We start from the raw sequence: 57,671 nt of genomic DNA, 5'->3' as shown, positions 1-57,671 counted from the left end.
GGCTCTGTAACTCAGGGTTCCGTCACTCAGGGTACTGTCACTCAGGGTTCTGTCACTGAAGGGGACGACGCCGAGGCAGCGCCCGGCGACCTGGCCTACGTGCTCTACACCTCCGGCTCCACCGGACGCCCCAAGGGCGTCCAGATCGAGCACGGCAGCCTGCTGAACTACCTGCACTGGGGCGTCGAGGAGTTCGGCGCCGACGAGGACACCCGGCTGCCGCTGCTCACCTCGCTGTCCTTCGACGTCTCGGGCACCTCGATCTTCCTGCCGCTGATCACCGGCGGCACCGTGATCCTGGTCCGGGACCAGCCGACCCACCTCACGCTGCGCCGCCTGCTGGAGGACTCCGGCGCCACGATGCTCAACCTCACCCCCTCGCACCTGGAGCTGATCGGCCGGCTGGACGCCGCGCCGAAGGGCTTCCGCAGCATCGTGGTGGTCGGCGAGCAGCTGCGCGTCGAGGTCGCGGCGCGGGCGCAGGAGATGTTCGGCCCGCACTGCCGGATCGTCAACGAGTACGGCCCGACCGAGGCCACCATCGGCTGCACCGCCCACACCTTCGACCCGGTGCGCGACGCCGGCCGGGCGGCGGTGCCGATCGGGCTCCCGGCCCACAACACCCAGGTCCACCTGCTCGACGCCAACCGCCGGTTCGTGCCGGCCGGCGAGCCGGGCGAGATGTATCTGGCCGGGGTCCAGCTGGCGCGCGGCTACCTGGGCCGACCCGATCTGGACGCCGAGCGCTTCCCCCGGCTGGCCGACGGCACCCGGGTCTACCGCACCGGCGACCTGGCCCGGCGCCTGCCCGACGGCGGGCTGGAGTTCCTGGGCCGGATCGACGATCAGGTCAAGGTCCGCGGCCACCGGGTCGAGCCGGCGGAGGTGGCGGCCACGCTGGAGGAGCACTCGCGCGTGGAGCGCGCGGTCGTCGTGGCGCGCCCGCGCCCGGACGGCACCGGGAAGGCACTGTACGCGTACGTGCTGGTCAACGACGACGCGGAGGCTGAGCCGGACTTCCCGGCCGAGTTGCAGGCCCACGCCGCCGAGCGGCTGCCCTCGTACATGGTCCCGGCGGCGACGGTCGTCCTGGACGAGATCCCTTACAACGTCGCGGGCAAGGTCGACGTGCGCTCGCTGCCCGACCCCTTCGCCGATCGCGCGGAGGCCGGCCCCGGCCTGGCCCGGCGCGACGACGTCGAAGCGCACGTCGGCCGCATCTGGTCCGGCGTCCTGGGCCTGGACGAGCACCGCATCGATCCGTTCACCGACTTCCACCAGCTCGGCGGCGACTCGGTCAGCCTGCTGGCGATGCTGGCCGGGGTCTGCCGGGACGTGGTGCCGGCCCGCCGCGAGACCGACTTCATGGCCCAGCTGAACCGGGTGATCGCCGCGCCCACCGTGACCACGGTCGCGGCGATCGCCCGCGAGGTCGCGCTGCTCGACACCGTCGGTTGAGCGCCGATCCAGCAATAGTCGCGTGAGGCCGGAGCGCCGGATTGTCGAGGCTTGAGAATCGCCGACAATCCGGCGCCCTGCTTTTGGCGGAAATCGGTGTCAGTAGGTTGGTGTTCGACCGACGCGTTCGGCAGTCGAACACTGACACCCGCTTCCACCAGGCATTCGGTCATTTTTCAGAGTTCTGCGATCGGAGACCCGTTGCCGCCCGGCGATGCCCTGCGTACCTTCGGTGAACGGACAGCGAATCGGCGATCATGCGGAAAGAATTCTCCGCCAGACGTTGAGGAAACGTAATGGCGCAATCTCATCTGGTCCGCACTTTCCTGCGGCCGCACGCGCGGCCGCTGGGCTTCGCCGCCGCCCTCCAGGTCCTCCAGGCCGCGGGGAACCTCTACCTGCCGATCCTCAACGCCCACATCGTCGACCACGGCGTGGTCCAGGGCGACGTCGGCTACATCGGACGGACCGGCGCGCTGATGCTGGGCATCAACGTCGTGCTCTGCGTCGCCTCCCTGATCTCGGTGCGGCTGAGCTCGTGGGTGGCGACGGCGGTCGGGGCCGACCTGCGGGCCGCCGTGCACGACCGCGTGCGGTCGTTCTCGGTGGTGGAGCTGAACCGGTTCGGCGTGGCGTCGCTGACCACGCGCAGCGTCAACGACGTCCAGCAGGTGCAGGTGTTCGCGCAGGCGGCGCTGAGCCTGCTGGTGATCTCGATCGTCACCGCCCTGGGCGCGGTGGTGCTCGCGGTGCGGCAGGGTCCGCGGCTCTCGCCGCTGCTGATCGTCACCCTGGCCGCGGTGCTGGTGCTGGCCGGCTGGGTGATGGTCCGGCTGCTGCCGATGTTCCGGTCGGTGCAGGTGCGGACCGACGGGCTGAACCAGGTGCTGCGCGAGCAGATCGCCGGGGTCCGGGTGGCGCGGGCGTTCCTGCGCACCGGCACCGAGCAGGCCCGGTTCGAGCGGGCCAACGCCGGGATCACCGACGCGCAGCTGCGGGCCGGCCGGGTGTTCGCGCTGGTCACCCCGCTCATCCTGGTGATCGCCAACCTCTCCAGCGTCGGCGTGCTCTGGTTCGGCGGCCGCTTGGTCGCGGACGGCACGATGCCGATCGGCAGCCTGACCGCGTTCCTGCTCTACATCCTCCAGATCCTGCTCTACGTGGTGATCGGCGTGACCGTGCTGACGCTGCTGCCGCGCGCGGTGGCCAGCATGCACCGGATCCAGGAGGTGCTGGACACGGTGCCGGCCGTCGCCGATCCGGCGGAGCCGGTCGAGCCCGAGGCCGTCACCGGCGCCGTCGCCTTCCGGAACGTCACCTTCGGCTACGCGGGCAGCGAACGGCCGGTGCTCGACGATCTGACACTGGCCTTCCCGCCCGGGCGCACCACCGCGATCCTCGGCGGCACCGGCAGCGGCAAGACCACGCTGCTCAACCTGGTCCCCCGGTTCCTCGCCGCGACGGCCGGCGACGTGCTGGTCAACGGGGTCGGCGTGGACGAGCAGGCGGCCGAGCGGCTGCGCGCCGGGATCGGGCTGGTCCCGCAGACCGCGTACCTGTTCGCCGGGACGGTCGCCGACAACCTGCGGTTCGGCCGGCCGGAGGCCACCGAGGCCGAGCTGTGGCGGGCGCTGGAGACGGCGCAGGCCCGGGACTTCGTCGCCGCGCTGCCCGGCCAGTTGGAGGCGCGCGTGGAACGCGGCGGAGTGAACCTCTCCGGCGGGCAGCGCCAGCGGTTGTCGATCGCCCGGGCGCTGGTCCGGCGGCCGAGCCTGTACTTGTTCGACGACTGCTTCTCGGCCCTGGACGCCGCCACCGACGCCCGGCTGCGGGCCGCGCTGAGCACCGAGACCGGGGACGCCACCGTGGTGATCGCCACGCAGCGGGCCGGGACGGTGATGGCGGCGGACCAGATCGTCGTCCTGGACGGCGGGAGCGTCGCGGGCATCGGGACGCATCCGCAGTTGCTGGCCGACTGCCCGACCTACCAGCAGATCATCGCGTCACAGCTCGAATGGGGAGCCGCCGCGTGAGCGAGTCCAGGGACGTCGTCGAGCGGACCGACGTGGTCGACACGGTCGTGCAGACCGACACGCCCGAGCCGGCCGAGCAGACCGACACACCCGACACACCCGACGCGACCGAGCAGACCGACGCGCGCCGGCCGGTCCTGCCCCGCCTGCTGGTCCTGCTGCGCCCGGAGCGCGCCCGGCTGATCGCCGTCGGCGCGCTCACCGTGTTCTCGGTCGGGCTGCTGGTCGTCGGGCCGTGGCTGCTGGGCCAGGCGACCGACGTCGTCTTCAACGGCGTCATCGGCAAGCAGCTACCGGCCGGCCAGAGCAAGGCGGAAGCGGTCGCGGCGCTGCGGGCGGCGGGCCACGGGCATCTGGCGGACATGCTGGCGGGGATGGCGGTGCGTCCGGGCGTCGGTGTGGACACCGGCCGGCTCGGGCGGCTGCTCCTCCTGGCGATCGGGGCGTATCTGCTCAGCGCCGCCTTCGGGTGGGCGCAGGGGCGGATCCTGACCGGGGTCGCGCAGCGCACGATGTTCCGGCTGCGCGCGCAGACCGAGGAGAAGCTGACGCGGCTGCCGCTGCGGCACTTCGACACCCATCCGCACGGGGACATCCTGAGCCGGGTCGTGAACGACGTCGACAACGTCGACACCACGCTGCAGGAGACGCTCAACCAGCTGCCGAGCTCGGTGCTCACGGTGCTGACGACGCTGGGCATCATGTTCTGGATCTCGCCGATCCTGGCCACGGCCTCGCTGGTGACGATCCCGGTGGTGATGGCGGTGGCCTCGGTACTGGCCGGCAAGTCCAAGGCGCGGTTCGAGGCGCAGTGGGAGCAGACCGGCCGGCTGACGTCGATGGTCGAGGAGTCCTACACCGGCCAGGCGCTGATCCTGGCGTACGGGCGGGGCGAGCAGGTGGCCGAGGAGTTCGGGCAGGAGAACCGGAAGCTGCGGCGGGCCGGGTACTCGGCGCAGCTGCTCTCCGGGGCGATCTTCCCGGCGGTGGTGCTGGTCGGGAACCTGAACTCGGTGGTGGTGGCGGCGCTGGGCGGCTACCAGGTGGCCACCGGGGCGATCTCGCTGGGCGCGGTGCAGGCCTTCATCCAGTACTCGCAGCGGTTCACGTCGCCTGTGATCCAGAGCGCCGGGCAGATGAACGTGCTCCAGTCCGGAATCGTCTCGGCGGGGCGGATCTTCGAGTTCCTGGACGCACAGGAGGAGCCGGTGCTGCCGGCCGGCGGGGTGGCGCAGGGCCTTGACGAGCGGCGGGACGAGCACCAGGACGACCGCGGCGGCGGCCACCGGGTCCGGCTGGAGAACGTCCGCTTCCGCTACGAGCCCGACACGCCGCTGATCGAGGACTTCACCCTGGAGGCGGCCCCGGGCCGGACGGTGGCGATCGTCGGACCGACCGGCGCGGGCAAGACCACGCTGGTCAACCTGCTGGTGCGCTTCTACGAGATCGACAGCGGCCGGATCCTGCTGGACGGCGTCGACTACCGGGAGCTGAGCCGGGACCAGGTCCGCCGCTGCTTCGGCATGGTGCTGCAGGACACCTGGCTGTTCCACGGCTCCATCCGCGACAACATCGGCTACGGCCGCGAGGGCGCCGGGGACGACGAGATCTTGGCGGCGGCCCGCGCGGCGCACGTCGACGACTTCGTACGGACCCTGCCCGAGGGCTACGACACCATCCTGGAGGGCGACGCCTCGAACGTCTCCTCCGGCCAGAAGCAACTGCTCACCATCGCCCGCGCCTTCCTGGCCGACCCCGGCATCCTGATCCTCGACGAGGCCACCAGCAATGTCGACACCCGCACCGAGGCGATGATCCAGGAGGCCATGACCCGGCTGCGGTCCGGTCGGACCAGCTTCGTCATCGCCCACCGGCTGTCGACGATCCACACGGCCGACACCATCGTGGTGATGGACGCCGGCCGGGTCGTCGAGCAGGGCAGCCATGACGAGCTGCTGGAGCGCGAGGGCTTCTACCACGAGCTCTACCACAGTCAGTTCGCTGAGACGCTGGTGTCTTAGCGTCTCAGCGTCTTAGGTTCAGCCGACCGCGCGCGGGCGCAGACCGTCCATCAGCACCGTGAGATAAGCGTCCGCCAGTCCCGGCGCCCCCGGTGCGGCGCGTGCCACGGCCGGCGCGGTCTCGGTGATCAGCATGATGGTCGTGGCGAGGTCCAGGTCGGTGCGAACGGCACCGTCGCGGCGGGCGCCTTCGATCATGGCCGTGGTGGTGGCGACGAGTTCGGCGCGCAGGGCGGTGGTGGCCGGGAGGTCCAGGCCGCCGAGGCGGTCGCCGACGGCGTGGTGCGCCGCCTGGAAGGCGATCAGCTCGGGCAGGAAGGCGCGCAGCGCCGAGTAGGGCTCCGATGCCGCCAGCAGTTCGCCGGCGCGGCGGACGACCGGTTCGAGCAGCACGGAGACGGCCGCGTCGAGCAGCGCGTCCTTGCCGCCGAAGGCGCGCACGACGGTGCCCGCCCCGAGTCCGGCGCGTTTGGCGATGGTCTCGACGGTCAGGGTCGCTCCGGGTTCGGCGAGCAGGGCCATGGCCGCGTCGAGCGCCAGGGCGCGGTTGCGGACGGCGTCGGCGCGCCGTTTGGGTTCTGGGCTCGCAGAGGGTTGCGAGCTCGCGGTGGGTTCCGTTGACAAGTGGAACGCCCCTTCCACATACTTCATCTGGAATCAGCGTTCCACTTTAACGCGTCACGGGGGTTCTCATGAACGAGCGGGTCTTGGTGGTCGGCGCGAGCATCGCCGGCCTGACGGCGGCGCACTGGCTGGCCCGGCACGGTTTCCGTCCGACCGTCGTCGAGCGCGCGGTCGAACCGCGCTCCGGCGGCAACGGCGTGGACCTCCGCGACGACGCGGTCACCGTCGTCGAGCGGATGGGCCTGCTGGAGCGGATCCGGGAGCTGGGCACGGACGTGCACGGCATGAAGTTCGTCGACGCCGCCGACCGGACGATCGGCCGGATCGACACCCGCGAGCTGACCTCGGTCGAGATCATGCGCGGGGACCTGGTCGCGCTGCTGCGGGAGGCCACGGACGTGGAGATCCGGTTCGGCACGGCCGTCAGGAGCCTGACACCGGATGCCGACGGCGAGGGCGGAGGGGACGGCGACGGCGTGACAGTCGGCTTCGAGCACGGCCCCGACCTCCGCTTCGACCTGGTCGTCGGCGCCGACGGGATGCACTCCACGGTCCGGCGGCTGGCGTTCGGCCCGGAGGAGCGGTTCATCCGGCACAAGGACCACTACTTCGCGTTCGCCGACGCCGCCGACGCCGCCGCGCCGGCCGAGGACCGCTGGATGACGATGTTCAACGCCCCGGGGAAGATGGCCGGGGTCTGGCGCTCGGGCAACCACGCCCGGGCCAAGGCCTACTTCGTCTTCCGCTCGGAGCCGTTGCGGTACGACTATCGCGACGTTGACGAGCACAAGCGCATGGTCGCCACGGCGTTCGCCGACTCACCCTGGCCGCCGGCCCGGGCCCTGCTCGACACGGCGCTGGCCGACCCGGAGTTCTACTTCGACGCGCTCGGCCAGGTGCGGATGGACTCCTGGTCCGCCGGCCGCGTGGTGCTGATCGGCGACGCCGCCTGGTGCGCGTCCCCGGCCGCGGGTGCTGGCGCGGAGCTGGCGGTCGTCGGCGCGTACCGGCTGGCCGGCGAGCTGGCCGCCGCCGACGGCGACCACCGCGTGGCGTTCCCGCGGTTCGAGGCGGCGCACCGGCCGCTGGTCGCGCGCAGCCAGCAGATCGGCCCGAACGTCGGGGTCATGATTCCCAGGACCGAGACCGGTCTCCGCCTGCGCAACGCACTGGTCCGACTGCCGGTGCTGAAGGCGGCCGCCTCGCTGGAGCGTCGGATGCGCGCGCGGAACGCCCGGCCGCTTCCGGTGTACCGCCGGCCGGTCTGAACGCCGGTCCGAGCGTCGGACGTCATGCCGGGGACCGGGATGAGGAATGTCATGACAGCTCCGTGATGAACAGCTCTGCCACGGAGGCGGCTCCCACCGAGATCATCATTTCCTGGCACGGGGATCATCCGTGGAGGGAACCACCATCGGGGAGAAGCAATGGCCACTCCGCAGTCGCGTGTACCGAAGTTGATCGACGTCGCCGCGCCCGGACAGAGTTCGCAGGGCGAGGTCCGCGCCGTGGTGCTGGTGCTGCCGGGCGGCTCGGTCAAGAGCACCGGGCGGCATCTGACGATGGCGGAATGGGGACTGCGTCCCCTGCTCAGCCAACTGGCCGCCGCCGCGACCCCCGAGGGCATCGCAGTGCACATGCTGCGCTACCGGATGCGCGGCTGGAACGGCGAGGCCGCGGACCCCTTGGCCGACACCCGCTGGGCCCTGGACCGGCTCCGGGAGCAGCACGGCCCGGTCCCGGTCCTGCTGGTCGGCAACTCCTTGGGCGGTCGCGCCGCGTTCCGGGCCGCGGACGATCCGCGGGTCGTCGGCGTGGTGGGGATCGCGCCGTGGCTGCCGGCCGGCGAGCCGGTCGAGCACCTGGCGGGCCGGGAGGTGCTGATCGTGCACGGGGACAAGGACCACAGCGAGGCCTCGGGCGAGAAGTCGCTGGAGTTCGCCGTTCGGGCCCGGGCGGTCGTGCCGGAGCTGGCCCGGGTGGAGATCCCGGGGGCGGGGCACTTCCTGCTGAAGGGCGCGAAGGACGGCTTCCAGTTGTGCACGGAGTTCGCGATGAACGTGCTCGCGGTCGGGAACCGCAGAGAGCTGCTCGAAACCGCGCGAGGCGGCGATCTGCGGACGGTGCTGCCGATTCCGTTTGTCGCTTCTTTCGCGGGCGTCGCGTCCTAGTCGAGCGCCACGTCCTAACCGAGCGCCACGTCCTAGCCGAGCGCCACGTCCTCTGCATCAGCAGCCGGCAGCCAGTCCTGGCCGGGACGGTATTCGAGCCAGCGGCGCTGCGCGGCGACGTCCGCGAACGTGCGCAGCAACGTCTCGATGCCCGGGTGCGTATCCGAACTGCGCCAGAGCAGCGACCAGGCGTAGAGCGGAGTCGGGTCGACCAGCGGGATGGGGCGCACCGGCAAGCGGCCCGGAAGTTCGAGGTCGGCGGGAATCACCGCGTACCGGCGCGGATCGGCGGCCACCTGTTCCAGATAGTGCTCCAGTCCGAGGTTCGCGGGGCTGGATTCGGTGGTGACGCCGAAACGCTCGACAAGGCGGACATAGAACTCAAGACGCTCCACAGCGGCCGGGCTCCACAGCACCCCCGCATCGCGCAGCTCCGCCGTCCGGACCTCGGACCGGTCGGCGAGCGGGTGTCCCGGGCCGACGACCAGGTCGACCGGTTCCAAGCGCACCAGGCGGTGGGTGAGGTCGCGCGACACGGCGTCGTCGCTGTCCTGGCGGTACACACGGCCGAATCCGACGTCGGCGACCGACCGGACCAGGGCGTCGGCCACCCCGGGCAGGTCACGACCCGCGCCGACCTCCACGGTGAGTTCCGGCAGCCGCGCCAGAACCGGTCGCAGCGTCCGCATGGGGCCGAACAGGTGCCCCCAGGCGTCGAGCCGGAGCGGACAGGCCAGGTCCCGAGCGGCCGCCACCGCCCGGTCGCCGGCCGCCAGCGCCCTCCGCGCCGGCTCCAGGAACCGGTGCCCGGCCTCGGTGAGCTCCACCGCATGCCCGCCACGCAGGAACAACGCGGCACCGAGCTCGGCCTCCAGGCGCGCAACGCGCTTGGACAACGCCTGCTGGCTCAGCGACAGCTGCTCGGCGGCCCGTCCGAAGTGCAGGCGCTCGGCCACCGCGAGGAAGGCGCGCACCTGGGCCAGGTCAAGATCCATGCCCCTACCTTGGCCGATCGGCCGCGGTCGCCGGAACGGCTTCCCGGTGGGTGGAACGACTTCTCGGTGGGTGGAACGGACGGGCCCTGCACCTGCTCAACTCGGATTCCCGGGACGAGGACCACCGCGTTTGGGGATACTGGCCTGGCGGAGCTCGACCATTCGACCACCCACGGGGGTACGGCTGTGGAGCCCATTTCGGCAGCGACTGCGGGGCTGATCGAGCGCGCGGTCAAGGTCGCGGCGCGCCAGGCCGCCAAGGTGCTGAGCACCGGCCCGGTCGACGGCGCCAAGCTCCCGGAGCTGCTGCGCGGACGGCGGGGCAAGAAGATCAAAGTAAGCGTGGTCCCGGGCCTGGAGCGCGCCAAGCGAAGCATCACGCCCGCCGACTTCGAACGCTTCGTAAGGGCGCTGTTCAAAGAGGCCCAGCACGAGGACACCACGATCGGCGCGATGAACGACGCCCGCCGCGACGCGGTCACCACGGCGCTGGTCTCGATCATCTACAGCCTGGAGGACGGCGGCATCACGATGGCCGCGGTCCAGGCCTGCTACCTCGACCCGGTCCGGCTGGCCGCGAACCTGCGGGAGTCCGCCCCGCACGCCGCCGAGGGCCTGGACCCGGCCCAGGGCGTCGTGTTCGACGCGATCCTGGAGGCGTCGTGCGTCCACGTCGTCGAGTTCTTCACCGGCAAGCCGGACTTCCTGGCCCGGACCGCCGTCGAGGAGCGCCAGGAGCGGTCCACCGCGCAGAACGAGGCGGACGCCAGAGCTCGCGACTTCCACGCGCGCTACCGCGAGATCACGTACAAGAAGCTGGCCAAGACACAGCTGTTCGGGCTCCAGCTGCCCCTGCATCAGCAGACGTACAAGGTCGCCACCGGGTTCGTGAATCTGACCATTGAGACGGCCCGGCCCTGGGCGGCGGGCGGCGGGTTGAGCGGTGGCGGCCCGAGCAGCCTGGCCCGGACCACGTGGACACGGCTGGAAGACCTGATCACCGAGCGCACCAGGGTCCTGATGGAGGGCCCGGCCGGCTCCGGCAAGACCACGCTGCTGCAACAGCTGACGCTGCACCAGCTGGACCGGCACGCTAACGACCGGCTGCTCTCCCGCCCCGGGTCGGTCCCGTTCTTCCTGCGGCTGCGGGAGTTCGTGCAGACCGACCGGATAGCGCTGCCGAACCCCAACGAGTTCGTCAACGCGGTGGCCCCGCCGCTGGTCGGGGCGCTGCCCGGCTGGGAGCTGGACCTGCTGGCCACCGGCCGCGCGCTGGTCCTGGTCGACGGCGTCGACGAGGTGCCCGAACAGTTCCGCGCGGCCGCGCTGGACTGGATCTCGGACATCGTCACGACCTACCCGCTGGCGCACTACATCATCACCTCCCGGGCCCCGGCCGTGAAGGAGACCTGGCGCCGGCGACTGCGCGACGAGGGCTTCACGACCGTCAGCATCGAACCGATGAACCGCGGCCAGGTCTCGGCCTTCATCAAGCGCTGGCACACCGCCGCCGCCGAACAGTCCCCCGCCGACGCCGCCGACCTGATGGCCTGCTCGACCTCGATGCACGAGGCCCTGGACGCCCGCCGCGGTATCACCCACCTGGCCAAGACACCCCTGCTGTGCGCCATGATCTGCGCCCTGCACCGCGCCGACAACCGCGCCCTGCCCTGCGGCCGCACCGCCCTCTACGAGCGAGCCCTGTACATGTTCCTGGAGAGCCGGGACGAGCAGCAGGGCATCGCGACCATCAAGAGCCACTTCACACGCAGCCAGCTGGAGGTCTTCCTGACCGAACTGGCGTTCTGGATGTGCCTGGAAAAACGCCGCACCATGCCCCGCGAAACCGCGAAACGCCACATCGGGGACCTGCTTCCACGCCTGCAAATGGACGCCGCGGCCGACGAGGCCGTCGACGCCGAGACCATGCTGTCCTACCTGATGGAGCCCTCCAGGACCCGACGATGGACCTCGTGGAGTTCCGCCACCCCAGCATGCAGGACTACCTCGCGGCGAAGCGGATCTTCCAGCGCGAGCACCTGGACTTCCTGCTCGACAACGCCCACGACTCGCTGTACCACGACGTCGCGATCATGGCGGTCGGCCAGGCCGAGGACGACCCGGAGCGGCAGAACCGGCTGCTGGACGGGTTGATGCGGCGGGCGGAGGAATCGCAGTCGATCCAGTCGGCCCAGTCCCTCCACGAGAGCCGCCAGCTCTGGCTGCTGGCGGCGGCCTGCATCGCCGAGCCGGGCATGGTCGACCCCGAGCGGGTGGAGCGGATCCGGCAGGAGACGCACGAGTTCCTGCCGCCCAGGACGACCTACGAGGCAGAGGCCGCGGCGAAGGCCGGCCACTTCGTGCTGGACCTGCTGGCGGAGCTCGCGGTCCGCGAACACCTGGACGGCGAGCAGGCGGCGGCGACCATCCACACCGCGAGCCTGGTGGCGGTCGACGATCCGATCAGCGTCGGACTGTTCCGGCGGTTCCGGAAGCGGACCGAGGAGCAGATCACCCCGGCGCTGATCTCCGCGTGGCACAAGGCCGCCGATCCCAGCGCGTTCGCCGACCAGGTGCTCGCCGACGCGGACCTGTCGCACGGCCCGGTGGGCATCAACGACCCGGAATTGATCCGCTGGCTGTTCAAGCTGCGGAACCTGACCAACCTGACCATCAATCTGCCGAGCGGGCACCGCTTGGATCTCGAATCGCTCAGCGGCATGGAGAAGATCAGGACTCTCAGCGTCGGCGGCCCCCTGAACCTGGAGCTGGCTCCGCTGACGACGCTGCCCAACCTCGGCGTGCTCAGGATCTCGTCGGCCACGTCGCTGGACTTCGCCCGGCTGTCCCAGCTCACCCACCTCACCTGGCTGGGCCTGAGCCAGATGAAGTCGGTCTCGCTGGGGCCGCTGGCCGAGCTGCGGGAGCTGGCCACGCTGAGCCTGAACAACATCGACACGCTGGACCTGTCGCCGCTCAGGCACCAGTCCAGCATCACCAGCCTCGTCCTGGAGTCCCTCGACAGCCTCGACGTCACACCGATCGCCGCCATGCGGGGACTGTCGACGCTGCGCCTCACCAACGTCACCAACACGTGGCTCCCGTCGCTGGGCGAAGCCGGGCAGATCGTCGATCTGCGGCTCTCGCACGTCGATACCGGACCGAACATCCTTCCCGACCTCACTTTCGTGTCGAGAATGGCGAACCTCAGCAGCCTGAGCCTGCGGGGCATGCCGGGCATCGACCTCTCGCCACTGGCGAAGGCGCCGCAGAACCTCCAGTTGCTGCTGTTCAACATGCCGAACGTCAGTGTGCAGGCGCTCTCCCGCCGGAAAGACATCACCATACGCCGGCACTACTGATAGTCGATCGGCCAACAGGGTCATCTCCCAGATAAGCGGCGGGTCGACGCCCGCCGGGCCGCGGGCAGCGCGGTACAGATACCGGGTGGCCCCGGAGAACTCACCGGTCCGGCGCGCGGCGCGGTTCGCCTGCTTGTTCGCCGTGGTCCTGCTGCTTGTTCGCCGTGGCCCTGCTGCTTGATCCGCAGGCCGGGGCTTATGCTGTCGCGGCGCCGGCCTCTGGCACCGCCCTGGCGCTCCAGGTCGGGTCGGACCGCCTGGCGTTCGTCAAGGACGACACCGAGGTCCACACGCTGCTGGCCGGCCGGGAGACCGAGTTCGGCGCCGCCGGGACCCGCCTCCCCGGCGGTGGCCGGGTCGCCGTCGACGACGACACCGGCCAGTACCTCGTCACCTGGCCGGACGGCACCGAGGCGGACATTGCCCCGATCAGCATCTGGGGACTCAGGATCCTGCTCCACCCGGCCGCGTCCCGGGCCGGCGCCCCGCTCCCTGCGAACCCGACCCGGGAGCAGCTCTACGGCGCCTTCGCCGACACCTGGCGCGTCACCGCCGCCACCTCGATCCTGCCCTACCCGCCGGGCACCGGTACGGCCGCCTTCACCGACAAGGCCTTCCCTGACAAGCTGCTCACCGTCGCAGACCTGGATCCGGCGCGCTCTACACGCTCAAGGTCAGCCGCAGCGACGGCGACGTCTACCAGGCGCCGGTGGTGAAGGACCAGAACTACGAGCTCATCGTCGGGTCCGACGACCAGAAGACCGGGGACTACGGGTTCACGGTGGTGACGCCGTGAGCCCATGACACCGTGAATCACCGGCGGATCCTCGGGTACCGCCACGAAAACGCCCACTCTCCGCCAGAATTGACGAAAGCTGATTCCGGCGCGCGTGGGGAGATTCGCCGATGCACGAGGTCGAGCTTGTCGTCGAGGCGCCGGCGGAGGTGGACGTCGAGACGGTCGCGCGGCTGGCCAAGCACCTCCAGGACGACCTGCGCGCCGACGGCAGGGTCTCGGTGGCCCGCAAGCCGGGTGTGGTGCCGGAGGGTGCCCGCTCGGGGGCGGCCACGCAGATCGGCGCGCTGATCGTGACCGGGGTGTTCTCCGCGACGACGGTCAAGGCGGTGCGGGACGTGGTGCTGCGGCGCATGGCCCGCTCGTCGAGGGCATCAGCGACGATCAGCTGGCGGGCCGACGCGGAGCAGGGGCGGTTCTCCGTGGAGTCCGAGGGGCTCGCGCCCGAGGAGCTGACGGCACTGGTGGCGGCGTGGAGCCGGAGCGGCTCGCAGGCCGGGCAGGCTGGGCAGACCAACCAGACCGGGCAGATCAACCAGGCCGAGCAGGCCGACCAGACCGACCACACCGACCAGACCAACCACACCGACCAGATCAACCAGACCAAGGAGGTCAAGGGGGTCGAGAGTGGGTCGCAGACTCGCGCTCCTGATCGCGACTGACGCCTACGGCGACCCCGGCCTGAGCCGGCTCCAGGCCCCGGCCCAGGAGGCCCAGCGGCTGGCCGACCTGCTCGCCGACCCCGGGGTCGGGCGGTTCGAGAAGCCCAGGGTGCTGGTGAACCGGCCGAAGGCGGAGATCGAGGCGGCGGTCGAGGAGCTGCTCACCGGTCGGCTGCCCGACGACCTGGTCCTGCTCTACCTCGCCGGACACGGCCTGACCAACGACTCCGACCGGCTGTTCTTCGCCACCGTGGACACCCGCCTGGCGCAGCGCGACTCCACCGCCGTCCGCGCCTCCTACGTGCGCGACCTGCTGGAGGACAGCGAGGCGCGGGCCAAGGTGGTCCTGCTCGACTGCTGCTACAGCGGCATCTTCGCGGGCACCGCGCGGGGCCGGGCGGACCGGCGGGCGAACGTCGAGCGGGAGATCGTCGGCCGCGGCACCTGCGTGCTCACCTCCACGACCAGCCTGGCCTACTCCTACGAGGGCGAGCGGTTCGCCGACAACGGCCGGCCCGGCTCGCCGTTCACGCACGCCGTCATCGAGGGCATCCGGACCGGCCGGGCCGACACCGACCGGGACGGCGTCATCACCCCGGACAACCTGCACCAGTACGTCCACACCGCGGTCACCTCCCAGCTCGGCGCGGACCAGCGGCCGATGCTGAAGGCCGTCGACGCGGCCGGCCGGATCGAGCTCGCCTACGCGCCGATCCACGACGACAGCGACGAGGACCGGTCGGTCGGCGGGCGCCTGGCCCTCGGGGCGCTGCTGGACCCGCCGGTCCTGGTCCCGGGCCGCGGGCTGACCTGCGAGGCCTGGGAGGGCACGGCGCGGCTGCGGGTCCCGGTCGGCCGGCACGAGGGCACCGAGGACGACGAGCCGGCGGTGGCCCGCCTGACCGGCCACGGCGGGCACCTGGTGGTGGTCGGGAAGTCCGGCAGCGGCAAGACCACGCTGATCCGCACCCTGATCACCTCGGTGGCGCTCACCCACACTCCCGACGAGGCCCAGTTCCACCTGCTCGAAGGCACCGTCAACGGCCTCGGCGGGCTGAGCCGGCTGCCGCACGTGCGGCGGGTCGCCGCGCCGCACGAGGCCGAGCTGGCCGAGGGCACGACGGCCGACCTGCTGGCCCTGATGACCGAGCGCCAGAAGCTCTACCGGGGGCTGGAGATCGACTCCGTGGAGGAGTTCCGGACCGCGCGCGACCAGGGCCGGCTGCCGTCCGGCTCGCACCCGGACGTCTTCCTGGTCGTCGACAGCTGGTGGGACTTCGCCTCGGAGCTGCCCGGCGTGGCCGCGAGCGTGCTGAAGATCGCCAACAGCGGCGAGCACTACGGCTTCCACCTCGTGGTCACCTCGCGGCGCTGGCAGGCGCTGCCCGAGGACCTGCTGCTCATCGAGAACCGCTACGAGCTGGCGCTGGACGATCCGCAGAATTCGAAGGTCGACGTCACCCTGTCCGCGATGCTGTCCACCGGCCGGGGCCTGGTGCGGGGGCGGCCGTTCCGGGTGGCGCTGCCGGTGCTGGAGGTGCCCGAGGACCCGGCGCAGATCAAGACGAGCACGATCGGGCTGCTGAACAGTGTGCGGGAGGCGTGGGAGGCCGAGCCCGCGCACCCCGCACAGCCGGGGCGGCCCGCGCACCCCGCACAACCCGGGCGGCCCGCGCTCCCCCCGCGGCTCGCGGAATCCGCGGACGTCGACCTCGCCACGCTGCTGAAGCTCACCCGCGACCTGCCGATCGATCCCAAAACCTTGTGGCGGCAACGGACGTTTCGCAACCTGCTGCGGATCCCGATCGGGGTCGACGGCGCCGGGAACCCGCTGCTGCTGAACCTCAAGGACGCGGCCAGAGGCGGTGACGGCCCGCACGGCCTGTGCGTCGGACCCTTCGAACGGACAGCGCTTCTGCGCACCATCGTGCTGTCGTTGGCGCTGACCCACTCCCCGGACGACGTGAACTTCCTCCTGGTGGACAGCCGGCCCGGTACCAGGTTCTCCGAGCTGGAGCCGCTGCCGCACGTGACAGCGGTGCTCCGCAACGTCGCGGACACCACGACGCTGCTCGATCGCATCGCCGAGTCGATCAGCGGCGAACTGCTCCGGCGGCAGACCGTGCTGACGCAGGCGGGCAACTACGGAAGCGCCGCCGAGTACGAAGGGGCCCGTCGCCAGGGAGCCTCGCTGGAGCCGCTCCCCGCGTTGCTGATCGTCTTCGACGACGCCGGTGAGCTGCTGGGTCTGCAACCCGACTTCATCGACTTGTTCGGCATGATCGACCGGATGGGCCGGCTCCTCGGCGTCCATCTGCTGCTCTCGCTGTCCCGGTTCGAGGCCGACCGGCTCGGGCCGCTGGACGAACGGCTGACCTACCGGATCGCGTCGGGCATGTCGAGCGCGGCCGAGAGCCGGGCGGTGATCGGCGTCCCGGACGCCCATCAGCTGCGGGATCCCGGTCTGGCGTATGTGCGGCGAAGGCAAGCGGATCCGATCCTGTTCCGTGGCGCCCGCACGGACCGCACCCGGCGCCCGAGGCCGGCGTTCAGCCTTGACGATCTCAAGCGCAGCGGACACGTCACGGCCGCGGAACGCCAACCCGCTTTCATCGAGGAGGCGATCGCGGCGCTCAAGGGCCACGGGCGGCCCGCCCACCGGATCTGGCTGCCGCCGCTGGGCGATCCCCCCGCCCTGGACCTGCTGATCCCACCGGACCGGCCGCCCGAGGACCGGCTGCGGATCCCCATCGGGATCGTGGAGCTGCCGTTCAAGCAACGGACCGATCCGCTGACGGTCCGTCTCGACGGAGCCGAAGGCAATGTACTGATTGTCGGCGGGCCGTTGTCGGGGAAGACGACGCTGCTTCAGTCGCTCGTGGCCGGTATCGCCATGCAGAACAGCCCCGAGCAGGTGCAGATCCTCGGCATCGATCTCGGGGACGGCGGACTGTCGGCCTTGGCGGGACTCCCGCAGGTGTCGGCGATCGCGAGGCGGTCGGAGCCGGATCTCGTCCGGCGGGTGGTGGGCGAGGCCGCGCGGGTCGTGCTGCGCCGCCAGGAGAAAAGGGATTCCGCCAACCCTGACAGCACCGCATCGCAGAGCCCGGACAACGCGGTCCTCGCCATTGACGACTGGGGCCTGTTCCGCACGGCGTTCGAGGACCTGGCCACGACGGTCAGCGCCCTGGCACAGGTCGGGCCGGGCGGCGGACTCCACGTCGCGATCACGGCGTCGGGATGGAGCGAGGTGCCGCAGATGCTTCAGGAGTTCATGGGCACCAAGCTCGAACTCCGGCTCGGCGCCGCCAAGGAGAGCGAGATCAGTCGGCGGGCCGCGTCGAACGTTCCGTTCGGCAGTCCCGGGCGCGGGATCGTCGCGGGGCCTTCGCATTTCCTGGCAGCGGTGCCCCGGGCGGACGGGCGCGAGAGCTCGGCCGACCTCGCGGCCGCCACCAGAGCCTTGGTGGAGGGAGTCGCGGCCGCCCACAGCGGGATGCGCGTCCGGCGGATCAGAACTCTGCCTCGCATGGTGCCCGCGGACGAGCTCCGGCGGGACCACGCGGCGACCTTTCCCGAGGTGCTCATCGGTGTGGACGAGGCCGAGTTGGCGCCGGTCGCCTACGACTTCTCGCGGCACCAGCACATGCTGATCTACGGGGACTCCGGTTCCGGGAAGACGGCGCTCCTTCGGCTGATGGTCGCCGACCTTCGACTGCGCAAGCTGCGGCAGGCCCAAGTCGTGCTGATCGAACGCCGCGGCAGCCTCACGGATATCAGCCAGGCCAAGCGGGCCGTCGCCATGATCGCCGCCCGACGAGAGTTCGTAGTGGAAGAAAGCTTTTTCGGTGCGCCGGGCAAGAAGGGCGAGGCGGCGGCCGGGACAGACTGGCCGGCGCTGTTCATCGTCGTCGACGACTACGACGTCGTCGCGAAGGCGGCCGGAGACCCCCTGAAGGCACTGGTCGCGGAGCTGCCACTGGCCGTGGAGGTCGGACTCCACCTGGTGATCGCTCAAAGCACCAAGGGTGCGCGGGGCGACCACGCCGACCTGCTAGTACGGAAGCTGCGCGAATTGGACGTCGGGGGCGTCATCCTGTCCGGCGATCCCGGCGAGGGACCGCTCATCGAGGGGATCGGCGCCGGCAGCCAGCCGCCTGGCCGGGGAACGCTGGTCCACCCCGGACAGGCGCCGCGAGTGATTCAGGTGGCTTGGGAGCCTCCGAGCACGATGCCGCGGCCAAGGCTTGAGCCACAGCCGGAACCGCCTAAGTGACCTGGTCCCTGGCCACCTTCCGCAGCTCCTGCTCCGCCGCCCGCCGATTGTCGACCGTCGACCACCACCAGTGCCGGTACAGCCGCTGCACGATCGCGGCGCGCTCGTCGTAGGCGGCGGCGGACCGGGCTCGCAGCTCGGGGCTGATGGCCGCGGTGCCGCGGGCGATCGCGAGGCCGGACGGCATCCCGCGGACGATGTCCGAGTACTGCTTGTCGACGCGGACGAAGGCGTTGCGCAGCTCGACGAGGTCTTGGGGCGGCCGGTAGCGGTCCGCCACGCCGATCAGGCCGGGGCCGGCCTCGGCCGAGGCGGTCAGCCAAACGGCAGCGTCTATGCGTTCGCCGTGGTCCTCGTCGGGCTCGAAGCCGAGACCGGCATCGGCGACGCCCTCGGTCGGCTGCCAGTTGTCGTAGCCGTGGTCATCGCTGGTGTGCTGGTCCTCGACCTCCCACGGCGAGGGCTCAGGCCGATCCTGTAAGAAATCCGTCTTGTCCTTGGTGGTGACCCACATGTGGTTGCCACCGCGCCGGGTCTTGGCCGGCAGGAACAGCGGCACGTAGTCGCCGCTCGCGCTGCGGGCGATCAGATCGTCCAGATAGACGCCGAGCGCGAGATCCCAGCAGGCGTGCCAATCACCGCAGCGGCCCCAGCCACGTTCCGGGCACGGGGTCGCGCGCCGCTCGTCGCACCGCTCCATCCGCAGCTCCCGCACACCGCCGCGGACGTTGAGATTGAGGTTCCGATCGGCATAGCGCCGCCAGTCGGCAACCCGATCCAGCCGGGTCCAAGGTGCACGGTCGATGGCCGCGGACTTGCGGTCGTCGACGGTCCACATCGGCATGACGCCGTGGGCGTGCGCGCGGCGGCTGCGACGGCGAACGGTGTCGGCGCCGATCTGCCGGAACTGCACCTCCCAGCCGATGGCGTGACCGCCGCGTCCCTTGACCAGGACCCCCACTCCGCGACCGCCACCGGCGGCCTTGTCCTCCAGCAGCGCCTCGAACCCGGCGTGCTGGGCGGACACCGCGATGCGCTCCTTCAGTGCTTTGCGACGGGAGATCTCGGACGAGGGGGAGGCGTGCGGACCGGCGGAGGCGTTGACATGACAGGCGATGCGCTTGCGATGGCGAATCGTCACGTACATGGGCTCGCGGCAGGAAGCACCGTCCAGGCCCATGTCCGTGCAGCGCAACAGTCCGGGGTCGAAGGGCCGGGAGCGGTAGATCTCCTCCCACAGGCCCGGCCGGTCCGGATGTCCGAGGTCGTCGAGGGACAGGTCGAGTTCGATGCCGTACCTGGTGTGATAGACATGCTCGGTCACACCAGCAGAATAACTATGAACCCTGACAAGTGGCCGGGAGCGCCGTCGTCAGGGTGCTTCGTCACAGGTCAGAGGCCGTTATCCCGGTCGGTGACACGGGTTCCGGCGGCGCCGGCGCCCGCTCCCCGGCCGCCGCCAGCCGCTCCGACCACGCCACGACCGCCGGCACCGCGAGCCCCGTGGCGGCGAAGATCCCGCCGACCACCCACCACCCCGGCGTCCCCCAGTCGATGCACAGTCCGATCAGCAGCGCCGGCCCGATCGTCACCCCCAGTCCGAGCCCCATCCCGAACAGTCCCTGGTACTGCCCGACCGCCTGCTGCGGCGCCATCGCGAACGAGAGCTCGAACCCGCCGGCCGACTGCCAGATCTCGCCGATGGTGTGCACGACCACTCCGGCCAGCACCAGCGTCACCGCCAGCCACGAGGGGACCGAGGCCAGCGCCGAGAAGATGACGCACGACGCCAGGAACGCGAAGCCCGCCCGCCGGAACGCGACGCCTCCGGCCCGCGGGTTGTCGATGCTCTTGCTCGCCCGCACCTGGAGCACCACCACGATCGCCGTGTTGACCAGCATCACCGCCGACACCGACCAGCGCGGCGCATGGGTCCGGCTGAGCAGCCACAACGGGATGGCGGCGGTCAGGACCCGGAACTGGATCGCCATCACCCCGTCCAGCAACGTCAGCGCCAGATAGGGCCGGTCCCGCAGCGCGATCCACCGCCGGCCCGGGCGGCTGGGTTCGGCAGCCAGCGCGGGCAGCAGCAGCACCGTCGCGGCGGCCGCCGCACTGCACACCGCGCTTCCCGCGAGCAGCACCAGATAGGCGTCACGACTGCCGTCCTGGATACCGAAGCCGGCCAGCACCGCGCCGAACGCGATGCCCACGTTGGTCACCGACCGCAGGTAGGCACGGAACTCCGCCGGCCGGTCGCCTCCGTAGTGCTTGACCAGCGGCCCGCGCGCGGCCGGGCCGGTGCTCTGCGCGATGGCGGCCACCGTGGCGAAGACCAGGAACGGCCAGAACCCCTTCGTGAGGCAGAGTCCTGTCATCGCGGCCGCCGCCGTCGCCAGCGTGATCGCGTAGACCCCCCGGGACCCGCGCCGGTCGGCGAGATGGCCCACCGGCACGCCGGCGGCGAGCGCCACGGCGCCGGCCACCGTCAGCCCGACGCCGACCCGGGAGGGCGCCAGTCCCATCGCCCGCGTGAAGTAGAGCACGCTGGCCGTCAGGTAGATGCCGTAGCCGGTCATCGCGAGCGCCGTCGCGAGCGCCAGCACCCGCCGCGGTCCCCGTTCGGGGACCAGCCCGGCGACGACTCCGCTCAGAGGTTTGGCCGCCATCACGTCAGCGACCACAGCCCGGGCAGCCGGTCGGCGGCCGCGTCCTGCACGACGAACCGCACCGTCTCCACGAGTTCGTCGGCGAGCTTGCGCGCCAGGGTCGCGTCGTCGGCGCCCACCACGACGAAGCCGACCCGGTCCGACGACTGTCGTAGGGGCTTGATGTCGTCGCCGGGGCCGATCAGCAGCTGGGCGTGCAGAACGGCGGGATGGGCGAGCAGGTCGTCCCATCCCTCGACGGCGGTGACGCGTCCGGGCGGCGGAATCAGATACCTGACAGCCGCTCCCCGGGTCGGCTTCAGGGCCCGCTGCGCGCCGTCGTTCCGCCCCAGCAGGTCGTCGAACACCAGCCCGAAGACGTCCAGGCCGGGCACCGCGTACTGGAGCATGGTGTGGATCCAGTCGCCGCCGAACCGGCCGTGCACCTCCCCCAGCACGATCCCGTCGACGGTGCGCCACAGTTCGACGTGGAAGGCGCCGGCCCGCAGTTCCAGCGTGGACAGCGCCGCGCAGACGTGGGCGACGATCTCGTGGCGCTCGTTCTCGGGCAGTTCGGCGGGCAGCACGTGGCCGACCTCGACGAAGAACGGCGGCGGCGCCTTCTCCTTCGCGGTGATGGCCAGAACCCGCGGTTCGCCGTTCAGGAACACGCCTTCGACGCTGTATTCGGGTCCTTCGACGAACTCCTCGACGAGAAAGGGCGCGTCGCTCGGCAGGGCCTCGATCGCCGCCGGCAGGTCCGCGGCGCCGCGCACGAGCGACACCCCGATGCTGCCCATCGCGTCCCGGGGCTTCACCACCCACGGTCCGGCGGACTCGGCCAGGAACTCCTCGGCCGCATCGGCATCCGCACAGAGCCGTACCGCCGGCTGCGGGAACCCGGCGGCGGCCAACGCGATCCGGCACTGGTCCTTGGTCCGGATCCGCCGGACGGCGTCCGGCGGATTGCCCGCCACCCCGAGGGCGTCGGCCACCTCGGCGACGCTGACCTGCGCCATCTCCTGCAACGCGAACACCGCGTCGAACCGCTCGCCCTCGGCCTCCCGGTCCCGGGCCCACGCGACGGTCTGGTCCGGCTGCGTGAAGTCGACCGCCGACACGGCGTCGGCGGCGGCGCTGATCTGCGGTGTGGCCGCCAGTACGGCGGCTTGGTTCACCACGTGGGTGCGGATCCCGAGAGCGCGCGCCTGGTCCAGCGCCTCGCCGACCATGGCGGTGCTGATCGGGACGGCGCGCGCGCCGCCGACGAACAGCAGGGTGGGCGGGTCGGACGGGTCGGGCAGGTCGGACGAGGCGGACGGGTCGGGCAGGTCCGGCGTACTCATCGGTTCACACCTTTCGCAGTAGTAGTTGCGCTTTCCGGCCCAGACGCCGCGGCCGCCAGGTCCGCCCCAGCCATGTTCGCCCCGGCCGCCACCGCCAGCCGGGCCAGCACCTGTCCGGCCGCGACCACATCGCCGACGGCGCAGGCCAGCTCGCCGACGACGCCGTCGGCCGGGGCGAGCAGCCGGTTCTCCAGCTTCATGGACTCCACGACCACCAGGACGTCGCCGGCCCGCACCGCCTCACCGGCGGCTCGCGGCAGCGCGACGACGGTCCCGGGCATGTCGGTGCGCACGGCACCGTCGGATCCGGCGGCGCCGCCCTCGGCGAACGCCTCCAGCGTCAGGACTTTGCGATAGCCGCCTACTGTGACGTCGTAGCCGTCGGCGGTGCGCAGCCCGGTCCAGCCGAGGTCGTTGACGAAGCCGTGGAACAGCCGGCCGCGGCCGCGCGTGGAGACCTGGAGCGTCTGTCCGTCGACGGTGACGTGGACCAGGCCGCCGGCCGCCCCGACGAGGGCGGCCTGCCACGAGCGGTCCTCGGCGTGGACGACGGTGCGGCCCAGCGGCGCCTCGGGGTCGAGGTCGCCGCGGCCGAAGGCGCCGATCGACCCGGTCCAGGGCGAGTCGGCGGCCGGGACGTCCATCGCCGCCGCGCAGGCCACGGCCAGGCGGGTGCATCCGCGGTGCGCGGAGCCCGCGACGAGGTCGTCGACGAGGTGGGTGTCGGTGCGGCCGGCGAGCACCTCGGGTTCGGCGAGCAGGCCGCCGAGGAAGCCCAGGTTGGTCGTCAGGCCGGCGACGCGGGATTCGCGCACGGCCGTGCTCAGGCGCCGCAGCGCGGCCGGCCGGTCGGCGCCGTGCGCGACGAGTTTGGCGACCATGGGGTCGTAGAACGCGGGGACGTCGCCCCGGTCGTCGAACGCCGCCTCGACCCGGACGCCGGCGGGCCAGGAGACGTCGGACGCGGATCCGGGGGCGGGCCGGAAGCCGTTCTCCGGGTCCTCGGCGTAGACGCGGCACTCGATGGCGTGGCCGGAGGCCGTGATCTCCCGCTGGGTCCGGGGCAGGGGTTCGCCGGCGGCGACGCGGAGCTGCCATTCGACGAGGTCGACGCCGGTGATCTCCTCGGTCACCGGGTGCTCGACCTGGAGGCGGGTGTTGACCTCCAGGAAGAAGAAGTCCTTGCCGTCGACGATGAACTCGAAGGTCCCGGCGTTGACGTAGCCGAGCGCCTCCGCGCCCTGCACGGCGGCGGACAGCAGCGCGTCGCGGACCCCGGGGGCCAGATCGGCGGCCGGGGCCTCTTCGACGATCTTCTGGTGCCGCCGTTGGAGCGAGCACTCGCGCTCGTATAAGTGCACGACGTTCCGGTAGGCGTCGCCGAAGATCTGCACCTCTATATGACGGGGCCGCGCGACGTAGCGTTCGACGAGCAGCCGACCGTCGCCGAAGGCGCTGCGGCCGATCCGCACGGCCTGCTCGACGGCCTCGGGCAGGGCGTCCGCCTCGCCGACGACGGCCATCCCCTTGCCACCGCCGCCGGCGACGGGCTTGAGGATCACGGGGAAGCCGATGCGCGCGGCCTCGGCAGCAAGTTCGGACACTGATTCGGTGGCGTGCGAGGAGCCCGGCAGCACCGGGACGCCCGCCTCCGCCATCAGGGTCCTGGCTCGGGCCTTGTCCCCCATCGCCGCGACGGTCTCGGCGCCGGGTCCGACGAACACGAGCCCGGCTTCGGCGACGGCCGCGGCGAACCGGGGGTTCTCCGACAGGAAGCCGTAGCCGGGATGGACGGCGTCGCAGTCGGTGCGCAGCGCGGCCTCGACGACGGCCGCGACGTCCAGGTAGCTGTCGGCGGCGGCCGCGCCGCCGAGCAGCACGCGTTCGACCGCGCCGTGCAGGTGTGCCGCGGAGTGGTCGGCTTCGGAGTACACCGCGACGTACTCGATCCCGAGGCGGCGGCAGGTCCGGGCGATCCGCCGCGCGATCTCGCCGCGGTTGGCGATCAGGACGCGTTTCAGCATCGGCCTCACACCCGGAACACGCCGAAGCGCGTGGGTCGGCGCGGCGCACCGGCCGCGGTCGCCAGGCACAGGGTGAGCCACTCCCGGGTCTCGGCGGGATCGATGACCGCGTCCACCCAGAGCCGCGCGGCGTAGTACAGCGGCTGCGACTGCTCCTCGTAGGCGTCCAGGATCGGCTTGCGGATCGCTTCCTCCTCCTCCGGGCTCAGGGTCCGGCCCTCCTTGGCCAGCTGGTCGGAGCGGATCAGGGCCATGACGGTCGCGGTCTGCTCGGCGCCGACCACCGTGGACTTGGCGCTCGGCCACATCGCCATCTGCCACGGCCCCATCGAGCGCCCGCACATCGCGAAGTTGCCGGCGCCGTAGCTGCCGCCGACCACGACGCTGAACTTCGGCACGGCGACGCAGGACACGGCGTTGACGAGTTCGGCGCCGTGCTTGGTGATGCCGCCGGCCTCGTACTCGGCGCCGACCATGAAGCCGTTGATGTTGTGGAGGAACACCAGCGGGATGTCGCGCTGCGCGCACAGCTCGATGAAGTTCGTCGCCTTCTGCGCGCTCTCGGAGAACAGCACCCCGTCGTTGATCAGGACCCCGACCGGGTAGCCGCCGATGTGGCCGGTGCCGCAGACCATCGTCGGCCCGAACCGGGCGCGGTACTCGGTGAGCTCGCTGCCGTCGAGCAGCCGGGTGAGGATCTCCCGGGCCGGGATGTGCTCGCGCAGCCCGGCGCTGACGACGCCCGGCAGTTCGGCGGGGTCGTGCAGCGGCGGGCGGGGCTCGGTCGGCGGGGCCGGCACCGCGCGGCCGCCGGCGCGCGCCGCGATGTCGCGGACCAGCCGCAGCGCGTGGTCGTCGTTCTCGGCGAGGTGGTCGGCCACGCCGGTGAGCCGGGTGTGCAGGTCGGCGCCGCCGAGGGTCTCGGCATCGACGATCTCGCCGGTGGCGGCGCGCACCAGCTGGGGTCCGCCGAGGAACACGGTGCCGGTGCCGCGCACGATGACGGTCTCGTCGCACATGGCCGGGATGTAGGCGCCGCCGGCGGTGCAGGAGCCCATGACGGCGGCGATCTGCGGGAGTCCGAGGGCCGACATCTCGGCGATGTTGCGGAAGATCCGCCCGAGGTGGTGCTCGTCGGGGAACAGGTCCTCCTGCATCGGCAGGAACACGCCGCCGGAGTCGACGAGGTAGATCGAGGGCAGGCCGTTCTCGCGGGCGATGTCCTGGGCGCGCAGGTGCTTGCGGACGGTGAGCGGGAAGTAGGTGCCGCCCTTGACGGTGGCGTCGTTGGCCACCACCATCGTCGGCCGGCCGGCGACCAGGCCGATCCCGGCGACCAGCGCGGCGGAGGGCACGGGCTGGTCGTAGACGCCGTGCCCGGCGAGCTGGCCGATCTCCTGGAAGGGGGTGCCGGGGTCGAGCAGCCGGGCCACGCGCTGCCGGGCGGTGAGCTTGCCGCGGTCGGCGTGGCGCTGGTGGGAGCGGGCGTCGCCGCCGGAGACGGCCTGGCGGCGGGCCTCGGCGATGACGCGGCGTTTGGCGTCGAAGGCGGTGACGTTGCGGCGGAAGCCGTCGGAGCGCCGGTCCAGGCGGGTCGGCAGGATCGCGGTCACCGGGTTCCGTCCCCGGCCGGGGCGAGGTCGTCGCGCAGTTCCTTCAGTAGCGCAGCGAAGGTCTCGATCTCGGTGCGGGTCATGTTCGCGCGCAGCATCAGGCGCAGTCCGGCACGGCCCCGGCCGATGATCGGGAAGAAGATCGGGGAGGCGTAGAAGCCGCGCTCCAGCAGGTTCTGGGCGAGCTGGACTGTGGCGTCCTCGGACCCGATCTCGACGAACCGGATCGGCAGGCCGTCGCGGCTCTGCTCGGTCTGGACGAGGTCGTCGAAGAGGTCGATGTTGGTCTGGAGCCGCTTCTGCAGCCGGGCGAACTCCTCGGTGCGGTGCAGCGCGGCGGAGGCCTGGACGGCGCCCAGGCCGGCGGTGTTGATCCGCTGCGACCACATGAGAGGTCCGTTGCGCAGCGCGAGGTTCTTGCGGTGCTGGGAGCCGCGCGGGCCGAGGAAGATGGCGCCGCCGGAGGCGCCGAAACCCTTGTTGAGCGAGGCGATGATGATGGTGCGGTCGGTGATGGCGCCGCCGAGTTCCTCCAGGACCAGGCCGCGGCCGTTCCGGCCGAGGGTGGAGATGCCGTGGGCCTCGTCGAAGTACAGGAACAGGCCGTACTTCTCCTGCAGCCGCAGCAGCTCCCGGACCGGGGCCTGGCCGCCGGTGCTGTAGACGCCGTCGGCGACGTAGGCGACCTTGGGGTGCCGCTTGCAGAGCTCCTCCAGCGCCGCGACGTCGTTGTGGGCGACGGTGACGATCTCGGCCTCGTCGGCGGCGGCCGCCTTCAGGGCGTTGAGGCAGAAGTGGGCGTTCTTGTCGAAGACCATCACCGGCGGGACGTCCTCGGTGAACAGCCCGGAGGCGACCAGCGGCAGGCTGGCCCAGGCGGCGACGGCGCAGGAGGCGGTGGTCACCGCCTCGACGTCGAAGAGTTCGGACAAGGCGGCCTCGGCGTCCTCCAGCGCGGGGAAGCGGATCCGCATCCGGGAGGTGGAGGTGTTCAGCGAACCCTCGGCCAGCACCGCGTCGGCCGCGGCCCTGACCAGCCGGGAGTCGGTGTCCAGACCGAGATAGGAGTAGGAGGACATGTTGACGAACTCGTGCCCGTCGAGCGTGCGGTGCCGGCCGTCGCCGAGGCCGGAGACGATCAGGCCGAACAGTCCGGCGCGGTCGGTGACGTCCCAGAAATCCCCGCTGATGCTGGCCAGCTTCTTTATATTCATATACGTATGCATGGTGGCGGTTCCTTACGCGTAAGAATGAAAGCCGCGGCCCGACTTGCGGCCGAGGATCCCGGCCTCGACCATGCGGGACAGCAGCGGCGGCGGCGCGTGCAGAGGTTGGCGGGACTCGGCGTGCAAGGCTTCGGCGATGGCGGCGACGACGTCCAGGCCGATGAAGTCGGCGAGCTTGAGCGGGCCCATCGGGTGCGCGCAGCCGGACTCCATGGCCTGGTCGACGCTCTCGGCCGAGGAGTATCCGGACTCGACCATGCGGATCGCGGCCAGCAGGTAGGGGATCAGCAGGGCGTTGACGACGAAGCCGCTGCGGTCGCCGACCGTCACCGGCTTCTTCCCGAGCGCCGTGACGAACTCCTCGGCGCGGCGGCACACGGACTCGTCGGTGAGCAGCGTCGGGATCAGCTCGACCAGGTCGAGCACCGCGACCGGGTTGAAGAAGTGGACGCCGAGCACCCGCCCGGGGTGCTGGACCACGCCGGCCAGCCGGGTGATGGACAGCGCGGAGGTCGTGGAGGCCAGGATCGCGTCGGGCTCGACGACCTTGTCCAGGGTGGAGAACACGGCCAGCTTCACGGCCTCGTCCTCGACCACCGCCTCCACCACGAGTTCGCGGTCGGCCAGGTCGCCGAGATCGGTGCCGACCGAGACGGCGGCCAGCGCCGCGTCCCGGCCCTCGGGGGTCAGCCGGCCCTTGGCGACCCGGCGGTCCAGGGAGGCCGCGAGGCGCCGGGGCGCCGACTCCAGCGAGGCCGGGCGGGAGACCGCGAGGCGGACGTCCAGTCCGTTCAGCGCGCAGAGCTCGGCGATCCCGGCGCCCATCGTGCCGGAGCCGACGACGCCGATCCGGGTGAAGCCGGCCAGGGCCCGCGTCGCGCGGGACGGGGTCGGCTCGGCCGACGCGGAAGTCGTCGGGACCGTTGTCGGAGCGGTCGTCGGGGCGGTTGTCGGAACACTTGTCGAAGCAGGCGTCGCAGTCGAAGCAGTCGTCGGGGCGGTCACCAGGTCACCTCCGCCACGGCCGCGGCCGCGCGCTCGGCGTCGCGTTTGGCGACCTCTTCGCGCACGATCGGTATGACGTAGCGTCCGAAGTCGATGGCGTCGCCGAGCAGGTCGTAGCCGCGCGCCGACAGGATGTCGACGCCGAGGTCGTAGTAGTCCAGCAGCGCCTGCGCGACGGTCTCCGGCGTCCCGACGAGCGCGTTGGAGTTGCCCGCTCCGCCGGTGACGGCCGCGGTCCGGGTCCACAGCGCGCGGTCGAACCGCTCGCCGCGCCCGGCGATCTCGATCAGCCGCTGCGATCCGGTGTTCTGCGGCGCCTCGCCGCGCAGCCGCCGGCGCTTGAGCTGGTCCGGTCCGCCGGCGGTCTTGCGCTGCTCGATGCGGTCCACGATCCGGTGCGCCTTCTCCCAGGCCAGTTCCTCGGTCGGCGCGATGATCGGCCGGAAGGCGACCTGGATGCGCGGGACGTCGCTGCGCCCGGCCGCCGCGGCGGCCGCCTTGACCGCCGCGATCTGCTCGGCGGTCTGCTCCAGCGGCTCGCCCCACAGGCAGTAGATGTCGGCCTCGGCGCCGCCGGCCCGGTAGGCGGCCGGCGACGATCCGCCGAAGGACACCGCCGGCCGCGGCTGCCGCACCGGGAACACGTCGCTGACGAAGTCGGCGAAATCGTAGTGCGCGCCCTGGTGGCTGAACGGCTCGTGCGAGGTCCAGGCCTGCTTCACGATGCCGATGTACTCGCGGGTGCGCTCGTAGCGGTCGTCCTTGGTCAGGAAGTCGCCCTCGCGGCCCTGCTCGGCGTCGTTGCCGCCGGTGATGAAGTGCACCGCGACCCGGCCGCCGCTGATCTGGTCGATGGTGGCGAAGACCTTGGCCGCGTAGGTGGGATAGGACAGGTTGGGGCGGTGCGCCAGCAGCAGTTCGACGGTCTCGGTGCGGGCCGCGATGTAGGCGGCGGCCGCGGCCGGGTCCGGGCTGGCCGAGCTGTAGGCGAACAGGATCCGGTCCCACCCCCACTCCTCGTGGGCGCGGGCCAGACGCAATGTGTAGTCCTTGTCGAAACTGGGTCCGACGCGAACCTTGGTCTCGGAGGCATCGCTGGTGGCGGCGATGCCGAGGAATTCCACGGGCATGGCGAGAAAGGCCTTTCGGCAAGGGCGGCATGGTGGGGCGCCGTGTGAAAGCGGACCTGATTGGCGAAGCAGAAGACCGACGATGCGGCCGCGGGGCGTCAGCGGCAACAGGAAGCCGACCACACCCGACAGAAGTCGATGTGGTCCCGGGTGACGAGCCGGACGCTGTTCACCCTTATTGAATATCAGCATTCGAAGACAGCCGTCAACAGGCAATCATGGGACCGTTCGCCGACAATGCTTTTCGGCGACCTTTTCTTTCCCTTTCCGAAGCAATTTCGGGAAACGGTTGACCGACTTTATCGAGCGCTGATAGAAATGGCGTGTGAACGTATCTGGATCCGCTGCTGAAACCGCCCCCGAAACGGCCCGGGAAACAACCCCGGAAACGGCCCCGGAAACAGCCTGGCGCGATTGGGCGGGACAGCGGGAGAAGTCGATCCGCTCCCCCTACGGATTCCTCGCCCTGGTGGCGACCGACTGGCTGGACGCCACCGAGGCCGACCTCGGCCTGGTCCCCGGACGGTGGTCCGCGGCCCCGGACGGCCGCGTGCGCGTGCGCGCCGGCGCGGCCGACGGCCTGCTGCTCGCCGACGAGCCGCTGGACGGCACCGCGGACCTGCGCCCGGACCTGGACCCCGAGCCGCAGACCCTGACCCACGGCGCGCGCCGCCTGGTGCCGATCGTGCGGGAGGGCCGCGCGGGCCTGCGGGTCTTCGATCCCTCCTCCCCCGCGCACGAGTCCTTCGACGGCATCGAGCTGTTCCCCTACGATCCCGGGCTCGCGGTCCCGGGTGTCTACACGCCCTACGACGCCGAGCGCGTCGAGCAGGTCCAGAACGCCGACGGCGCCGAGCGCGGCCTGGCGCTGGCCGGCGAGGTGGCCTTCGAGCTCGGCGGCGAGCGCCGCACGCTCGCGGTCTCGGCCACCCCGGCGGGCCTGAACGCCACCTTCGGCGATCTCACCAACGGCGCGGACACGTTCGGGTTCCGGTTCCTGGACCTGGCCGCGCCGGACGAGCAGGGCCGGGTCGAGGTCGACTTCAACCGCGCGTACCTGCCGCCGTGCGCCTTCACGGACCATTCGCTGTGCCCGCTGCCGCCGGTCGGCAACCGGCTGGCGGCGGCGGTCGCCGCCGGCGAGCGCCGGGCGGTGTTCCGGCGGTAGCGGTCCCGGTCCCGCGATCAGGACCGACGGCCTCGGCGGATAGGAGCGCCGAGGCCGTCCCGCGTTTCCGGCGCCCGCCTTCGCCGGAAGCCTCACAGCAGGGGTCGGACACACTCGGCGAAGGTGTAGGCCTCCTCCAGGTGCGGATACCCGGACAGGACGAAATCCTCGATGCCGGCGTCCCGGTACTCGGCGATCCGCGCCGCCACCTCCTCGTGGCTGCCGACCAGCGCGGTCCCGGCGCCCCCGCGCACCAGCCCGATGCCGGCCCACAGGTTCGGCGCCACAACCAGCCGGTCGCGGTCGCCGCCGTGCAGCGCCAGCATCCGCTGCTGGCCCACCGACTCCAGCGCGCGCAGCCGGGCCTGCCCGGCGGCGATCGCCGCGTCGTCGAGCCCGGCGATGAGCTGGTCGGCGGCCTGCCAGGCGGCTTCGGAGGTGTCCCGGCTCAGGACGTGGATGCGCAGTCCGAACCGGGTCTTGCGGCCCTGGGCGTCGGCCTTGTTCCGGACCCGGGCGATCTTCTCGGCGACCAGCGGCAGCGGCTCGCCCCAGGTGAGGTAGGTGTCGGCGTGCCGGGCGGCGACCTTCAGGGCGGCCTCGGAGGAGCCGCCGAAGAAGATCTCCGGGACCGGGTCCGGCGGCCGGCGCAGCTGGGACTCCAGGACGGTGTAGTAGGCGCCGTGGTGGTCGAAGGTGCGGCCGGACCAGGAGGCGCGCAGCACGTCCAGGAACTCCGAGGCGCGGGCGTAGCGCTCGTCGTGGTTCAGGCAGTCGCCGTAGGCGCGCTGCTCGGCGTCGCTGCCGCCGGTGACCACGTTCAGCAGCAGCCGGCCCCCGGACAGCCGCTGGAAGGTGGCCGCCTGCTGCGCGGCCAGGGTCGGGGCGATCAGCCCGGGGCGGAAGGCGACCAGGAACTTCAGGCGCCGGGTGGCGGCGAGCAGCGCGGAGGTGACGATCCAGGCGTCCTCGCAGTGCGCGCCGGTCGGGGTGAGGACGCCTTCGTAGCCGAGGCTGTCGGCGGCTTGGGCGAGCTGGGTCAGGTAGGGCAGGCTCGCGTCCCGGCCGCCGGGGGCCGGCGCGGCGTCGGACGCCCCGCCGATCCCGGTGCCGTGGACGGCGCCGCCCAGGCTCCGGCCGTCTCCTCCGGTGGGGAGGAACCAGAAGAAGGCCATGATGGGCTCCCTTGCGGGTGTGGTGGGTGGTCGGCGGGCGGCGGCCCGCCGACCTCGAACTGCTCAGGACAGCTCGGACTGCTCGGACAGCGCGAACTGCTCAGGACAGCTCGGACAGCTCGGACAGCTCAGGACGGCTCAGGAGTTGGTCAGCGGCAGCCCGGGCGGGTTGACCTGCGAGGTCGGCACCGCCTCGGTGGTCAGGTTCCAGGCCGTCAGCCACTTCTCGTAGTCCCCGTTGCTGATCAGGACGTTGATGGCGTCGGCGACCGGCTTGGCCAGGCCGCTGTCCTTCTTGGTGGTGGCGGCGATCAGGCCCTGCAGGGTGGCGCCGGCCCCGGAGTACTCGCCGGCGATGCGGGTCGGGGTCGGCGACTTCGCGGTCTGCGTCACCTGGTAGGCCACGCCGGGGTTGGGGCCGAGGTAGACGTCGATCTTGCCGGAGGTCAGCGCGAGCAGCGTGGAGTTGGCGTCCTGGTAGTACTTGACGCTGAAGTCCTGGCCCTCGGCGCGCAGCTTGGTCTGCCACTCCAGCAGGATCTTCTCCTGGTTGGTGCCCGAGCCCACGGCGATGGTCTTGCCGGCCAGCACGTGGTAGTCGCCGTTGAACTCCCAGGTGGTGCTCTTGAGCGCCTCGAAGCCCAGGTTGTCCTGCCGATAGCTGGCGAAGTCGTACTTCTCCTTGCGCTTCTCGGTGTCGGTGACGTTGGCGAAGGCGATGGCCTCCTTGCCGCTGTCGAGGCCGACGAACATGTTGTCCCAGGTGGCGTGGTCGAACGTGGGTTTGAGGCCGAGCACGCCGGCCACCAGCCGGGCCAGGTCCGGCTCGGAGCCGGTGAGGGTCTGCTGGTCGGAGCCGATGAAGTCCAGCGGCGGGGTGCCGGCCGGCAGGTCGCCGACCACGATCTTCAGCGTGCCGCTGTCGCGGATCGCGGCCGGCAGCTCGGCGCGGATCGCGTCCTGCTGGGCGACCATGATGTCGACGGGGTTCGCGGCGCCGTTGGACACCGCGCCGACGTGCACGACGGTCGAGCCGGCGGCGGCCGGGGCGCTGTCGGGCTTCTTGTCCGAGGACGAGGCGCCGCTGGAGCACGCGGAGGCGGACAGCAGGACTATGGCGGCGGCGGCCGGGGCGGCGAGCCGGAGGAGCTTGGCGGACATCGGTTTCTCCACGGGGGTGAATGGGGCGGTGGGGCGTCGGGGAACGGGGTTGTTCGCCCGGACTGTCGGAGAGAGCTGTCGGAGATCTGTCAGGGTTCTGTCAGGGAGCTGTCAAGCAGGGGGTCGGGAGAGCTGTCACAGCACCTTGCTGAGGAATTCGCGGGTCCGCGGGTGTTCGGGGTGGTCCAGGACCCGCCGCGGCGGACCCTGTTCGACGATCCGGCCGGCGTCCATGAACACGACGGTGTCGGCGGCCTCGCGGGCGAAGCCGATCTCGTGTGTGACCACGATCAGCGTCGTGCCGGTCCCGGCCAGGTCCTTCATCACGGCCAGCACCTCGCCGACCAGTTCCGGGTCCAGCGCCGAGGTCGGCTCGTCGAACAGGATCAGTCCGGGGCGCAGGGCCATCGCCCGCGCGATCGCCACCCGCTGCTGCTGCCCGCCGGACAGCCGGCCCGGGTAGGCGTCGAGCTTGTCGGCGAGTCCGACCAGGGTCAGCAGCTCCGCCGCGCGCTCGCGGGCCTCGGACTTGCTGGCCCGGCCGGTCGCGGCCGGCGCGGCTGCCACGTTCTCCAGCGCGGTGAGGTGCGGGAACAGGTTGAAGCTCTGGAAGACGAAGCCGATCTCGGCCCGCTGGGCCAGGATCGCGCGCTCGGGCAGTTCCCGGAAATGGTCCTTCTGCTGGCGCACGCCGATCAGCTCGCCGTTCACCCGGACATAGCCCGCGTCGGGCTTCTCCAAGTGGTTGATGGTCCGCAGCAGGGTGGACTTGCCGGCGCCGGAGGGACCGATGACGACCGTGACGTGCCCGGGGCACACGGTCAGGTCGACGCCGTCCAGGACCCGGTTCGCGCCGAACGACTTCGTCACGCCGCGGATCTCGACGGCGGCCGCGATGCCGGCGGGAACGGCATCGGTGACCGGGGCCGCGTCGGTGACCGGAACTGCATCCCTGATCGGGACCGCATCGGCCACGGGAATGGCGTCGGTGATCGGAACGGCGTCGGTGGTGGGCACGGCGTCGGCGGCCCCGGTGGCGGCGGTCATGGCCGCACCGCCGGGTTCAGCCGCCGCTCGACGAAGTGCTGGACGATCGAGACCAGGCTGGTCAGGATCACGTACCAGGCGGTCGCCACCAGCAGCAGCGGCACCACGTCGCCGGGATAGGTGCTGCTCATGGTCTGCACCTGGCCGAACAGGTCCAGCAGGGAGACGTAGAACACCAGCGAGGTGCCCTTGATCAGCCCGATCAGCTGGTTGACGTAGGCCGGGACGATCGCGCGCAGCGCCTGCGGCAGCACGATCCGGCGGAAGCGGTACCAGCGCGGCAGGCCGAGCGCGGCGGCCGCGGCGCGCTGGCCGTCGTCCACCGACAGGATGCCGCCGCGCACCACCTCGGCGGCGTAGGCGGCCTCGTTCAGGCTCAGCCCCACCGTGGCCACCACCAGCTCGGTGGCCAGCTTGTTCTCGTCGAAGTGGAACAGGCCGGGGCCGAACGGCACGCCGATGCTCAGCGTCTTGTACAGGGCGCTGAAGTTGAACAGGACCAGCAGCACCACGATCAGCGGCACCGAGCGGAACACCCAGATGTACAGCCAGCTGACGGTCCGCAGCACCGGGTTCGACGAGAGCCGGGCCACCGCCAGCACCACGCCGCCGAGCAGGCCCAGGACCGCCGACAGCGCCGTGACCTCCAGCGTCACCCACAGCCCGCGCACGATCACCGGCCGGGCGAACCAGTAGCCGAACCGGCCCCACTGGTAGAACGGGTTGGTCGCCAGCCCGTGCACGAACTGCGCGGCCAGCACCACCACGACGGCGGTGGCCAGCCACCGCCCGGGATGGCGCAGCGGCAGCACCCGCTGGGCGCTCAGGTCCGGTGGTGGCGCGCCGGCCGTGACGACCTCACCCGTCACGGCATCGACACTGGTCATGTCAGTCCTTCCCAGAACCATCAGCTATCTCAATTGTCCCTATCGGGGGGATAGGGATTAAAGCTGTTAGCATCCAGACGTGCAGATCTCGGCGAAAGCGGACTACGCGGTGCGGGTCATGTTGGAGTTGGCCGCCCACGGGCCCGAACTCGTGAAGTCGAACATCCTCATCGATCACCAGGGGCTGCCCCGCAAGTTCGTCGAGACGATCCTGGTGGACCTGCGCCGCGCCGACCTGATCCGCAGCCACCGCGGCGCCGACGGCGGCTACACGCTGGCCCGGCCGGCCTCGGCGATCTCGGTGGGGCAGATCGTCCGGGCCATCGACGGCCCGCTGGCCGAGGTGCGCGGCCTGCGCCCGGACGAGTGCGAGTACACCAACGCCGCCGCGCACCTGGCCGACGTCTGGGTGGCCGCCCGGGCCGCGCTGCGCAAGGTGCTGGACGAGACCAGCCTGGCGCACGTGCTGGCCGGCAAGCTCCCGGCGCACGTCCGGCGGATGGCCGAGTCGCCCGAGGCCTGGCTGCCCCGGTGACCCGGCCCACCCGCCGTCCGTCCACCGCCGGCGGCTACAGGTTCGGCGTCGGGTTGACCTGCGAGGACGCCAGCGCGGTGTCGGCCACCCCCCACTTGGCGAAGATCTTCGCGTAGCTGCCGTCGGCGATCAGGGCGTTGACGGCGTCGGACACCGCCTTGGCCAGCGGCGAGCCCTTGGCCACCACCACCCCGACCGGCGTGGAGCTGATCTGGCCCAGGAACTTGGTGTCCGGCACGTGCACGGCGTCGTACTTCAGGCTGAGCGTGGGCCCGAAGTAGATGTCGATCTTGCCGTTGCCCAGGCCCAGGAAGATCGGCGCGGAGTCGGCGAAGTACTGCACCTTGTAGGGGTCCTTGCCGGCCGCGGAGCACTTCGAGGCGCCGTCGGTGAGGATCTGCTGGAAGGTGGAGCCGGGGCTGGTGGCCACGTTGTAGCCGCACAGGTCGGTCAGCGTGGCGACCTTGTCCGTCTTGACGCTGGAGGCGCCCAGGAACGACTGGCCGTCGGTGAGGTAGGTGGCGAAGTCGACGATCTGCTCGCGCGCCTTGGTCACGCCGAAGTTGCCCCAGCCGACGTCGTACTTGCCGTTCTGGGTCCCCGGGATCAGGGTCTGGAACGTGCCGTACTGGGTGTCCCAGGTGACGCCGAGCTTCTTGGCTATCGCGTTGCGCAGGTCCACGTCCAGGCCGACCTCCTTGCCCGAGCCGTCGATGCCGGCGTGCGGCAGCCCGGACTGCCCGGTGGTCTTCGTCGTGCCCAGCAGCAGCGTGCCGCGCGCCGCGATGGCGGCCGGCAGCTCGGCCTTCAGCGCCGGATCGGCCTGCACCGCGGACACCACGTCCTCGGTCGGGATCGCGGTCGAGGCCGCGCCGGGAGTGGCGGAGCTGCCGGCGGCGGCGGCCGGGGCGCCGGCCGCGGCCGGCTTGCCGTCGGCCGGCCCGGCCTTGGACGCCGAGCCGCAGGCCCCGGCCAGGAGCACAGTGGCGGCGGCGAGCACGGCGAGGGGGACGGCGGCGAAGGTCGGTCGGCGACCGGGGCGCCCGAGGGTCGTCACGGGAATGGTCCTTTCAGGACTGCTACAAGGGGTGGTGGGACAGGTTGTGAAACGGGTTATAAAACAGCGGACAGGAAGGCCTGGGCCCGCTCGTTGCTCGGCCGGTCCAGCACGTCGGCCGGCGCACCGGACTCGACGATGCGCCCGGCGTCCAGGAAGACCGCGGTGTCGGCGACCTCGCGGGCGAATCCGATCTCGTGGGTGACGACGATCATCGTCATCCCGGTCCGCGCCAGGTCCCGGATGACCGCCAGCACCTCGCCGACCAGCTCCGGGTCCAGCGCCGAGGTCGGCTCGTCGAACAGCAGCAGCCGCGGCTCCATGGCCAGCGCGCGGGCGATGGCCACCCGCTGCTGCTGCCCGCCGGACAGCTCGCGCGGGTAGGCGCTCTCGCGCCCGGCCAGGCCGACCCGGGCCAGCAGGTCGCGGCCGCGCTCGGCGGCGGCGGCCTTGGCCAGGCCGCGCACCGCGACCGGGGCCTCGACCAGGTTCTCCAGGACGGTCAGGTGCGGGAACAGGTTGAACTGCTGGAAGACCATGCCGACCTGGGCCCGCTGCCGGGTGACGGCGCGGGAGGGGAGCTCGTGCAGCCGGCCCGCGTGGTGCCGGTAGCCGATGATCTCGCCGGCCACCTCCACGAACCCGGCGTCCGGCCGCTCCAGGTGGTTCACGCAGCGCAGCAGCGTCGACTTGCCGGAGCCGGAGGGCCCGAGCAGCACCGTCACCGAGCCCTCGGGGACGTCGAGGTCCACGCCGTCGAGCACGCGGTGCGTGCCGAAGCTCTTGCGCAGGCCCCGGATCCGGACCAGCGGGCGCGGCGTCCCGGCGGTCATGACGGGCTCCCGGCGGTGCGCGCGGTGCGGCCGAACAGCGGGAGGTTGTTCCGGAACAGGTCCCCGAAGCCGCCGCCCCGGCGGTTCGACCCGCGGGCGTAGCGGCGCTCCACGAAGTACTGCCCGATCGAGAGCAGCGTGGTCAGGATGATGTACCAGATGGTGGCCACCAGCAGCAGCGGGATGATCTGGAAGTTCTCGTTGTAGATGAGCTGCGCGGAGTACAGCAGGTCCTGGACCGCGATGACGCTGACCACCGAGGTCGCCTTCAGCATCCCGAGCAGCAGGTTCCCCGAGGCCGGGACGATCGCCGGCATCGCCTGCGGCAGCACCACGCGCCGGAAGATCCGGCGCTGGCGCAGGCCGAGCGCCTGCGCCGCCTCGACCTGGCCGGCCGGCACCGCCAGGATCCCGCCCCGGATGATCTCGGCGGACAGCGCCGCGACCTCCAGGCTCAGCGCCACGTAGGCCGCCAGCAGGCCGCTGAACAAGTGCGCGGTCTTGAAGGACGCGAACTCCGGGCCGAACGGGATGCCGAGCGACAGCCGCGGGTACAGCGAGGCCAGCTCGTACCAGAACAGCAGCTGGACCAGGACCGGCACCGAGCGGATCAGCCAGACGAACCCGAAACTCAGGCTCTTGAGGATCGGGTTCCGCGACAGCCGCGCGGCGGCCAGCCCGACGCCGAACACGTAGCCGGTGGCCAGGACGGCCCCGGTCAGCCAGACGGTGAGCTCCAGGCCGCGCACGATCGAGCTCTCGAAGAAGTAGCTGCGGACTTCCGGCCACTCGAAACGGTGGTTGGTGATCAGGGTGTTGACCAGCATCGCGGCCAGCACCAGCAGCACCGCGGCCGAGAGCCACTGCCCGGGCCGGCGCAGCGGGACCAGGCGGGCGGCCAGCAGCTGCTCGTCGGTCGGAGCGGCGGCGTTCGCGACTGTCGGCGCGGCTATCGGTGCGGCTGTCGGTGCGGCGGCGGTCGCGGCTATCGGCGCGGTGACGGCCGCAGTGGCGATGACGGGCTCGACAGCGGTCGCGGTGGCCGACTCAGTGGCGGTCGCGGTCGCGGTCGTGGTCGCACTGGCGGTCGCAGTGGCGGTCGTGGTCGCGGTGGCAGTCGCGGCAGCGGCGTCGGCCGGTGGAGCCGGGCGCGGGTCGGGCGCGGAGGGCGCGTCGGGTACTGCGGACGGCGGCGTGATCCGGTCGGATACGTCAGAGGTCATGGTGGATGCCTTCGATTACGCCGCGACGACGGCGGGCGCGCAGAAAACGGGAAGGGACGGCGGGGGTACCCGGTCAGCGGACCGGGGCGGCGCCGGAACACAGTGCGCTGTTGACGCGGAGCAGGTCGACATGGCGCCGCAGGACCCGGAGCCGGGAGTATCGAGCGTGCATCGCGGGTCACCTCGCCTTCGTGCGGACCGTCCGGATCTCCCCTGTCGAGATCATGTCTATCGGACAGGTGGAGTTTGGGTACGGTCCTCAGCATGCCAACAAAGACCGCTGATGCGTCAGCCCTGTCTCACGTTCTGGACAACCCGGGCCGCGCGTCCCTGCTCGGCCCGCATGCCCGCTTCGCCGAATCGGTCGGCGCCGTCCTGCGCTACCACCCCGAGGTCTCAGTGTTCGTGTCGCTGCCGCCGGATCCCGGCGAGCAGGACTGGCGGGACGCGGCCGAACTGCTCGGCCCCGGCGGCTTACTGCCCACCGGCGGCGACGCCCCCACGCCGCCCCCGGGCTGGGACCGGGTGCTGCACATCCCCGGCGTGCAGCTGGTCGACGAGAGCCTGCGGGCCGAACCCGACGCCGAGGCCGTGCGCCTGGGGCCCTCGGACGTGCCGGAGATGCTCGCGCTGGTCGAGCACGCCAAGCCCGGCCCGTTCCTGACGCGCACCGTCGAACTGGGCACCTACTTGGGGATCCGCCGCGAAGGCCGGCTGATAGCGATGGCCGGCGAGCGGCTGCACCCGCCGGGCTGGACCGAGATCAGCGCCGTGTGCACGCACGCCGACTTCCGCGGCCAGGGCCTGGCCACGCGGCTGGTCCGGGCGGTCGCGCACGGCATCCGCGAGCGCGGCGAGACGCCGTTCCTGCACACCGGCGCCGAGAACGTCAACGCCATCCGGCTCTACGAGTCGATCGGCTTCCGACTCCGGCGCACGGTCACCTTCGCCGCCTACCGGGTGCCGGACGAGCGCTGAACCCCGGGCGCGGGACCCGCGTCCGCCGAAGCCCGTCAAAGCCCGCCGAAGCCCGGCGCCGCGAACGCCGCACCGCGAACGCCGGGCTTCGCCACCGGCCCCGTCCACGTTCCGGCGCCGCACCGGTCCGTGATCCGAGACGGGTGCGGGCGATCTTCTTGACGTTCTCCGAACGTGCTCTACTATCCCCACTAGATCGATAGGGATTCTGCCGCGGGTGTCCGGCTTCGGGCCGCACCGGCGGCCCAGTTCGCGTCCCCCCGTGCCGTCAGAAAGCGATTCCGCGCATGTCTGTTGACCCCTTGCTGCATTTGGCCGTCGCTCTCGACGGCGCGGGCTGGCACCCGGCCGCCTGGCGCGCGCCGGACGCCCGCCCCCGGGAGCTGTTCCGGGCCCGGTACTGGGCGGATCTGGTGGCCGAGGCCGAGGCCGGGCTGCTGGACTTCGTGACCATCGAGGACTCCTTCGGGGTGCAGAGTTCGGCCTTCAACGAGGTCGACGACCGGATCGACCAGGTCCGGGGCCGGCTGGACGCGGTGCTGATCGCCGCGCGGGTGGCGCCGGTGACCGAGCGGATCGGCATCGTGCCGACCGCGGTGTCCACGCACACCGAGCCGTTCCACGTCTCCAAGGCGATCGCGTCGCTGGACTACGCGGCCACCGGCCGGGCCGGGCTGCGGGTGCAGCTGTCGGCGCGGCAGTACGAGTTCGCGCTGTTCGGCCGCCGGACCCAGCAGCCGATCAGCTTCGAGGACATCAACACCCCCGAGGTGCAGGCGCGGATGGCCGAGCACTTCACCGAGGCCGCCGACTACGTCGAGGTGGTGCGGCGGCTGTGGGACAGCTGGGAGGACGACGCGGAGATCCGCGACGCGGCCACCGGCCGGTTCGTCGACCGGGCCAAGCTGCACCACATCGACTTCGAGGGCGAATGGTTCGACGTGCGGGGCCCGTCGATCACGCCGCGTCCGCCGCAGGGCCAGCCGGTGGTGACCGCGCTGGGCCACGACACCATCCCCTACCGGCTCATCGCGCGCGCCGCCGACGTGGGGTTCATCACGCCCCACGACCGCGAGCAGGCGAGGGCGATCGTCGAGGAGATCCGCGCCGAGCAGGAGAGCGCGTGCCGCACGGCCGAGACGCTGCATGTGTTCGGCGACGTCGTGGTGTTCCTCGACGACACGGCGCAGGCCGCGCAGGAGCGCCGGGCGTGGCTGGACGAGCTGGCCGGGCAGGAGTACGCGAGCGATGCGTACATCTTCGCCGGCACCGCCTCGGAGCTGGCCGATCTGCTCGCCGACTGGCGGCACGCGGGGCTGAGCGGCTACCGGCTGCGGCCCGCGGCACTGCCGCACGATCTGGAGCAGATCACGCGCCGGCTGGTGCCCGAACTGCAGGCGCGCGGCCTGTTCCGCACCGCGTACGAGGCCACGACCCTGCGCGGCCACCTGGGCCTGCCCCGCCCCGTCAACCGCTACGCCGCCGACTCCGCCCTCGCGGCGGTGTGAGAAAGGCCCATGACCATGAGCAAGCCCATCAAGCAGATCCACCTCGCCGCGCACTTCCCCGGCGTGAACAACACCACGGTGTGGAGCGATCCGGCGGCCGGCAGCCACATCGAGTTCGAGTCCTTCAAGCGGTTCGCCCGGACCGCCGAGCGGGCCAAGTTCGACTTCTTGTTCCTGGCCGAGGGCCTGCGGCTGCGCGAGCAGGGCGGGAAGATCTACGACCTGGACGTGGTCGGGCGGCCCGACACCTTCACGGTGCTGACGGCGCTGGCCGCGGTGACCGAGCGGATCGGGCTGACCGGCACCATCAACTCGACGTTCAACGAGCCGTACGAGGTGGCGCGGCAGTTCGCGTCGCTGGACCACCTGTCCGACGGCCGGGCCGCGTGGAACGTGGTGACCTCGTGGGACGCGTTCACCGGTGAGAACTTCCGGCGCGGCGGCTACCTGGCCGCGGAGGACCGGTACGCCCGCGCCGAGACGTTCCTGCGCACCGCGTGGGAGCTGTTCGACTCCTGGGACGGCTACGAGATCGTCGCCGACAAGGAGTCCGGGGTCTTCCTGTCGGACCCCAGGGCCGGCACCTTCGAGCACCGGGACCGGCACTTCGACATCGCGGGCCGGTTCAACGTGCCGCGCTCGCCGCAGGGGCGGCCGGTGATCTTCCAGGCCGGGGACTCCGACGCCGGCCGGGAGTTCGCGGCCTCGGCCTCCGACGCCATCTTCGGGCGGCACAGCACGCTGGAGGCGGGCCAGGCCTTCTACTCCGACGTCAAGGGCCGGCTGGCCCGGTACGGGCGGGCGCACGAGGACCTGCTGATCCTGCCGGCGGCGACGTTCGTGCTCGGCGACACCGACGCCGAGGCGCAGGAGCTGGCGCACGAGGTGCGGCGGGCGCAGGTGAGCGGGCAGACCGCGATCAAGCACCTGGAGCAGCTGTGGAACCGGGACCTGAGCGGCTACGACCCGGACGGGCCGCTGCCGGAGATCGACCCGGACGTCTCCGGGGAGTCGATCAGCAAGGGCCGGGCCGCCGACCGGCTCTACCGGGACCGGATCGCGGTGGCGAACGAGTGGCGGGAGGAGGCGGCGGCGAAGAACCTGTCGATCCGGGAGTTGATGATCGAGAAGTCGGCTCCGCAGTCGTTCATCGGGTCGGCCGAGACCGTGGCCACCCGGATCGACGAGCTGGTGCAGGCCGACGCCGCCGACGGGTTCATCCTGGTGCCGCACATCACGCCCGGCGGCCTGGACGGGTTCGCCGACACGGTGGTGCCGATCCTGCAGGAGCGGGGGCGGTTCCGCACCGAGTACACGGGCACGACGCTGCGCGACCACCTCGGGCTGGGGCAGCCGCGCAGCGACCGGTATCCGGACCGGTCGGCGGCGGCGCGGAGCGCCGAGGCCGCTGAAGCCGCCGAGGCAGCGGCGGTTGCCCAGGACACCGAGGCCGCCGGGGCTGCGGCGGAGACAGCCGGGGCGGCGTCGTGAAGTTCCTGACCATATCCCTGATCGTCCACGCCCCGGACCCGACCACCGGCGTCCAGGTGTCGACGAACGAGCGGTTCCGGCAGGTGGTCGACGCCGCCGTGCTGGCCGAGGAGCTGGGATTCGACGGGTTCGGCGTGGGCGAGCGGCACGAGCGGCCGTTCATCTCCTCCTCGCCGACCGTCGTGCTCAGCCACATCGCGGCCCGGACCAGCCGGATCAAGCTGTTCACCGCGGTGACGACGCTGAGCCTGCTGGACCCGGTGCGGGCGTACGAGGACTACGCGACGCTCGACCACCTGTCCGGCGGCCGGCTGGAGCTGATCATCGGCAAGGGCAACGGTTCGGCGCAGCGGGAGCTGTTCCACGTGACGCCCGAGGACCAGTGGGACCGCAACGCCGAGTCCTACGAGCTGTTCCGGCGGATCTGGCGCGAGGACAAGGTGACGGCGTCGGCGCGGTTCCGGCCGGCGCTGAAGGACGCCGAGGTGTGGCCGCGGCCGTTCCAGCAGCCGATCCGGGTGTGGCACGGCAGCGCGACGTCGAAGGAGTCGGTGGACCTGGCGGCGCGCTACGGCGATCCGCTGTTCTCGGCCAATGTCACCAACCCGATCGAGCCGTACGCGGAGCTGATCCGGTACTACCGCGAGCGGTGGGCGTTCCACGGCCACGACCCGGCGCAGGCCGTGGTCGGGGCCGGGACGGCCGGGTTCTACACGGCCGCCACCTCGCAGGAGGCGCTGCGCGGGTTCGCCCCGGTGTTCGCCGGACACCTGGCGATGCACAAGCGGCTGGGCATCGAGCCGGTGTTCCCGACGCTGGAGGACTTCGTCGAGCGCAGCTCGGCGCTGATCGGCAGCCCGCAGCAGATCATTGAGAAGGTCCACCGGTACCACGAGCAGTTCGGGCACTCGGTGCTGCACCTGCAGGCCGAGCCCTCCGGCCTGAGCGAGGCGGAGCACCGGGCCTCGCTGGAGCGGTTCCAGGCGGAGGTCGCGCCGGAGCTGCGGCGGACCATTCCCGATCCGCCGTGGGGGTGGGACGCGCGGCCGCAGGACGCCGACAGCCTGTCCGGGTCCGGGGCCGGGGCCGGGGCCGATCCGGTGGCCGACGCGCGCGGTGTCTTCGTCGCGGACGCGCCGCCGGCGGCGCCCGGGTCCGGATCCGCCACCACTCCCACCGCGGCCCCTTCGGCGAACGCGCCGGAGCGGTCCGCCCAGCACCTCGTCCCATCCTCGCAAGGAGCCTGATCCGCCATGGCCAACACTCCGCTCGCCGTCCTCGACCTGGTCCCGGTCAGCTCCGGTTCCACCGCCTCGCAGGCCCTGCACAACAGCATCGACCTGGCCCGGCAGACCGAGAGCTTCGGCTACGCGCGCTACTGGTTCGCCGAGCACCACCTCAACCCCGGCGTGGCCGGCACCAGCCCGGCGGTCGTGCTGGCGCTGACCGCCGCCGCCACGTCCACCATCCGCCTGGGCTCCGGCGCGGTCCTGCTCGGGCACCGCACGGCGCTGTCCACCGTCGAGGAGTTCGGGCTGCTCGACGCCCTGTACCCGGGGCGGTTCGACCTCGGCCTCGGCCGCTCCGGCGGCGGCCGCGTACCGACCGCTGTCCGCGAGCCGGCGCTGGTCGGCCCGGCCTCCGCCGTCGTCGACGGCTACACGCCCAACGGGCTGCGGATCCCCGCGAAGTTCGACTTCACGCCGCTGCTGAAGTCGCCCCGGTTCGTGCTGCACAAGACCCTGCTCCAGCAGCCGGGCGCCGACACCCCGGACTACGTCGACCAGATCGCCGACATCCTGGCGCTGCTGGCCGGCACCTACGTCGACGGCAACGGCCAGGAGGCGCACGTGGTCCCCGGCGAGGGGGCCGACCTCCAGCTGTGGATCCTGGGCAGCAGCGGCGGGGCCAGCGCCGAGGTGGCCGGCGCCAACGGGCTGCGGTTCGCGACGAACTACCACGTCAGCCCGGCGACCGTGCTGGAGGCGGCCGAGGGCTACCGGGCCGCGTTCCGGGCCTCCGACGAGCTCGCCGCGCCGTATGTGAGCGTGTCCGCCGACGTGGTCGTCGCCGAGACCGAGGAGCAGGCGCGGGAGCTGGCCTCCGGGTACGGGCCGTGGGTGCGCAGCATCCGCACCGCCGAGGGCGCGATCCCGTTCCCGACGCCGGAGGAGGCGCGCGCCATCGAGTGGACGGCGGCGGACCGCGAACTGGTCGCCGACCGGGTCCAGACGCAGTTCGTCGGCACCGCGGCGCAGGTCGCCGACCAGCTGGAGATCCTGCGCGACGCGGTGGCCGCCGACGAGCTGATCGTCACCACCATCACGCACGACCACGCCGACCGGGTCGCCTCCTACCGGCTGCTCGCCGAGGAGTGGCGGCGCCGGGCGTGACCGGCACCGGGCCCGCGCCCCGCCGGGCCCGGCGCCGTGGCGGCCCGGTCCCGCGCCGGCTCGGGACCGTCGGCCGACAGGCCGGCGGTCCCACGGCGACGGACCGGTGCCGCCGGTCCGGCCCACCGTCCGGGCCGGACCCGATCAGCATGGAACAGGAGAACACCGTGACCCAGACCCCCGCGACTGTTGAGGCGGTCCGCTCCTCCAAGGAGCTCCGCCGCGTCTTCTCCGCCTTCCCGACCGGCGTGACCGCCGTCGCCGCCCTGGTCGACGGCCGCCCGGTGGGCCTGGCGGCCAACTCGTTCACCTCGGTGTCGCTGAGCCCGGTCCTGGTATCGGTGTGCGCCGACCTGAAGTCGGCCACCTGGCCGCTCCTGCGCGGCAGCGCCCGCCTGGGCATCAGCATCCTGGCGGCGCACCAGGAGCAGGTCTGCCGCCAGCTCTCGTCCAAGTCCGCCGACCGCTTCGCCGCTGTGGACTTCCGCGCCACGGCCGACGGAGCGGTCTTCGTCGAGGGCGCCAGCGCCTGGCTCGACTGCTCGATCCAGGACGTGTTCCCGGCCGGCGACCACGACATCATCGTGTTCCGCGTCCACGACCTCGACGACGATCCGGCGGTGGCGCCGCTGGTGTTCCACTCCAGCGGTTTCCGCAGCCTGGAGGGATGAGGCGCAGCGGCGCACCGGCGCCGCGAAGATCGCCACGGTGACCTGCCGCCGGTCGGGGCGGTCCATGCCGCACCAGTGCGGCATGGACCGCCCCGACCGGCGCTGCCATGCTGAAGAGGTGTCCGGATTCGGTCGGCCCGCCGCGGCGGGGCCGGGGGCGGATCTGCACCGGCGGATGGACCGGATCGTGGTGGGCGTGGTGGTGCTCGCCCGGGTCACGGTGCTGGGGATCGTGGTGCCGAGTGTCGCCGCCGGCGTGCAGCAGAACTCTTATACCAATGTCCTGATGGCTTCGGCGGCGTACGCGGCGGTCGCGCTGTTCGGGGCGCTGCTGATCGCGTTGGCGGTCCGGACGGTACGCAGACCTCTGCTGCCGGCGTGGGTGATGGCGGCCGACGTGGCGCTGCTGAGCACCGCCATGATCCTGCTGCCGCGCGCGGTGACCCCGCAGTATCTGACGGCGGCGCCGAATCCGGACCTGGAGCCGGTGATGGTGGTCGTCGGGGTGACGGTGGCGCTGGTGACCACGTCGGCCCGGTGGACGGCGGTCGCGTGCACGGTGCTGGGTGCGAGCTACGTGTTCGGGGTGGCGACGCGGATCCACACGACGTCCGGGGTGTGGTCGAGTCTGAGCCCGGCCCTGTGGATGTTCTCGACCGCCGGGTGCTGCGCGGTGTTCATCCGAGGGCTGCGCGCGACCGCGGACGCGGTGGAGACCGCGAACCGGCAGCTGATGGCGCAGCGCGAGCAGTTGGCCGCCGACCGCGCCGACGAGCAGGCCCGGCGCCGACACTTCCGTGAGCAGGTCCGACGCCATCGGGCCCTGCACGACGGACCGCTGCGGATCCTGACCGCGATCGCCGGGCCGGGGCCCTTGGGACACCACGACGAACGAGCCCGCCGACAGTGCGCGATCGCGGCCAATGTGCTGCGCGGCACGACGCCCGACGGTCCGCACGGGACGCTGACGGACCTGTCGCTGGCACTGGTCGAGGCGGCGGCGGACAGCGCGGCGGCGGGGCTGCGGGTGGAGTACCACTTCGCCGGGCTGCCGGACGACCTGCCCGAGGCGGTGGTCGGCGCGTTCGCGTCGGCGAGCGCGGAGGCACTGGCGAACGTCGCGGAACACGCGGGGGTGAGCCGCGCGCGGGTGACGGCGCTGGCGGGCAGCGGCATGCCTCATCAAGACCCTGATGCGACCGGCCGGCCGGCGGTCACCGTGGCGATCGTCGACCAGGGCAAGGGCTTCGACGACGCGGTCACGGAGCCGGGCTACGGCATCCGCAACAGCATCGTCGCGCCGATGCGGGAGGTCGGCGGCGACGCGGCGGTGGACAGCCATCCCGGGCAGGGGACGCGCGTGGACCTGCGGTGGCCGGCGTGAGCGGGACCGATGCCGCGAACGAGAGCGGCGGTGCCGGTACCGGCACCGGCACTCGTACCGGCACTGGCAGCGGCACCGGCGCCGGCGCCGGCGCCTCCGGCGGCGTGATCCGCGTCGCCGCCGTCGACAACGACCGCCTGGTCCCGGCCGCGCTCCGGGCGCTGCTCGCCGGCCATCCCGACCTCGCCCTGGTCCGGGCCTGCACCGGCGTCGCGGAGTACCTGGGCTCCGGCACCGCGGCCCGGGTGGTCCTGCTGGACCTGATGCTCGAGGACGGCAGCCTCCCCGCCGACAATGTCAGGGCCCTGTGCGGCGACGGGGCGTTGGTGCTGGTGCTGTCGGTCCACGGCGAGCGCCGCCACGTCCGGGCCACGATCCGCGCCGGCGCGTCCGGCTACCTGGTCAAGGACGACGACGCCGACAAGCTCGCCGACGCGATCCGCACCGTGCACGCCGGCGGTCTGGCCCTCACCACCGACCTGATCAGCCTGATCGCCGACGACCCGCCGGCCCTGTCCGAGCAGGAGCATCAGGCGCTGTTCCTCTACGGCACCGGCAGCACCCTGGCCGCGACCGCCCGCCGCATGGGCATCTCGATCTCGGCCGTCCGCTCCTACCTGGAGCGGATCCGGGCCAAGTGGGCCTGCGCCGACGAGCCGGTGGACGACGTCAGGGACCTGATCCACGAGTATCCGCCGGCGAGCCGTTTCCCGCGACCCGCCCGGGGATCGGGCGTTCCGCCCCCGGCTTCGCCGGACCCGTGACCGGCCCGGAAACCACGCTCCTCCCGCCCCGGCGACCGGACCGGCGCGCCGCCCGATCGCCGACTCCTGAGATGATCGATGACGCACCGCGCCCGCCGCAGGCGTGACCGGCGCGGCCGGTGTCGTCCACCGACTCCTCAGAACGGGATGCCAGCAGTGACCCTGACCGACGACCAGTCCCCGCCCGCACCGCCGATCCGGTTGGTCGACCTCAGAACCGCGCGAGCCGTCCACGGCGAGGCGGTGGACCGGATAGCCGCCCTGCTGACGCTCGGCGACCCGTTGGCCGACGCCGTGGTCGCCGAGCTGGCAAGCCTGGGCGCCGAGGGTCGGAGCGCCCTGGAGCAGGGGCTGGCCGAGGGGCTGGCCGCGGTGGAGGAGCCGCCGGCCGCCGTCGGCGCCCTGCTCGGCGATCTGGAGCAGCGGCCCGCCTGGACCGTCGACGGCGATCTGGCCGACGGCGACCGGGCCACGCAGGCGATTCCGCCGCCGTGGGACGTCGTCGCGTTCGCCGCGGTCTCGATGACGCACGTCTACGCCTCGCCGGCGATAGCCCGGCTGCTGGCCGGCACCGGGGAGCTGACCGCGGGCGCGAGCGCGGCGCGCCGGCTGGCCGCGACCGGGGCCTGGCGGTCGGCCGCGGTGCTGCCCGGCGGCCTGGAGCGCGGCGCGCCGGGGTACGTCGCGACCGTGCGGGTGCGGCTCATGCACGCCCGCGTCCGGGCCCAGGCGCTGCGCGACGGCTGGGACGTCCAGCAGTGGGGCGTCCCGATCAACCAGGCCGACCTGGCCCGGACCTGGCTGGCGTTCACGATCCTGCCGTTCCGGTGCCTGTCCGACGTCGTCGGGATCGGCCTCAGCGCGGCCGAGGAGCGCCATCTGTACCGGTACTGGCGCCACATCGGACGGCTGCTGGGGCTCGACGACTCGGTGATCGCGCCCATCGACGGCCACGACGAGGCGGCCCGGCTGCTGGACCTGCTCGACATGACGACCGGGCGCCCGGACGACAACAGCCGGGCCCTCACCGAGGCGCTGTTCGCGGTGACGTCCCACGCCCTGGCGCAGAACCCGGATCCGGCCCTGTCGCCGGCCGCGTGGCGCGACGTGCTCGGCGCGACGGCGCGGGCGTCCCTGGGCGACGAACTCGCCGACGGGCTGGGAATCCCGGCGGGCGCGGCCGACGACTTCCTGCCGCTGATCGCGCACGGCCAGGCCGCGGCGCGGCGGATCCAGCTGGCGAATCCAGAGGAGGCGGAGAAGGCGCGTCAACGGCACATCGCGATCCGGGCGGAGCGAAGCGCGTCCGGGCACTGAGAAAGCCGATAGCCGGCACCGCGCCGGAACGCAGCGGGAGGCGCGCCGCTCGGCGCGCCTCCCGTCACTGCTGTGGTGCTTGTCCTGCTGGTGATACCACGGTCTTGCCGTACGTCCGTACTGCGGTTCTCAGCCGTTGAAGCAGACGTTGCCGAACGCGTCGTCGAACGCACCCAGCACACTGATGGTGTTGCCGCAGAGGTTGAACGGGATGTTGATCGGGATCTGGATGACATTGCCGGACAGCAGGCCGGGGGAACCGACCGCGTATCCGACGGCGCCGGCGCCGTTGTCGGCGGAGGCGGTGGCGGCGGCGCCGAAGACGGACGCGGCCGTGAGGGCGAGGGCTGCGATTCTACGAACGATCATGTGCGGTAGCTTGCCGCCTGGCCGACGCGCGTCGGCGGCGGCGCGTCGGTGGTTTCACCCGATCGATGTATAGGTCTGATCTACCTATCACCGGTCCCGGTGTGCCGGCTCGGGATGAGATACTTCCTCTAAAGGTGATGGTTAGCATGCAGCATGCGACGTGTTCGGCGTTGCGGATCAGATGCCTGTCACGCCGTGCGCATCGCGAGGTAGTACGTCAGTGCCGTGAGAGATGGGCCGTCTGCGACCTGACCATCGGCAATGAATTTGATCACTTCGGCGATCGTGGCCCATTCGACGCGTGTTGATTCGCTGGCGTCAGGGGGTGGGCCGACCTGGGTGCAGTCGGTTGCGTGGAAGACGCTGAATCTCATGGTTGAGATGCCACTGAGAGCGTTGTAGCTGGTCAGTTCCGTAACCTTGCCGGGGCGCCAACCAGTCTCCTCCTCGATCTCTCGGCGGATCGCGTTCAAAGACTCTTCACCAGGGTCGGCCCAGCCTGCCGGGACCTCCCAACCCCAGGTGTCGGTGATGAAGCGGTGCCGCCAAAGTAGGAGGAAACGGTCGTCGTCGTCAGTCACCACGGCCGTTGTGGAAGGACGAGGCATTGTCAATACATGGTGTTCGATACGTCCAATGCCGGGGATCTCCACGTCATCAAGCCAGACGTTCACCCAATCGCTCGTATATACGGCTCGGCGTCCGTGGCTTCGCCAGCGCACTATCTAGCCCTCCAACATGGTGACCGGCTGGTTCGCCCGAACACGTTCGGTGAACCCTTGGACGGATCCTAGTTCGCGCCATGGCTGAAGTTCCGCCTTCAGCGAGCGGGCGCGGATGGTGATCGGTTGGACTATTGAGTGAGACGCAAGATCGAGCGCCGATTCGGCGATCCGGCAGGCTTCCTCGACCTCACCTGCATTGAGCAGGCAGGATGCAAGATCCAATGTCAGCAGCGCTCGGCCCTTGAGATCGGCGACGGAACGCTGCGCAAGGGCTTCGCTGATGATCCCCGCTGCGGCCTCGGGGCGGCCCATCAACAGGTTGCATGTTCCGGCGATTCCACTGAGCCGTGCCTGGTCGAAGAAATCGAGGCCGCTCGGTGGGGCGGTGGCCTGTTCCAGGCTCGGCGCGGCCTGCTCCAGACACCGTGTCGCCGCAGAAGCATCGCCGTTGGCTGCGTAGGCACGAGCGAGCTGGGCGCTGATCAAGGCATGGCGGCGCGGATTCGCCCCGCCCTGGGTGAACCGGGCCGCTGCGTTAAGGGCTTCGACAGCGATCAAGGGATCTCCCTCGAAGAACTGGCCGATGCTCTGCATGGTCAGAAGCCACGCGGTGTTGCACGCATCGGCGCGTCGTGCGCAGAGAGGAGGGTGTGGCCAGCGCTTCACGGACCCTGCCCGTCAGCTGGGGGATCATGGGCATGAGCTGGTCAGGGGGCGTGTAGGGGTAGCGCTGCGCAGTGTTCATCACCGCGTGCTCCATCACCTCGATGACCTCGGGGCTGATGGACGATCGGTTATGGCGTCGGCCAGTTCCCAAGGCTGGGTATCGAAGGTCGGCGTGTGTGTGGCGGCCGGGCCGGTCTCAGCCTCCCATGGTCGTGGTGCGAGTCCGAGCATGGCGCCGGGGATGCCGAGTCCGTCTGCGATCCGCTCGTAGACGGCGAAGCTCTCGATGAGGCGGCGGCCGTTGATGATCTCGCGGACGTGGTCGGTCTTGATCTCGGTCATGCGGGAGATCGCGGATCGGCTGAGCCCGTACCTCTCGGCCAGGGCGAAGACGGCGCCGATGTCGTGCGCCGTGCAGGCCGCGATGAACTCGGGGCGGGTGATCAGCGCCTCGGGGATTCGTGGATCACGCCCGTCTCTGCGCATCCAGCCTCTTGTCTCCGCTACGAAGTGTCCGCGAACTCTGGCCACTTGCAGGTAAAGCTACCCCGCCGAAGTGCCCCCGGGCGGGGGTTCATGCAGCTTTGACGTGGCGTGATCCTCGATGTCATGAGCGATGTGACGGAACAGCAAGAGCAAGATCAATCCCCTGACATTCCGGCTGGGATCGTGGCCCGGCTCGCGAAGCTGCCGGTCACGAACCCGAAAGGCGGGTTCGTGATGGACCGGGGCGGCGTGCAGCTGGCGATGGTCGATCGTGGCGACTGGGTCGCCGTCGATGGCCGGTGGCATCGGGTGTTGGTGTGCACAAGTGTCAACGGGTGGGTGTCGCTGGTTACCGATCCGGAGACGCATGGCATCTGTGCACACTTCTCGACCAGCGTCTTTCTGGCCCGGGTGATCTCTTGAGAGGCGGTGGCGGCGGTTCGCCCGTATGTGAAGGCGGCCGCGGCTCGCGCGTGGCCGCTCGGACTGAGGGACAGCAAGGTGACGACAGGCTGAGGCAGCCACGCTGCCTCGATTGTGCGCGCCGTGAGCTGGTCGCCGCGCGGACCGGCTGCCAGGCCGCATGCCGCGCAAGCGCCAGGCGGACCGGTGCGGCGCGCGCAGCGGCGCAGCCGCCCCCTTGAGCAAGCAAAAGAGAAGTTCCGTCGGGTCCCGCATCGCGTCGCATCACTTGGGCACGCAACACCTTTAAGGGAAGTCCCATCGACAACGCCCGCCGGTGCTCGTTGGTGGCCGTTGGTTCCCGCCGAAGCCCGCCGGTGCCCGCCAACGCCCGCCGAAGCCCCGGACCGGCGCCGGCATTGACCGTGCGCGCACGCCCTGCTACGTTCCGCTTAAATACGAACCCTGAGGTTGTCTCAGGTCCGCCCGGGACGCTCTGACACCCGGTCGGACCAGGCAGTTCAGCCGCCAGGGGGCGTATTCCCCAGTGCCGTCGAGCGTCTCGACGGCGCCCGCCGGGCTGCCCGGAGCACAGCGCGCACCATCCGGCCCACCGTCGTGCCGGCCGGTCGGCGCGCCGGCTGCGGCAGTCCCCGACGTCGCCACCGGACCGCACCGCCGCCGGGCTCCCCGGCGCCGGCGAACGCCCGCCGCCTGATCGCGGCCGGCGGCATCGCGCCCCCGCCCCAGGCGCGATGCCGCGTCCTTCCGCCCTTCCGCTCGGGGTTCCGGGCCGGTCCACGGCGCCACAGCGAACTCGTCACCGCACCACGGCCCGGCCACCGGCCGCGCCGCCCCACAGTCCGCGTGTCCCGGAGGACATCAGTGACAGCTCGTCGTATCAGGCTTCTGCTTTCCATGCTCGCCGCCCTGCTGCTGGCCGCCGCCGTGCCGGCGCTGGCCGCCCCGGCCGCCTCCGCCCAGGGCCCGGTGGCCCACCCGATGTTCGTGCGCGGCCACGCCGCCGACGGGCTGGTCCAGCCGGCGGCGACGCCGGCCGGCTACGGCCCGGCCGATCTGCAGTCGGCCTACAAGCTGCCGTCCTCGACGGCCGGCACCGGGCAGACCGTCGCGATCGTCGACGCCTACAACGACCCGACCGCCGAGGCCGACCTGGGCGTGTACCGGGCCCAGTACGGGCTGCCGGCCTGCACCACCGCCAACGGCTGCTTCAAGAAGGTGAACCAGACCGGCGGCACCAGCTACCCGGCGACCGACGCCGGCTGGGCCACCGAGATCTCGCTGGACCTGGACATGGTCTCGGCGATCTGCCCCAAGTGCCACATCCTGCTGGTCGAGGCCTCCTCGGCCTCGTACGCCAACCTGGGCCAGGCGGTCAACGAGGCGGCGGCGCTGCACGCCAACGCCATCTCCAACAGCTACGGCGGCGGCGACGTCTCCGACGCCTCGGCGCCGTACTACAACCACCCGGGCATAGCCGTCACCGCCAGCTCCGGCGACAGCGGCTACGGCGTGCAGTTCCCGGCGTCCTCGCACTACGTCACCGCGGTCGGCGGCACCACCTTGACCAAGGCCTCGAACAGCCGCGGCTGGACCGAGACCGCCTGGTCCGGCGCCGGGTCCGGCTGCTCGACCCTGAACGCCGTGCTCACCGGCCAGGCGAGCTTCGGCACCGGCTGCGCCAAGCGGGCCGAGGCCGACGTCTCGGCGGTCGCCAACCCGAGCACCGGCGTGGCGGTCTACGACTCCACCCCCTACGGCGGCAGCAGCGGCTGGCAGGTCTACGGCGGCACCTCGGTGGCCTCCCCGATCATCGCCTCGGTCTTCGCGCTGGCCGGCAACGCCGCGAGCATCAACAACAACTACCCCTACACCCACTCCACGTCCTTCTTCGACGTGACCTCGGGGTCCAACGGCAGCTGCAGCCCGACCCAGCTGTGCCACGCCCGCGTGGGCTGGGACGGTCCCACCGGCCTGGGCACGCCGAACGGCGTCGGCGGGTTCTGATACCCGCGGCGGCGGCGATGAAGGGCGCCGCCGCCGCATGCGTGGTCACCCACGCGGGAACAACCGGCGCGGCCACCTGCTCCAGGTGGCCGCGCCCTCGCCGGTCGGTACCGCAGCCGACCCGCCGGCCGGTACCGCGCTCAGCCCTCCGGGCCGCCGACGAACCAGGGCTCTGAGGCGCCGTCGAAGAACCGCTCCAGCACCTCGGAGTGCCGCTTGGGCAGCGGGGGCAGGTCCGCGCGCGCGAACCAGCGCACGTCCCGCGACTCGTCGTCGTTGACCCGGGCCCGGCCGCCGACGGCCGAGCACAGGAACGTGGTGTCCAGGAAGACCGCCCGGTCCCCGTTGGGGAACGTCTTCGACGGCTCGGCCTCGACCGACAGCAGGCGCTCGACCCGCACCCGGACCCCGGTCTCCTCCAGCACCTCGCGCCGGATCCCGTGGGCCGGCTGCTCCCCCGGGTCCAGGATGCCGGTGATCAGCGTCCAGCTGTCGTCGTCGGCGCGGCGCACCGTGAGGATCCGCCGCCGATCGTCCACGACCAGGCCGGTGACGCCGGGCAGCCAGAGCTCGTCGTGACCGATCTTCTCGCGCAGCGCGAGGATGAAATCCGGGGTGGGCATGGTCGAGATCCTATGCGGGCTCCGGCCCGTTCCCTTGTCCGACCCTTGAGCTGCCGAAAGGGTTCTTCAGTCCCTTGACAGCGCTATGGTCTAGTCCAATCATGTGCTCGGCGGCTCCGGAACCGTCCCCCTTCCGACGTCCAAAGGAGCACATCATGAGCCTGTTCAGTATCAGGCGGCGTATACGCGAGCGCCCGCCGAACCGCCGTGTCAGCGCCCGCGTGCGAGCACTGCTGGGCGCGGTGGCGCTGACCGCCGCCGCGATCGGCGGCGTCGGCGTGGTCGCCGCGCAGCAGGCCCGGGCCGACGGTACCGGCTCGCTGCCGACCTGTCCGTTCTGGACCACCGTCACCCCGCCGCCGCGCTCGGACACCCCGTGGGTGCCGCCGTCGCAGACCGCGCAGCCGGTGAACTTCTCCGCGCGGCTGGCCGCCCCCCGCGGCGTGACCGGCACCCTGACCGGCGGCCAGGTGAACATCACCTTCAACCGCGTCGCCGGGGCGCAGGCCTACCGGGTGTGGCGCAACGGCCAGGCCATCGCCTGGGTCTCGGACTGGGGCCAGACGACGCTCACCGCCGTCGACAACGCCCCGTGTCAGAACGCTTATTACTCCTTCGAGTCGATGAGCGCGCAGAGCGGCGCCGACTCCACCCTGGGCGACCTGTCCGCGCCCTACCAGCTGAACTCCGCCGGCTCGGTGGTGCCCTGGCAGGTCCCGGTCGGCAGCACCATGACCATGATGGTGACCTCCTACAACGACGGCGGCGGCACCGCCTCCGGCTACAACGCCCAGCTCGGGGTGTGCGCCGTCGACCCGCGGGTGATCCCCTGGGGCACGTACTTCACCGTGCCCGGCTACGGCACCTGCTACGCCGGCGACATCGGCACCTGGATCCAGAACAACACCGTCGACGTCTGGCTGCCCGGCACCCAGGCCGACGGCTGGGGCGTGCAGCACCGCACGATCACCATCATCGCCAACCCGTACGAGGCGCCGATCCCGCCGAACCCGCCGAGCAGCCCGAGCAGCTCCGGCGGCAGCCCGACCAGCTACCCGCCGTCGAGCCCGACCACCACCCCCGGCGGCGGCTCGCCCACCTCGACGACCGGCTGCACGCTCCCGGCCTGGAGCTCCACCCAGGTCTACACCGGCGGCAACAAGGTCAGCTACGGGCAGCACAACTGGACCGCCAAGTGGTGGACCCAGGGCGACGTCCCCGGCAACAACTCCCAGAACGTCTGGACCGACAACGGCTCATGCTGACGGCCGTAGGAAGAAGTCTGATGCGCATCCTCCCCCGCCGGCGGTCCCTCCCGATCGCCGCCCTCGCCGCCGGCGCCCTGGTCGGCGTGGGGCTGAGCCTGGCCCCCCCGACCGCCTCCGCGGCCACCCCCACCCTGCCCACCGCGGTCTTCACCAAGACCTCCGACTGGGGCAGCGGGTTCGAGGCGCAGTACGTGATCACCAACCCGATGACGGTCCCGCTCAACACCTGGGCGCTGCAGTTCACCCTGCCCACCACCGAGCGGATCACCAGCATGTGGGGCGGCACCGACACCGCCAGCGGCACCACCCACAACGTCGTGGCCCAGTCCTACGACAAGGTGATCGCCGCCGGAGCCTCCATCACCATCGGCTTCGACGCGACCTACTCGGGCACCTTCACCGCCCCGTCGGCCTGCCAGCTCAACAACAACCCCTGCGACGGCACCGGCGACACCCAACCGCCCACCGCCCCGACCGGCCTGACGGTACTGAGCACCACCGCCACCGCGGCCTCCCTGTCCTGGACCGGCTCCACGGACAACGTCTCCGTGGCCGGCTACAAGGTCTACTCCGGCAGCACCGTCGTGGCGACCTCCCCCGGCACCGCCGCCACCGTGACCGGCCTGACCCCCTCCACCTCCTACTCCTTCACCGTCCGCGCCTACGACGTGGCCGGCAACCTGTCCGCACCCAGCCCCGCGGTCACCGCCACCACCGGCACCGACACCGGCGGCGGCCACCTGCCCGGCGTAGCAGCACCCTTCGTCGACATCGGCGCCTGGCCGACCCCCAACCTGACCCAGATCGCCGAAACCACCGGCCTGCGCCAGTTCTCCCTCGGCTTCATCGTCAACGGCACCGCGAAGTGCACCCCCAGCTGGTTCAACGCCTTCGCCATGACCGCCGGCTTCGAACAGGACGACATCACCACCCTGCGCGCCATAGGCGGCGACGTGAAGCCCTCCTTCGGCGGCGAAGCAGGCACCGAACTCGCCCAATCCTGCACCGACGTCCCCACCCTGACCACCGCCTACCAATCCGCCATCACCGCCTACAACCTCACCCAGATCGACTTCGACATCGAAGGCTCCGCCGTAGCCGACCCGGCCTCCATAGACCGCCGCTCCCAGGCGATAGCCGCCCTCCAACACACCGCCACCACCGCCGGCAAACAACTCACCGTCACCCTCACCCTCCCCATCCTCCCCTCCGGCCTCACCACCGACGGCCTCTACGTAGTGAAGTCAGCAGTGAAGTACGGCGCCAAAATCACCCTGGTCAACGGCATGGCCATGGACTTCGGCGACATAGAGGCCCCCAACCCCAGCGGCCAAATGGGCAAGTACGCGATCCAAACCGCCCAATCCCTGTTCACCCAACTGACGCCCCTCTACCCAGCCCTGACAGCACCCCAGGTCTGGAACATGATCGGCGTAACCCCCATGATCGGCCAGAACGACAACTCCTCAGAAGTCTTCTACCAAACCGACATGCAACAACTCCTGACCTTCGCCCGCCAGCAACACCTCGGCGAACTAGCCTTCTGGGACGCCACCCGCGACGGCAACGCCTGCACAGGCTCCCTCGCAAAGTGCACGGACATCCCCCAGACGCCATACGAGTTCTCAAAGATCATCGCCCCCTACCAGGGCTGAGCAAGGCAAAACAACAGGGGCCCGCTTCGGCGGGCCTCTGGCTTTGGGCGCAACGAGCAGCGGCAGCCAGCAGGACTGGTCGGCATCACGACCAATCGCCTCGCCACTTCCACAACTGGCGGCGGCCAGCAGAACCAATCGGCATCGCAACCGGGCGCCCCGCCACCATCAGAACCGGCAGCGGCCAACAGAACTGGCCAGCATCACGACCGATCGCCTCGCCACCTCCACAACCGGCAGCGGCCAACGAAACCGGCCATCATCTCAACCAGCCGCCCCGCTTTTGACTTTTGCTTTGCCCCAAAGTTAGGTCTTCGGTTCCGGTCTTTCCGTCGCTTCGGCGGGCGCAGCCAATCGCGCCGCCCAGGCGGTGTCAAGGCTCGCATCAGCCAGGGCACGGCACCCAAAGGGTCGCCTTGATACCGCCTGGGCGGTGTGATTCCTTCAGGCGACGATGCGACGGAAAG

The 57,671-nt window shown here is 71.5% G+C and carries 47 protein-coding genes (1 of these 47 running past the window's edge); 25 read left to right on the top strand and 22 right to left on the bottom strand.

The genetic code is table 11. From position 1 onward, the window contains the following. The 3 genes from ABD481_RS29775 to ABD481_RS29765 all read left to right on the top strand — a co-directional run. Positions 1-1,458 carry the end of a non-ribosomal peptide synthetase gene (locus tag ABD481_RS29775; protein ID WP_344669111.1) on the top strand. It extends 1,737 nt beyond the left edge of the window, so 1,458 of the gene's 3,195 nt are visible here — the last part of the coding sequence; its start codon lies beyond the left edge, outside the window; it ends in the stop codon at positions 1,456-1,458. A 296-nt stretch (positions 1,459-1,754) separates the two neighbouring features. Further along, positions 1,755-3,491 (top strand): ABC transporter ATP-binding protein, encoded by a 1,737-nt coding sequence (locus ABD481_RS29770; protein WP_344669110.1) that lies wholly within the window; start codon positions 1,755-1,757, stop codon positions 3,489-3,491. Further along, positions 3,488-5,512 carry an ABC transporter ATP-binding protein gene (locus tag ABD481_RS29765; protein WP_344669109.1) on the top strand — a complete coding sequence of 675 codons (2,025 nt, stop codon included), beginning with the start codon at positions 3,488-3,490 and terminating at the stop codon, positions 5,510-5,512. Before ABD481_RS29770 ends, ABD481_RS29765 begins: the two co-directional genes overlap by 4 nt. An 18-nt stretch (positions 5,513-5,530) precedes the next feature. Here the strand turns inward: ABD481_RS29765 and ABD481_RS29760 are convergent, their stop codons facing one another. After that, a complete protein-coding gene (locus tag ABD481_RS29760) occupies positions 5,531-6,163 on the bottom strand; it encodes a TetR/AcrR family transcriptional regulator (RefSeq protein ID WP_344669108.1) in 633 nt (210 codons plus the stop codon). A gap of 41 nt (positions 6,164-6,204) precedes the next feature. On the opposite strand from ABD481_RS29760, the gene ABD481_RS29755 reads away from it, so the two are divergent. Further along, positions 6,205-7,404, top strand: coding sequence for an FAD-dependent monooxygenase (locus ABD481_RS29755; RefSeq protein WP_344669107.1), 1,200 nt, complete (start codon positions 6,205-6,207; stop codon positions 7,402-7,404). A 159-nt stretch (positions 7,405-7,563) separates the two neighbouring features. After that, positions 7,564-8,307 carry an alpha/beta hydrolase gene (locus ABD481_RS29750; RefSeq protein WP_344669106.1) on the top strand — a complete coding sequence of 248 codons (744 nt, stop codon included), beginning with the start codon at positions 7,564-7,566 and terminating at the stop codon, positions 8,305-8,307. 32 nt (positions 8,308-8,339) lie between these two features. On the opposite strand, the gene ABD481_RS29745 is transcribed toward ABD481_RS29750, so the two are convergent. After that, complete coding sequence (locus ABD481_RS29745; RefSeq protein WP_344669105.1) at positions 8,340-9,302, bottom strand: LysR family transcriptional regulator; 963 nt, start codon at positions 9,300-9,302, stop codon at positions 8,340-8,342. A 186-nt stretch (positions 9,303-9,488) separates the two neighbouring features. Here ABD481_RS29745 and ABD481_RS29740 point away from each other — a divergent pair, with 186 nt between their 5' ends. The 4 genes from ABD481_RS29740 (at position 9,489) to eccCb (ending at position 18,398) form a co-directional block, all read left to right on the top strand. Continuing rightward, on the top strand, positions 9,489-11,456 hold the full coding sequence (locus ABD481_RS29740) for an NACHT domain-containing protein (protein WP_344669104.1): 1,968 nt from the start codon (positions 9,489-9,491) through the stop codon (positions 11,454-11,456). Positions 11,457-12,819: 1,363 nt separating this feature from the next. Continuing rightward, positions 12,820-13,380, top strand: a complete 561-nt coding sequence (locus ABD481_RS29735) for a hypothetical protein (protein WP_344669103.1) — start codon at positions 12,820-12,822, stop codon at positions 13,378-13,380. A 190-nt stretch (positions 13,381-13,570) separates the two neighbouring features. After that, entirely contained in the window at positions 13,571-14,122 is a 552-nt protein-coding gene (locus ABD481_RS29730; RefSeq protein WP_344669102.1) for a hypothetical protein, read from the top strand. After that, positions 14,088-18,398 (top strand): type VII secretion protein EccCb, encoded by a 4,311-nt coding sequence (gene eccCb, locus ABD481_RS29725; RefSeq protein WP_344669101.1) that lies wholly within the window; start codon positions 14,088-14,090, stop codon positions 18,396-18,398. The genes ABD481_RS29730 and eccCb overlap by 35 nt, the downstream gene beginning before the upstream one ends. Here the strand turns inward: eccCb and ABD481_RS29720 are convergent. The 8 genes from ABD481_RS29720 to ABD481_RS29685 all read right to left on the bottom strand — a co-directional run bounded on the left by ABD481_RS29720 (position 18,391) and on the right by ABD481_RS29685 (position 29,390). Next, positions 18,391-19,722: a hypothetical protein gene (locus ABD481_RS29720; RefSeq protein WP_344669100.1), complete on the bottom strand. Its 1,332-nt coding sequence runs from the start codon at positions 19,720-19,722 to the stop codon at positions 18,391-18,393. The two genes, eccCb and ABD481_RS29720, sit on opposite strands and share 8 nt — an antisense overlap. Before the next feature lie 61 nt (positions 19,723-19,783). After that, on the bottom strand, positions 19,784-21,067 hold the full coding sequence (locus tag ABD481_RS29715) for an MFS transporter (RefSeq protein WP_344669099.1): 1,284 nt from the start codon (positions 21,065-21,067) through the stop codon (positions 19,784-19,786). Then, positions 21,067-22,392, bottom strand: a complete 1,326-nt coding sequence (locus ABD481_RS29710) for an ATP-grasp domain-containing protein (protein WP_344669098.1) — start codon at positions 22,390-22,392, stop codon at positions 21,067-21,069. The genes ABD481_RS29715 and ABD481_RS29710 overlap by 1 nt, the downstream gene beginning before the upstream one ends. Further along, positions 22,389-24,416 carry an acetyl/propionyl/methylcrotonyl-CoA carboxylase subunit alpha gene (locus ABD481_RS29705; protein WP_344669097.1) on the bottom strand — a complete coding sequence of 676 codons (2,028 nt, stop codon included), beginning with the start codon at positions 24,414-24,416 and terminating at the stop codon, positions 22,389-22,391. The genes ABD481_RS29710 and ABD481_RS29705 overlap by 4 nt, the downstream gene beginning before the upstream one ends. A 5-nt stretch (positions 24,417-24,421) precedes the next feature. Beyond that, positions 24,422-26,029, bottom strand: coding sequence for a carboxyl transferase domain-containing protein (locus ABD481_RS29700; protein WP_344669096.1), 1,608 nt, complete (start codon positions 26,027-26,029; stop codon positions 24,422-24,424). Continuing rightward, positions 26,026-27,255 carry an 8-amino-7-oxononanoate synthase family protein gene (locus ABD481_RS29695; RefSeq protein ID WP_344669095.1) on the bottom strand — a complete coding sequence of 410 codons (1,230 nt, stop codon included), beginning with the start codon at positions 27,253-27,255 and terminating at the stop codon, positions 26,026-26,028. The genes ABD481_RS29700 and ABD481_RS29695 overlap by 4 nt, the downstream gene beginning before the upstream one ends. 12 nt (positions 27,256-27,267) lie before the next feature. Then, positions 27,268-28,080, bottom strand: a complete 813-nt coding sequence (locus ABD481_RS29690; protein ID WP_425559320.1) for a 3-hydroxybutyryl-CoA dehydrogenase — start codon at positions 28,078-28,080, stop codon at positions 27,268-27,270. A 176-nt stretch (positions 28,081-28,256) separates the two neighbouring features. After that, a complete protein-coding gene (locus ABD481_RS29685; RefSeq protein ID WP_344669094.1) occupies positions 28,257-29,390 on the bottom strand; it encodes an LLM class flavin-dependent oxidoreductase in 1,134 nt (377 codons plus the stop codon). Positions 29,391-29,450: 60 nt separating this feature from the next. On the opposite strand from ABD481_RS29685, the gene ABD481_RS29680 reads away from it, so the two are divergent. Then, positions 29,451-29,741 carry a hypothetical protein gene (locus ABD481_RS29680; RefSeq protein WP_344669093.1) on the top strand — a complete coding sequence of 97 codons (291 nt, stop codon included), beginning with the start codon at positions 29,451-29,453 and terminating at the stop codon, positions 29,739-29,741. Continuing rightward, positions 29,716-30,558, top strand: a complete 843-nt coding sequence (locus tag ABD481_RS29675) for a DUF1684 domain-containing protein (RefSeq protein WP_344669092.1) — start codon at positions 29,716-29,718, stop codon at positions 30,556-30,558. Before ABD481_RS29680 ends, ABD481_RS29675 begins: the two co-directional genes overlap by 26 nt. A gap of 92 nt (positions 30,559-30,650) precedes the next feature. On the opposite strand, the gene ABD481_RS29670 is transcribed toward ABD481_RS29675, so the two are convergent. The 4 genes from ABD481_RS29670 to ABD481_RS29655 form a co-directional block, all read right to left on the bottom strand. Next, positions 30,651-31,733 (bottom strand): LLM class flavin-dependent oxidoreductase, encoded by a 1,083-nt coding sequence (locus tag ABD481_RS29670; protein ID WP_344669091.1) that lies wholly within the window; start codon positions 31,731-31,733, stop codon positions 30,651-30,653. Between the two features lie 138 nt (positions 31,734-31,871). Next, positions 31,872-32,894 (bottom strand): transporter substrate-binding domain-containing protein, encoded by a 1,023-nt coding sequence (locus tag ABD481_RS29665; RefSeq protein ID WP_344669090.1) that lies wholly within the window; start codon positions 32,892-32,894, stop codon positions 31,872-31,874. 135 nt (positions 32,895-33,029) lie between these two features. After that, complete coding sequence (locus tag ABD481_RS29660; protein WP_344669089.1) at positions 33,030-33,941, bottom strand: amino acid ABC transporter ATP-binding protein; 912 nt, start codon at positions 33,939-33,941, stop codon at positions 33,030-33,032. Then, entirely contained in the window at positions 33,938-34,828 is an 891-nt protein-coding gene (locus ABD481_RS29655; RefSeq protein WP_344669088.1) for an amino acid ABC transporter permease, read from the bottom strand. Before ABD481_RS29655 ends, ABD481_RS29660 begins: the two co-directional genes overlap by 4 nt. Before the next feature lie 79 nt (positions 34,829-34,907). Here ABD481_RS29655 and ABD481_RS29650 point away from each other — a divergent pair, with 79 nt between their 5' ends. Then, positions 34,908-35,363 carry an RrF2 family transcriptional regulator gene (locus ABD481_RS29650; protein ID WP_344669087.1) on the top strand — a complete coding sequence of 152 codons (456 nt, stop codon included), beginning with the start codon at positions 34,908-34,910 and terminating at the stop codon, positions 35,361-35,363. 34 nt (positions 35,364-35,397) lie between these two features. Here the strand turns inward: ABD481_RS29650 and ABD481_RS29645 are convergent, their stop codons facing one another. Genes ABD481_RS29645 through ABD481_RS29635 form a run of 3 tightly spaced genes read right to left on the bottom strand, consistent with a single transcriptional unit; the run spans position 35,398 to position 38,206 of the window. Beyond that, positions 35,398-36,420 (bottom strand): transporter substrate-binding domain-containing protein, encoded by a 1,023-nt coding sequence (locus ABD481_RS29645; protein ID WP_344669086.1) that lies wholly within the window; start codon positions 36,418-36,420, stop codon positions 35,398-35,400. A gap of 56 nt (positions 36,421-36,476) precedes the next feature. Next, the gene (locus ABD481_RS29640; protein ID WP_344669085.1) at positions 36,477-37,253 is read right to left on the bottom strand and encodes an amino acid ABC transporter ATP-binding protein; all 777 of its coding nucleotides are present in this window, start codon (positions 37,251-37,253) and stop codon (positions 36,477-36,479) included. Beyond that, positions 37,250-38,206: an amino acid ABC transporter permease gene (locus ABD481_RS29635; RefSeq protein WP_344669146.1), complete on the bottom strand. Its 957-nt coding sequence runs from the start codon at positions 38,204-38,206 to the stop codon at positions 37,250-37,252. The genes ABD481_RS29640 and ABD481_RS29635 overlap by 4 nt, the downstream gene beginning before the upstream one ends. A 534-nt stretch (positions 38,207-38,740) precedes the next feature. Here ABD481_RS29635 and ABD481_RS29630 point away from each other — a divergent pair. The 9 genes from ABD481_RS29630 to ABD481_RS29590 all read left to right on the top strand — a co-directional run bounded on the left by ABD481_RS29630 (position 38,741) and on the right by ABD481_RS29590 (position 48,982). Continuing rightward, a complete protein-coding gene (locus ABD481_RS29630; RefSeq protein ID WP_344669084.1) occupies positions 38,741-39,454 on the top strand; it encodes a GNAT family N-acetyltransferase in 714 nt (237 codons plus the stop codon). A gap of 287 nt (positions 39,455-39,741) precedes the next feature. Next, positions 39,742-40,962 carry an LLM class flavin-dependent oxidoreductase gene (locus tag ABD481_RS29625; RefSeq protein WP_344669083.1) on the top strand — a complete coding sequence of 407 codons (1,221 nt, stop codon included), beginning with the start codon at positions 39,742-39,744 and terminating at the stop codon, positions 40,960-40,962. A gap of 15 nt (positions 40,963-40,977) precedes the next feature. Next, entirely contained in the window at positions 40,978-42,453 is a 1,476-nt protein-coding gene (locus ABD481_RS29620) for an NtaA/DmoA family FMN-dependent monooxygenase (RefSeq protein ID WP_344669082.1), read from the top strand. Then, on the top strand, positions 42,450-43,700 hold the full coding sequence (locus ABD481_RS29615) for an LLM class flavin-dependent oxidoreductase (protein ID WP_344669081.1): 1,251 nt from the start codon (positions 42,450-42,452) through the stop codon (positions 43,698-43,700). Before ABD481_RS29620 ends, ABD481_RS29615 begins: the two co-directional genes overlap by 4 nt. Before the next feature lie 6 nt (positions 43,701-43,706). After that, positions 43,707-44,846: an LLM class flavin-dependent oxidoreductase gene (locus ABD481_RS29610; protein WP_344669080.1), complete on the top strand. Its 1,140-nt coding sequence runs from the start codon at positions 43,707-43,709 to the stop codon at positions 44,844-44,846. 167 nt (positions 44,847-45,013) lie between these two features. Further along, positions 45,014-45,517 carry a flavin reductase family protein gene (locus tag ABD481_RS29605; protein ID WP_344669079.1) on the top strand — a complete coding sequence of 168 codons (504 nt, stop codon included), beginning with the start codon at positions 45,014-45,016 and terminating at the stop codon, positions 45,515-45,517. Positions 45,518-45,635: 118 nt separating this feature from the next. Next, complete coding sequence (locus tag ABD481_RS29600; RefSeq protein ID WP_344669078.1) at positions 45,636-46,901, top strand: sensor histidine kinase; 1,266 nt, start codon at positions 45,636-45,638, stop codon at positions 46,899-46,901. After that, positions 46,898-47,665, top strand: a complete 768-nt coding sequence (locus tag ABD481_RS29595) for a response regulator transcription factor (RefSeq protein ID WP_344669077.1) — start codon at positions 46,898-46,900, stop codon at positions 47,663-47,665. Before ABD481_RS29600 ends, ABD481_RS29595 begins: the two co-directional genes overlap by 4 nt. 156 nt (positions 47,666-47,821) lie before the next feature. After that, positions 47,822-48,982: an oxygenase MpaB family protein gene (locus ABD481_RS29590; RefSeq protein WP_344669076.1), complete on the top strand. Its 1,161-nt coding sequence runs from the start codon at positions 47,822-47,824 to the stop codon at positions 48,980-48,982. A gap of 129 nt (positions 48,983-49,111) precedes the next feature. Here the strand turns inward: ABD481_RS29590 and ABD481_RS29585 are convergent, their stop codons facing one another. From ABD481_RS29585 to ABD481_RS29570, 4 genes are all read right to left on the bottom strand, one after another. Beyond that, positions 49,112-49,351 carry a chaplin gene (locus tag ABD481_RS29585; RefSeq protein ID WP_344669075.1) on the bottom strand — a complete coding sequence of 80 codons (240 nt, stop codon included), beginning with the start codon at positions 49,349-49,351 and terminating at the stop codon, positions 49,112-49,114. Between the two features lie 188 nt (positions 49,352-49,539). After that, complete coding sequence (locus tag ABD481_RS29580; protein ID WP_344669074.1) at positions 49,540-50,025, bottom strand: NUDIX hydrolase; 486 nt, start codon at positions 50,023-50,025, stop codon at positions 49,540-49,542. 51 nt (positions 50,026-50,076) lie between these two features. Continuing rightward, entirely contained in the window at positions 50,077-50,742 is a 666-nt protein-coding gene (locus ABD481_RS29575) for an NsdA family TPR-like regulatory protein (protein WP_486323366.1), read from the bottom strand. A 93-nt stretch (positions 50,743-50,835) separates the two neighbouring features. Next, complete coding sequence (locus tag ABD481_RS29570) at positions 50,836-51,228, bottom strand: helix-turn-helix domain-containing protein (protein ID WP_344669072.1); 393 nt, start codon at positions 51,226-51,228, stop codon at positions 50,836-50,838. A 123-nt stretch (positions 51,229-51,351) separates the two neighbouring features. Between ABD481_RS29570 and ABD481_RS29565 the strand changes: the two genes are divergently transcribed. Then, the gene (locus ABD481_RS29565) at positions 51,352-51,651 is read left to right on the top strand and encodes a hypothetical protein (protein WP_344669071.1); all 300 of its coding nucleotides are present in this window, start codon (positions 51,352-51,354) and stop codon (positions 51,649-51,651) included. A gap of 897 nt (positions 51,652-52,548) precedes the next feature. Next, positions 52,549-53,658 (top strand): S53 family peptidase, encoded by a 1,110-nt coding sequence (locus ABD481_RS29560; protein ID WP_344669070.1) that lies wholly within the window; start codon positions 52,549-52,551, stop codon positions 53,656-53,658. A 140-nt stretch (positions 53,659-53,798) separates the two neighbouring features. Here ABD481_RS29560 and ABD481_RS29555 read toward each other — a convergent pair whose 3' ends face one another. Then, positions 53,799-54,281 carry an NUDIX hydrolase gene (locus ABD481_RS29555; RefSeq protein ID WP_344669069.1) on the bottom strand — a complete coding sequence of 161 codons (483 nt, stop codon included), beginning with the start codon at positions 54,279-54,281 and terminating at the stop codon, positions 53,799-53,801. A gap of 155 nt (positions 54,282-54,436) precedes the next feature. On the opposite strand from ABD481_RS29555, the gene ABD481_RS29550 reads away from it, so the two are divergent. Both ABD481_RS29550 and ABD481_RS29545 read left to right on the top strand, forming a co-directional pair. Further along, complete coding sequence (locus tag ABD481_RS29550; RefSeq protein ID WP_344669068.1) at positions 54,437-55,546, top strand: 3D domain-containing protein; 1,110 nt, start codon at positions 54,437-54,439, stop codon at positions 55,544-55,546. A 20-nt stretch (positions 55,547-55,566) separates the two neighbouring features. Then, a complete protein-coding gene (locus tag ABD481_RS29545; protein ID WP_344669067.1) occupies positions 55,567-57,204 on the top strand; it encodes a cellulose binding domain-containing protein in 1,638 nt (545 codons plus the stop codon). The last annotated feature ends 467 nt before the right edge of the window (positions 57,205-57,671 follow it).

It is taken from the genome of Catenulispora yoronensis, assembly GCF_039531695.1.
GTDB lineage: Bacteria > Actinomycetota > Actinomycetes > Streptomycetales > Catenulisporaceae > Catenulispora > Catenulispora yoronensis.
Note: the sequence above shows the minus strand (reverse complement) of the source record. Positions and strands in the feature narration are given on the sequence as shown.

Bases quoted from the DNA above. Each gene is read 5' to 3' on its own strand.
- ABD481_RS29770 (WP_344669110.1), top strand. From the start codon at position 1,755: ATGGCGCAATCTCATCTGGTCCGCACTTTCCTGCGGCCGCACGCGCGG.
- ABD481_RS29760 (WP_344669108.1), bottom strand. From the start codon at position 6,163: ATGAAGTATGTGGAAGGGGCGTTCCACTTGTCAACGGAACCCACCGCG.
- ABD481_RS29755 (WP_344669107.1), top strand. From the start codon at position 6,205: ATGAACGAGCGGGTCTTGGTGGTCGGCGCGAGCATCGCCGGCCTGACG.
- ABD481_RS29750 (WP_344669106.1), top strand. From the start codon at position 7,564: ATGGCCACTCCGCAGTCGCGTGTACCGAAGTTGATCGACGTCGCCGCG.
- ABD481_RS29745 (WP_344669105.1), bottom strand. From the start codon at position 9,302: ATGGATCTTGACCTGGCCCAGGTGCGCGCCTTCCTCGCGGTGGCCGAG.
- ABD481_RS29730 (WP_344669102.1), top strand. From the start codon at position 13,571: ATGCACGAGGTCGAGCTTGTCGTCGAGGCGCCGGCGGAGGTGGACGTC.
- ABD481_RS29715 (WP_344669099.1), bottom strand. From the start codon at position 21,067: ATGGCGGCCAAACCTCTGAGCGGAGTCGTCGCCGGGCTGGTCCCCGAA.
- ABD481_RS29710 (WP_344669098.1), bottom strand. From the start codon at position 22,392: ATGAGTACGCCGGACCTGCCCGACCCGTCCGCCTCGTCCGACCTGCCC.
- ABD481_RS29705 (WP_344669097.1), bottom strand. From the start codon at position 24,416: ATGCTGAAACGCGTCCTGATCGCCAACCGCGGCGAGATCGCGCGGCGG.
- ABD481_RS29695 (WP_344669095.1), bottom strand. From the start codon at position 27,255: ATGCATACGTATATGAATATAAAGAAGCTGGCCAGCATCAGCGGGGAT.
- ABD481_RS29690 (WP_425559320.1), bottom strand. From the start codon at position 28,080: ATGGGCGCCGGGATCGCCGAGCTCTGCGCGCTGAACGGACTGGACGTC.
- ABD481_RS29685 (WP_344669094.1), bottom strand. From the start codon at position 29,390: ATGCCCGTGGAATTCCTCGGCATCGCCGCCACCAGCGATGCCTCCGAG.
- ABD481_RS29670 (WP_344669091.1), bottom strand. From the start codon at position 31,733: ATGGCCTTCTTCTGGTTCCTCCCCACCGGAGGAGACGGCCGGAGCCTG.
- ABD481_RS29665 (WP_344669090.1), bottom strand. From the start codon at position 32,894: ATGTCCGCCAAGCTCCTCCGGCTCGCCGCCCCGGCCGCCGCCGCCATA.
- ABD481_RS29660 (WP_344669089.1), bottom strand. From the start codon at position 33,941: ATGACCGCCGCCACCGGGGCCGCCGACGCCGTGCCCACCACCGACGCC.
- ABD481_RS29655 (WP_344669088.1), bottom strand. From the start codon at position 34,828: ATGACCAGTGTCGATGCCGTGACGGGTGAGGTCGTCACGGCCGGCGCG.
- ABD481_RS29640 (WP_344669085.1), bottom strand. From the start codon at position 37,253: ATGACCGCCGGGACGCCGCGCCCGCTGGTCCGGATCCGGGGCCTGCGC.
- ABD481_RS29630 (WP_344669084.1), top strand. From the start codon at position 38,741: ATGCCAACAAAGACCGCTGATGCGTCAGCCCTGTCTCACGTTCTGGAC.
- ABD481_RS29625 (WP_344669083.1), top strand. From the start codon at position 39,742: ATGTCTGTTGACCCCTTGCTGCATTTGGCCGTCGCTCTCGACGGCGCG.
- ABD481_RS29620 (WP_344669082.1), top strand. From the start codon at position 40,978: ATGAGCAAGCCCATCAAGCAGATCCACCTCGCCGCGCACTTCCCCGGC.
- ABD481_RS29610 (WP_344669080.1), top strand. From the start codon at position 43,707: ATGGCCAACACTCCGCTCGCCGTCCTCGACCTGGTCCCGGTCAGCTCC.
- ABD481_RS29585 (WP_344669075.1), bottom strand. From the start codon at position 49,351: ATGATCGTTCGTAGAATCGCAGCCCTCGCCCTCACGGCCGCGTCCGTC.
- ABD481_RS29570 (WP_344669072.1), bottom strand. From the start codon at position 51,228: ATGCGCAGAGACGGGCGTGATCCACGAATCCCCGAGGCGCTGATCACC.
- ABD481_RS29565 (WP_344669071.1), top strand. From the start codon at position 51,352: ATGAGCGATGTGACGGAACAGCAAGAGCAAGATCAATCCCCTGACATT.
- ABD481_RS29560 (WP_344669070.1), top strand. From the start codon at position 52,549: ATGCTCGCCGCCCTGCTGCTGGCCGCCGCCGTGCCGGCGCTGGCCGCC.
- ABD481_RS29555 (WP_344669069.1), bottom strand. From the start codon at position 54,281: ATGCCCACCCCGGATTTCATCCTCGCGCTGCGCGAGAAGATCGGTCAC.
- ABD481_RS29550 (WP_344669068.1), top strand. From the start codon at position 54,437: ATGAGCCTGTTCAGTATCAGGCGGCGTATACGCGAGCGCCCGCCGAAC.
- ABD481_RS29545 (WP_344669067.1), top strand. From the start codon at position 55,567: ATGCGCATCCTCCCCCGCCGGCGGTCCCTCCCGATCGCCGCCCTCGCC.